Annotated in this window: 43 protein-coding genes and 4 pseudogenes (1 of these 47 running past the window's edge); 32 read left to right on the forward strand and 15 right to left on the reverse strand. The window is 51.0% G+C overall.

Annotated elements, in window-relative coordinates; genetic code table 11:
• From ACQKDS_RS13950 to ACQKDS_RS14070, 25 genes and pseudogenes are all read left to right on the forward strand, one after another.
• On the forward strand, positions 1–2,168 hold a 2,168-nt coding region (locus tag ACQKDS_RS13950), incomplete at its 5' end, for a glycoside hydrolase family protein (protein WP_427673882.1).
• 19 nt (positions 2,169–2,187) lie between these two features.
• Entirely contained in the window at positions 2,188–3,036 is an 849-nt protein-coding gene (locus tag ACQKDS_RS13955; protein ID WP_399673304.1) for a hypothetical protein, read from the forward strand.
• Positions 3,037–3,936: 900 nt separating this feature from the next.
• Positions 3,937–4,404 (forward strand): hypothetical protein, encoded by a 468-nt coding sequence (locus ACQKDS_RS13960; RefSeq protein WP_399673302.1) that lies wholly within the window; start codon positions 3,937–3,939, stop codon positions 4,402–4,404.
• A gap of 203 nt (positions 4,405–4,607) precedes the next feature.
• Positions 4,608–5,099 (forward strand): hypothetical protein, encoded by a 492-nt coding sequence (locus tag ACQKDS_RS13965; protein WP_399673300.1) that lies wholly within the window; start codon positions 4,608–4,610, stop codon positions 5,097–5,099.
• A 301-nt stretch (positions 5,100–5,400) separates the two neighbouring features.
• Positions 5,401–5,817, forward strand: a complete 417-nt coding sequence (locus ACQKDS_RS13970; protein ID WP_399673298.1) for a lysozyme inhibitor LprI family protein — start codon at positions 5,401–5,403, stop codon at positions 5,815–5,817.
• Positions 5,811–6,641, forward strand: coding sequence for a hypothetical protein (locus tag ACQKDS_RS13975; protein WP_399673296.1), 831 nt, complete (start codon positions 5,811–5,813; stop codon positions 6,639–6,641). The genes ACQKDS_RS13970 and ACQKDS_RS13975 overlap by 7 nt, the downstream gene beginning before the upstream one ends.
• 129 nt (positions 6,642–6,770) lie before the next feature.
• Entirely contained in the window at positions 6,771–7,031 is a 261-nt protein-coding gene (locus ACQKDS_RS13980) for a PAAR domain-containing protein (RefSeq protein WP_399673294.1), read from the forward strand.
• The gene (locus ACQKDS_RS13985) at positions 6,977–8,236 is read left to right on the forward strand and encodes a hypothetical protein (RefSeq protein ID WP_399673292.1); all 1,260 of its coding nucleotides are present in this window, start codon (positions 6,977–6,979) and stop codon (positions 8,234–8,236) included. Before ACQKDS_RS13980 ends, ACQKDS_RS13985 begins: the two co-directional genes overlap by 55 nt.
• Entirely contained in the window at positions 8,233–11,643 is a 3,411-nt protein-coding gene (locus tag ACQKDS_RS13990; protein ID WP_399673290.1) for an ImcF-related family protein, read from the forward strand. The genes ACQKDS_RS13985 and ACQKDS_RS13990 overlap by 4 nt, the downstream gene beginning before the upstream one ends.
• Positions 11,644–11,881: 238 nt before the next feature.
• The gene (tssF, locus tag ACQKDS_RS13995; RefSeq protein WP_399673288.1) at positions 11,882–13,651 is read left to right on the forward strand and encodes a type VI secretion system baseplate subunit TssF; all 1,770 of its coding nucleotides are present in this window, start codon (positions 11,882–11,884) and stop codon (positions 13,649–13,651) included.
• Positions 13,615–14,694 carry a type VI secretion system baseplate subunit TssG gene (tssG, locus tag ACQKDS_RS14000; RefSeq protein ID WP_399673286.1) on the forward strand — a complete coding sequence of 360 codons (1,080 nt, stop codon included), beginning with the start codon at positions 13,615–13,617 and terminating at the stop codon, positions 14,692–14,694. The genes tssF and tssG overlap by 37 nt, the downstream gene beginning before the upstream one ends.
• A 49-nt stretch (positions 14,695–14,743) precedes the next feature.
• Positions 14,744–15,271, forward strand: a complete 528-nt coding sequence (gene tssJ / locus ACQKDS_RS14005) for a type VI secretion system lipoprotein TssJ (protein ID WP_399673283.1) — start codon at positions 14,744–14,746, stop codon at positions 15,269–15,271.
• A gap of 4 nt (positions 15,272–15,275) precedes the next feature.
• On the forward strand, positions 15,276–17,807 hold the full coding sequence (locus ACQKDS_RS14010; RefSeq protein ID WP_399673281.1) for a type VI secretion system Vgr family protein: 2,532 nt from the start codon (positions 15,276–15,278) through the stop codon (positions 17,805–17,807).
• On the forward strand, positions 17,807–19,090 hold the full coding sequence (locus ACQKDS_RS14015; RefSeq protein WP_399673279.1) for a VRR-NUC domain-containing protein: 1,284 nt from the start codon (positions 17,807–17,809) through the stop codon (positions 19,088–19,090). The genes ACQKDS_RS14010 and ACQKDS_RS14015 overlap by 1 nt, the downstream gene beginning before the upstream one ends.
• A gap of 9 nt (positions 19,091–19,099) precedes the next feature.
• On the forward strand, positions 19,100–20,329 hold the full coding sequence (locus ACQKDS_RS14020; protein WP_399673277.1) for a DUF3396 domain-containing protein: 1,230 nt from the start codon (positions 19,100–19,102) through the stop codon (positions 20,327–20,329).
• Positions 20,330–20,433: 104 nt separating this feature from the next.
• Positions 20,434–20,523 (forward strand): annotated as a pseudogene (locus ACQKDS_RS14025) (VgrG protein); the annotation flags it as partial.
• 4 nt (positions 20,524–20,527) lie between these two features.
• Positions 20,528–21,754, forward strand: a complete 1,227-nt coding sequence (locus ACQKDS_RS14030; RefSeq protein WP_399673319.1) for a DUF3396 domain-containing protein — start codon at positions 20,528–20,530, stop codon at positions 21,752–21,754.
• Between the two features lie 104 nt (positions 21,755–21,858).
• Positions 21,859–23,421: pseudogene (locus ACQKDS_RS14035) on the forward strand (DUF2345 domain-containing protein); the annotation flags it as partial.
• 2 nt (positions 23,422–23,423) lie between these two features.
• A complete protein-coding gene (locus ACQKDS_RS14040; RefSeq protein WP_399673275.1) occupies positions 23,424–24,251 on the forward strand; it encodes a DUF4123 domain-containing protein in 828 nt (275 codons plus the stop codon).
• 46 nt (positions 24,252–24,297) lie between these two features.
• Complete coding sequence (locus ACQKDS_RS14045; protein ID WP_399673273.1) at positions 24,298–24,843, forward strand: DUF3304 domain-containing protein; 546 nt, start codon at positions 24,298–24,300, stop codon at positions 24,841–24,843.
• A gap of 18 nt (positions 24,844–24,861) precedes the next feature.
• The gene (locus ACQKDS_RS14050; RefSeq protein ID WP_399673271.1) at positions 24,862–25,344 is read left to right on the forward strand and encodes a hypothetical protein; all 483 of its coding nucleotides are present in this window, start codon (positions 24,862–24,864) and stop codon (positions 25,342–25,344) included.
• Positions 25,345–25,560: 216 nt separating this feature from the next.
• Positions 25,561–25,830 (forward strand): annotated as a pseudogene (tssJ, locus tag ACQKDS_RS14055) (type VI secretion system lipoprotein TssJ); the annotation flags it as partial.
• Between the two features lie 136 nt (positions 25,831–25,966).
• Positions 25,967–26,632: a CDP-alcohol phosphatidyltransferase family protein gene (locus ACQKDS_RS14060; protein ID WP_399673269.1), complete on the forward strand. Its 666-nt coding sequence runs from the start codon at positions 25,967–25,969 to the stop codon at positions 26,630–26,632.
• 10 nt (positions 26,633–26,642) lie between these two features.
• Positions 26,643–27,293 carry a lysophospholipid acyltransferase family protein gene (locus ACQKDS_RS14065; protein WP_399673267.1) on the forward strand — a complete coding sequence of 217 codons (651 nt, stop codon included), beginning with the start codon at positions 26,643–26,645 and terminating at the stop codon, positions 27,291–27,293.
• Positions 27,290–28,225, forward strand: a complete 936-nt coding sequence (locus ACQKDS_RS14070) for a phosphatidate cytidylyltransferase (protein ID WP_399673265.1) — start codon at positions 27,290–27,292, stop codon at positions 28,223–28,225. The genes ACQKDS_RS14065 and ACQKDS_RS14070 overlap by 4 nt, the downstream gene beginning before the upstream one ends.
• A 135-nt stretch (positions 28,226–28,360) precedes the next feature.
• Here the strand turns inward: ACQKDS_RS14070 and ACQKDS_RS14075 are convergent, their stop codons facing one another.
• From ACQKDS_RS14075 to ACQKDS_RS14085, 3 genes are all read right to left on the reverse strand, one after another.
• On the reverse strand, positions 28,361–29,596 hold the full coding sequence (locus tag ACQKDS_RS14075) for an O-antigen ligase family protein (protein ID WP_399673263.1): 1,236 nt from the start codon (positions 29,594–29,596) through the stop codon (positions 28,361–28,363).
• Between the two features lie 70 nt (positions 29,597–29,666).
• A complete protein-coding gene (gene rfaQ / locus ACQKDS_RS14080; protein WP_399673261.1) occupies positions 29,667–30,830 on the reverse strand; it encodes a putative lipopolysaccharide heptosyltransferase III in 1,164 nt (387 codons plus the stop codon).
• Between the two features lie 114 nt (positions 30,831–30,944).
• Entirely contained in the window at positions 30,945–31,613 is a 669-nt protein-coding gene (locus ACQKDS_RS14085; protein WP_399673259.1) for an EcsC family protein, read from the reverse strand.
• Positions 31,614–32,221: 608 nt separating this feature from the next.
• Here ACQKDS_RS14085 and ACQKDS_RS14090 point away from each other — a divergent pair.
• From ACQKDS_RS14090 to ACQKDS_RS14100, 3 genes are read left to right on the forward strand one after another with little or no spacing between them, the layout of a single operon-like run.
• Positions 32,222–33,133, forward strand: coding sequence for an FAD binding domain-containing protein (locus ACQKDS_RS14090; protein WP_399673257.1), 912 nt, complete (start codon positions 32,222–32,224; stop codon positions 33,131–33,133).
• On the forward strand, positions 33,105–33,617 hold the full coding sequence (locus ACQKDS_RS14095) for a (2Fe-2S)-binding protein (protein WP_399673255.1): 513 nt from the start codon (positions 33,105–33,107) through the stop codon (positions 33,615–33,617). The genes ACQKDS_RS14090 and ACQKDS_RS14095 overlap by 29 nt, the downstream gene beginning before the upstream one ends.
• A complete protein-coding gene (locus tag ACQKDS_RS14100) occupies positions 33,614–35,992 on the forward strand; it encodes a molybdopterin cofactor-binding domain-containing protein (RefSeq protein WP_399673253.1) in 2,379 nt (792 codons plus the stop codon). Before ACQKDS_RS14095 ends, ACQKDS_RS14100 begins: the two co-directional genes overlap by 4 nt.
• A 60-nt stretch (positions 35,993–36,052) precedes the next feature.
• On the opposite strand, the gene ACQKDS_RS14105 is transcribed toward ACQKDS_RS14100, so the two are convergent.
• The 4 genes from ACQKDS_RS14105 to ACQKDS_RS14120 form a co-directional block, all read right to left on the reverse strand.
• Entirely contained in the window at positions 36,053–37,570 is a 1,518-nt protein-coding gene (locus ACQKDS_RS14105; RefSeq protein WP_399673251.1) for an FAD-binding oxidoreductase, read from the reverse strand.
• Positions 37,567–37,938, reverse strand: a complete 372-nt coding sequence (locus tag ACQKDS_RS14110; RefSeq protein ID WP_399673249.1) for a c-type cytochrome — start codon at positions 37,936–37,938, stop codon at positions 37,567–37,569. The genes ACQKDS_RS14105 and ACQKDS_RS14110 overlap by 4 nt, the downstream gene beginning before the upstream one ends.
• A 4-nt stretch (positions 37,939–37,942) precedes the next feature.
• A complete protein-coding gene (locus ACQKDS_RS14115) occupies positions 37,943–39,307 on the reverse strand; it encodes a c-type cytochrome (RefSeq protein ID WP_399673247.1) in 1,365 nt (454 codons plus the stop codon).
• Between the two features lie 624 nt (positions 39,308–39,931).
• A complete protein-coding gene (locus ACQKDS_RS14120) occupies positions 39,932–40,447 on the reverse strand; it encodes a MarR family winged helix-turn-helix transcriptional regulator (protein ID WP_399673244.1) in 516 nt (171 codons plus the stop codon).
• A 549-nt stretch (positions 40,448–40,996) separates the two neighbouring features.
• On the opposite strand from ACQKDS_RS14120, the pseudogene pqqU reads away from it, so the two are divergent.
• Positions 40,997–43,042, forward strand: a pseudogene (gene pqqU, locus ACQKDS_RS14125) (TonB-dependent receptor PqqU); the annotation flags it as partial.
• A 777-nt stretch (positions 43,043–43,819) separates the two neighbouring features.
• The gene (gene phoH / locus ACQKDS_RS14130; protein ID WP_399673242.1) at positions 43,820–44,608 is read left to right on the forward strand and encodes a phosphate starvation-inducible protein PhoH; all 789 of its coding nucleotides are present in this window, start codon (positions 43,820–43,822) and stop codon (positions 44,606–44,608) included.
• Positions 44,609–44,674: 66 nt separating this feature from the next.
• On the opposite strand, the gene chaA is transcribed toward phoH, so the two are convergent.
• The 6 genes from chaA to ACQKDS_RS14160 form a co-directional block, all read right to left on the reverse strand.
• Entirely contained in the window at positions 44,675–45,775 is a 1,101-nt protein-coding gene (gene chaA / locus ACQKDS_RS14135) for a sodium-potassium/proton antiporter ChaA (RefSeq protein ID WP_399673240.1), read from the reverse strand.
• A 298-nt stretch (positions 45,776–46,073) separates the two neighbouring features.
• Positions 46,074–46,892 (reverse strand): siderophore-interacting protein, encoded by an 819-nt coding sequence (locus tag ACQKDS_RS14140; protein WP_399673238.1) that lies wholly within the window; start codon positions 46,890–46,892, stop codon positions 46,074–46,076.
• A gap of 198 nt (positions 46,893–47,090) precedes the next feature.
• Positions 47,091–47,888, reverse strand: coding sequence for a DNA/RNA non-specific endonuclease (locus ACQKDS_RS14145; protein ID WP_399673236.1), 798 nt, complete (start codon positions 47,886–47,888; stop codon positions 47,091–47,093).
• 355 nt (positions 47,889–48,243) lie between these two features.
• Positions 48,244–48,513 (reverse strand): hypothetical protein, encoded by a 270-nt coding sequence (locus tag ACQKDS_RS14150; protein ID WP_427622611.1) that lies wholly within the window; start codon positions 48,511–48,513, stop codon positions 48,244–48,246.
• A gap of 260 nt (positions 48,514–48,773) precedes the next feature.
• On the reverse strand, positions 48,774–50,768 hold the full coding sequence (locus tag ACQKDS_RS14155; protein ID WP_399672704.1) for a BCCT family transporter: 1,995 nt from the start codon (positions 50,766–50,768) through the stop codon (positions 48,774–48,776).
• Positions 50,769–51,042: 274 nt separating this feature from the next.
• A complete protein-coding gene (locus ACQKDS_RS14160; protein WP_399672706.1) occupies positions 51,043–52,503 on the reverse strand; it encodes a TrkH family potassium uptake protein in 1,461 nt (486 codons plus the stop codon).
• A gap of 1,041 nt (positions 52,504–53,544) precedes the next feature.
• Between ACQKDS_RS14160 and ACQKDS_RS14165 the strand changes: the two genes are divergently transcribed.
• Complete coding sequence (locus tag ACQKDS_RS14165) at positions 53,545–54,459, forward strand: LysR family transcriptional regulator (protein ID WP_399672708.1); 915 nt, start codon at positions 53,545–53,547, stop codon at positions 54,457–54,459.
• A 156-nt stretch (positions 54,460–54,615) separates the two neighbouring features.
• Here the strand turns inward: ACQKDS_RS14165 and ACQKDS_RS14170 are convergent, their stop codons facing one another.
• Complete coding sequence (locus tag ACQKDS_RS14170) at positions 54,616–55,191, reverse strand: helix-turn-helix domain-containing protein (RefSeq protein ID WP_399672710.1); 576 nt, start codon at positions 55,189–55,191, stop codon at positions 54,616–54,618.
• Between the two features lie 67 nt (positions 55,192–55,258).
• Here ACQKDS_RS14170 and ACQKDS_RS14175 point away from each other — a divergent pair, with 67 nt between their 5' ends.
• Positions 55,259–56,179: a DMT family transporter gene (locus tag ACQKDS_RS14175; RefSeq protein ID WP_399672712.1), complete on the forward strand. Its 921-nt coding sequence runs from the start codon at positions 55,259–55,261 to the stop codon at positions 56,177–56,179.
• 93 nt (positions 56,180–56,272) lie between these two features.
• Here ACQKDS_RS14175 and cycA read toward each other — a convergent pair whose 3' ends face one another.
• Positions 56,273–57,671, reverse strand: the 3' portion of a protein-coding gene (cycA, locus tag ACQKDS_RS14180; RefSeq protein WP_399672714.1) for a D-serine/D-alanine/glycine transporter. Its footprint extends 2 nt past the window's final position; only the last 1,399 of its 1,401 coding nucleotides appear in the window; only part of the start codon is in view: it crosses the right edge, with 1 base visible at position 57,671; it ends in the stop codon at positions 56,273–56,275.

Consider the following 57,671-nt stretch of genomic DNA (forward strand, 5'->3'; position numbering starts at 1 on the left):
GTCTGGTGACATTTAAAGGTTTGTCAGCCGATGCGAAGGCCAAAGGGACGCAGACCCGTCTGGTGGAAGGACAACAATACTGGATCCTGACGGACCGAGATAATCTTGTGCCGTCATCAGGTGCTGCTGTTCGGCCGTCGTGGTGGGCACATCTGCTGCCGCCTTATGCGGAGCCAATGCAGTTTGACAAGGTGATATGCCCCACGCCGTACCCACTCGGTGCCGGCGACAGCATCGGCCATCTGGGTTATTTTCAGGTGCCGAAAGAGGGGGGATATGATGCCCGCTATCAGGTACATATTGAATGCCTGAGCATGGATGACAACCTCGAAACCTTCCTGAAAAATCCCGAGAAGGTGGGTGAAAGTGCGCCGCTGTATCTGAAATGCCCGTCGGGCTTACCGCTGTTCTCAAAAGACCTGAAGACAAAAATTATGGTCAGCAGCGGGAGAACCTCGCAGGGCGAAGCACTCCTTAAACTGAGTCAGGTGAAAACAGAAAAAGATGCTCAGGAGCAAGAATACTGGTTTTTGCCGTATGCGAACGGCTACGTACCGAAAAGTAACGCCGCAGTGGAAACGCTGTCGCAGTACGACCTCGACAGGCTGGGGTTCACCACGACAGTGGATGAAGCACCGAGCTTCGACCACCTGGACGGTAAAACACCGCCTAAAGGGCTGGTGCGCAGAATTCTTGACTGGCTGCATAACGCCTCCAGTAATGATATCCGGGTGACTCACCGTGCCGTGCCGCATAACTACCAGCGGTTGCTATACCGGATTGACGGCAGCATCAGTCCCTATTCGCCCCGGGAATACCTGAGCGCGATACATAACCCATCTTATCGCGATGTGAAGAACAAGATGATTGTGAAGCACCCCAGCGAGTGGTATCACAAAAAGGATACGTCGATTTGGCAATCGTTTTTGAACACATTGACGAATGATGCGCCGGAATGGAAAGCGTACAGTGAAGCCTATATAGAGAAGATGGTGTGGATGCAGGATGCAACTAAGCTAAAACTGGGGCCGATGCTGTGGCATATGCATCCGGTGATGTTTTTGGGTGCGATATCGCAGATAAAGGAAAAGGCAATTATATTTCCCTTTAAAGTGAAACCCAAAAATGATATTGAAGGGGTCTGGAAACGTTATTACTGGGCTGCATCTTTATCTGATTCTAACGCATCCCAGGCTATCTTTGGTAGAAATAGGTCTGGGGGAAGTAGAAAACATGCAGCACGCGATTTATACAGTGAACCACTGACAGAAATTGTTGCGATAAGTAACGGAGTTGTGAAAAGTATTTCGCCATATTATATGGGGACGTGGCAAATAACTGTCGAACACACAACTGTGGACGGTCGGCACTTTTATATAAGGTATGGCGAAGTTGACCACGCTAGCATTGTGGTTAGTAACGGTGAGCAGGTGCAACAAGGGGGTGTTTTAGCAAAAACAGGGTTGATGATTAACTCTGCAACAGGCCAACACCCAGGAATCATATCAGGACAGACTGTATATATGCTTCATTTTGAATATTATCCTGGTAATAGTGATACACCTCCCCCAAATAATACCTCTACCTTACCATTTAAACGACGTAGTGATTTGCGAGATCCAATTGAAATATTGAGCGAAGGATATCGTAATACATTTGATGAAGGGTATTCTCAATCAGATGCCAGGATGCCTATTAGTGAATTGAATGTGTCAGATAAAGGAAAGGCTTTCATTAAAGGATGGGAGAGTTTCAGTTCTACTGCCTATAATGATTCGGAAGGTTTTTGTACAATTGGGTATGGGCATTTAATCGCACGAGCTAAATGTGAAAATATAGACCTACCTGATGAATTAAAAAATGGAATAACAGTCGCTGAAGCCGATGATTTATTTGAGTCTCGGATTCCAGTGTTTGTTAGTGAACTGAAGGGTTCTGTTAGTAGTGACCTGTATCAATATGAATTTGATGCTTTGATTAGTTTGTTATTTAATATGGGAAGTATGAGAAAAGCCCCGTTATTGACAGATAAGCTCAATAAAAAAGATTATGCGGGAGCGGCTGATGAGTTTTCCGATATAACAAATGGTGGTGTTTCTGGTCTTGTTAAAAGGCGACAAAAAGAGCGTTCTTTATTTTTACAAGGCGTTTATGACTCTTCACACTGATTCAAAATAAGGGATTGAAATGAACAATCGTTTCTTAATGTTGGCTTTGTCCATTTTTTTGTGCATTTCTGAATTATCATATGCTCAGGATGGATTGAATAATTCCATTTGGATATATGATAAAGTGTCAAGTATTGATGTTTTTGGACACCATAACTCAAACGCCATAGCTCATCTTACTGAGGAATTTGAAAAAGTTACCATAAAAGTAAATGGTAAAAAATTGGATATTGAAAATGATTTTCTTGAAAACAAAAAAATATGCTCAACTGATTATGTGGAAGTAAAAGAAACACCGCTTTCATATTACTTGTCAAAAAAATCCGTCAAAATGTATAAACATGTGTATAAAAGCAGTGGTATTTCATTGCCTAATGATATTTATCTTTTAACATCGCTCTATCCGGGTAAAGAGTGTCCGTCACCTTATAGTGAGATGCTCAAAGTTGATAATTATCTGACGGTTACCAAACAAAATTATATTTTGCTTTTTAAACGACAGAATGAAGATCTAAGTACAAGTGTAGAGAGTGTAAAGAATGATAACTGGTCGAGTTATTGCTATGACGACAAGACCGGTCGAGAGTTTGATGGTTCATCTAAAACTTCGTGCTTGTTTCCTGATGTGAATATAAATGCCGCATATAATACATTTAAAAAAATTGATAAATCAGGCAACACATACTTGCGACCTGATTTGCCAGCCAAAAATGTGACGCTTAAAATTGACGCCGGAGTGGTTGATTATAAATGGAGTAGGGGGGGGCTTAAAATTACTGTCGGGATGGAAAATGAAACAGTAAATTATACGTTTAGACAAGAGCCTACGGGAACCAAGCTTGAGATTGAGACTGACTCACAATATTAACCTGAATTAAATTAGGTGATATGTTTAGAACTTTACAGAGTTTTGCTTGATCTTTTTGTTACATATCACGACTAATGACTTTGTAAGGAATAAAATTTTAGGTTATCCACACTGTGTTAGATCGGTATTTTGGTTTTATTGTGTAAATAAGAAACTATCAGCACACGCAAGGCTTGATGATTTTAATATGGCTACAGCACAATTAATGGTAGTTTTAATGGTTATACAGATCGCCTTGAATACATTAAAGTGGCGGTTGATGTTCTGAATGCACAATATTTATCTTTAAAGATGAAGGACGGGGTGTTACTTTTTGAAGATGGCGAGATATATAATTACCGTGTATATGCTTATAGTTGGAGGAGGTATTATGACCCGCTATTAGTGAATGTAGTGGGTGCCGGAAAGGATAAAACGAAAAGACTTAAAGCCTATCAGAGAATTTTAACCTTATATCAAAACAAAAACGATACAGGAAAAGTTAATTCCATAAGTGAAAAAATAACTTCATTGAATTGATTTTTTTATTTCATTAAGGAAATTATTTTCATGAGAAAAGTTGTTGTTGTCTTATTATTTTTATTTTCTTTTTATGTTTGGTCAGCATATGTAAAACCAGTTCCTTTTGTTGGTGTGAAAAGTGGGAGTGCTGAATATTCTGCTATTTGCAACTCTCTAATAAAATACTGCGGAGAACATAGTAACCCCAAAATATAGAAAAAATCCTAATCAAATTTATTTCGTTACGCCATCATTTGATTTTGTTAAAATAAAAAATGAAAATGGGTATTCTGTATATCAAGTATGGGGTTTCAGTAATTATGCTAAGGGAAATTATCTGGATGACGATGGAGATGTATTATCTAATAATGGCTTTGATATTTTTCCGCGATATATCCATTGAGTAAAAAACAGAATGCAGTTGCACTGGTTCAGAAGTGGTCTACATCCTACTCAGGAGGTGGGAAAGAGGTAGAACTTGCTTATTTCGTCATGATTAATGATGATGGAACATATAAAAAATTATTTTCTAATATACTATTTTACAGTAGAGAGCAGATAAGAGCGTGTTTCTCTGATTCTGATTACGCAAAGAAATCACATTGTTCTGATGAGCGTTGGAGCGTTCTTAATATATCCATGAAGGATAATGGCTCTGAGTTCCATATATGGGAGTTTATTAATAAATCGTATAGCTGGCCTTCATTTGTAGATAAATCAAAAACGAAAACGAAAATGAGTGTGAGGAAGGAAATTGTGTACCCATTCCAAGATGCGGAAAAAAACAGTAGTAAAATGATTGTGTTTATATTGTTTGTTGGGTTGTTTTTTGCTCAGCCTGTTTTCCGGGGGGTAACTGACAGGTGATGAAGCTGATCATATTGGATGTGGAATACGGTGTCGAGTCAGCTTTCTCTTTTTGAGTAAGTAAAGGATTAAATGTATCGGTCAAAAGCCTAGGTGTTTATGATGTCACATACAAAGTAAATGGTGGATATAATGGATATGATGATCGCCGGGTTAGGTTTAACAAGGTTGCAGAATTGCTGAATATTAGTAAGGACTAATATATGTTTTCTAAGATACTATGCAGTTTCTTGTTTGCATTCTGTTCTTTTCCTTTATATGGACAGAACAAGGTAGTTCAGGGGCCGTTTAAAATTGATGATGAAAAAGTAATTTATTTTCAGAGAGAACCAAATCCTGATTTCCCCCTTGGTTTGTACTATGAATCCGGAGCAAAAAAAACTCAAGTCGATAAATATGAAGTTGATGGGGATAATCCAAATGTTGATACAGTGTTTTTTATGGAAGTTCATAATGTTAAGAACGTTATCGTTTTAATATCCTGGCACCAGTTGCACCAAGCTGAATCCATCAATGGGAATACCTATCAAGTCTATGCTTATAAATACAGTAATGATTCGTTATTTCCAAATGATATAATCACAAAAGATTCAGCGCTAAATGGTATGGATGGTGAGTTTAATGGTAATGACATGCATTTTAAATATAAAGATGCTGCTTCTATAAAACAGTATATTATAAATAAATATGAATGATTTTCCTGGTTGTCGTTTGCGTCTGTTTAAAATAGATGATGATAAATTGGGTGGTGATTATAGGGTAAGATTACGAAAATTGTGCTCTGAATTATACGATTATAGTCATTTTGTGACCAATACCAATCGGTGCCGGCGACAGCATCGGCCACCTGGGTTATTTTCAGGTGCCGAAAGAGGGGGGATATGATGCCCGCTATCAGGTGCATATTGAATGCCTGAGCATGGATGACAATCTCGAAACCTTCCTGAAAAACCCGGAGAAGGTTGATATTTCACCAATCAGGTATATTTTTGTCTTATGAAAACTAAAATCATGATAAGTGTATTGATGTTTTTATCTATTCAGAACAGTACTCATGCTACGGGTTTTGACTGCAACTTCGAAAGACTGAATGAAACAGAAAAAGCAATCTGCAATACGCCTTATCTGAATGGCATTGATAATGTCACCAATAAGTTATTTATCATCGCGCTCAACAATACCATCTCAAAAGAGGTTGTGCAATCAGGTCAAATTGAATGGCTTAAGGAACGAAATTCCTGCCGGGATAATGTTCTCTGTATTAAAGAAAGTTATTTGCAGCGCAATGCCGAACTCAGCAGTATTCAGGCTTTTCAGCCAATTTCTGATGTCTTCCCTGATACGCTTATCGATGCTTCGTTTGATAATGAAATAAAAATGGCTTTACTATTCGGGATAATCCTTGGGTGGTAAAGAAATTATTCAACGAGTCTCAAAAAGAAAAAAGTTTGGATTTATTCGAAGGTTACTGGGATGTGTTCACCCATATGGAGATAAAAAACAATCTGGCGATTATTTTTACAGTAAAAACAAAACGTATCACTTATCTGGTGTTGATTTCAGATATAACCAGTCGATCTTATGTTATCGATTCCTATGATAGCGAATCAAGCTCAGCACCAGAGATAAAACTTATTCAGCGTGATGACAGAAGCTTTACCTATAAAGTCAGTAATGTTTACGACCCAGTGAAACAAGAACAGGTCTCTTCCTATTATAAAGTGAGTGCTACTGACAGCGCACTGACTACGCCGAAAAAAGTTGTGCTTCCGCAGCAGGAAAAGATAGAGAATAAAACCTGGGCCGGATATTGTGGAAACAGCCCTTGCGAAAGCGTTCTTCTGTCACCTGATGGAAAGTGGCGCATCGCCTCGGGTGACGACAACATTAAGTATCGCAATGATGGGGTTTATTACTTTCCCCACGATCGTCCTGACTTAGGTATCAATGTTTTTATCCCTAATATGGGAGATGCTCGGGACGATTGGAGTTTCTATCGCAACTATGCCTGGGGGGATAAAAATAGCTTCTTCTTTGATAATGAAGGCGGTATGGCATGTATCTGGAAGACAGATATTAGCAAAAAAACCACTGAGCGTATTTTACCCGTCGAAGGGTTGCGGCAACCTTATTATATCCGCTACAACAATGAAGATTATATAATTTCCCGCTATACATCGATGGATGATAATGACTATAACATGGTGGGTTTTTATATTGCTAAAAACAACTATTAGGCATTCTAACTCAGTAGATGTTGAAATGTGACACCGTTAATAATGAAGCTGATGCGACTATTAAAGGCTTTAATCGGAAGTCCGCTGTATGGCTTTTCCCGTGATTGTCGAATAAAAAGTGAGTTCAAAATGCTAAAAATTATCCGCAAAGGCGATAAAACAACCCACGGCGGCTCGGTATTAACCGCCTCCACCACTATAAAATTTGGTGGCATTGGTGCCGCCCGTAAAGGCGACAAAGTCTCCTGCCCTCAGCACGGTAATACCACCATTGTTGAGGGCAACCCGAACTATCTCGATGAAGACGGGATTCCCATCGCCTTCGAGGGCCACAAATGTGGTTGTGGCTGTACGCTTATCAGTTCGTTTTCCGCGGCGAGGGTTGGCTGACGATGCCGATTTATCTGGATGAAGTCCCGGACGATGTGGATAACATTCCACCGCCGGTGACGTTACGCTGGCTCGTTTTTCTGATTGTCGCCCTGCTCACGGGTGTGCTGCTGACGTTGTGGCAATGGACCGGAGAACGCAGCGGGGTTTCATTCTGGTTTACGGCTCTCGGTCTGCCTTTTTGTATCTGGGGCAGTCTGCTGGTTTTTCGTCATGTGGGATACCGGCTTGAATTTAACAGAGATGTTGGCTGGAATCATGAATGCCAGAGTCTAAAGAACACCGAAATCGAGCGCGGTCAGCGTTTTGCCTGGGTTCTGGATACCTATGTTAAAACCCCTGCAGGGCGGGGCACCGGCAGTCTGTATGCGGCAATGGAGCAAGCGGCACCATTACTGAAAACTGCCACTCCCCGAGCCGGTGGGATCCCCGTCAGACATTGCCCGATGACGGATTTTGATTCAGATCCTCTGGCGCTCGAAAAAAACCTGGAAAAAGTCGCCGCAAGACTGAAGAACACCCTAGCCCGGCTTCCTGAGACACTTCCTTGCTGGTTGATGTTTGAATGTGATGCTGGACTGACAGCAGAGAAAGAAGCTGAGATTCTGCAACTGCTGGCGCAGAAATCTGGGCGGGAGCTACGTCGGCTTTCGGCACATGGCATGAGTGCGCTGGATAACTGGCTGGATAACTGCTGGGATAAACCTTCGGTGTTTATTGCTTTGGCCATTTCACTGCGGCCATCTCCACAGGAAAATGACGCTGAAGCGATCGCCTTCATGGTGTTGTGTAACCGTAAAAGTCATCAGTTCCCGGAGGCCGTCAGACAGCATCGCCCTCAAAGAAGCGATCATGAGGCGCTGACTAAAAATATGAAACATGCTCTGCGCTGGGCAGATCTGAACCCAAGTAGCGTCACAAGAATATGGATAACCGGTGAAGCTGTCACAGACCGCCCCGGGTTGAACAAAGCCTGTGAAGACAATGTATTAACGCTCAGTCTCACAGAAGACATAAAGAACATTGACACCGTACTGGGGTTTGCCGGTCTAGCCTCACCGTGGATAGCGGCAGCACTGGCAGCCGGTGCTGCCCAAGAGCAGGGCGCACAGATGATTGCAGCGCATCCAGAACCCGGTAGCGATAATATCTGGCTTGCCTCCATTACAGCAGAAGAACGACAAAAGGACGTTATCAGGGAATGAGCAGCGAAAAGAAAGAAAAGACCAAAACAAAATCCCTTCTTGGACCAGCGGTTCTGGTGCTGATATTTGTCACCGGGATCATCGTGTTTGCCCTGACAACAGGTAGCCATTACGTCGCCACAACGTTTGGTCTGGGTCCATACCAGGCCGGACAGATCGTCTCCATCTGTGCGATCGCAAGCGTCGTCGTGCTGCTTGCTATCTGGGGGCTGGAAAAACTGTTTTTCCATACAGGTAGACAGGGGGCTCGCCAGATCTGGGGGCGCAATAAAAACGCGGCTGATACCACTACGGGCAATATAGCAAACACCTTCGTTGACGAAAAAGAGCGGGCAGAAGCGAGCTTCGTCGCCGAAGCGCTGATCGATCATTTGCGTCTACGCTATCGCCGCCGCTGGAGGTCTAAAGTCCGCCTGCTGCTGGTTCAGGGTGAGGAGCGCGATATCGACAAAGTAGTGCCGGGGCTGAAACGTGATCACTGGCAGGAGAGTGACGGGATTGTGCTGATCCACGGCGGTCTGGCAGAGAATGTGCCTGATAGCGAGTTCTTGTCTGAGCTGAAGCAGGTACGTCCACAGCGGCCACTGGATGGGGTGGTGCAGGTGATGAATGCCGCTGCGCTGCCGGATACGGCGAAACAGGACACCCTGGTACGCGTGCGCCAGAAAACTGATTCCGTGCTGGGCTGGCAACTGCCAGTCTGGCTGTGGCTTGTCCGTGAAGGCGCCTGGGAAAAAGATGGTGAAGGGATACCGCCAGTTGGGGCATGGTTTGGCCCAGGGGCGGTGACCGATGACGCCCGCGAAACGCTTGCCACACTGTCTTCGCGACTGCAAACGCCGGGTGTGGCGGCTTTACTGGAAGATTCGCAGCATCACTGGCTGTTAGACTTGTCAAAAGCTCTGCGGGGCCAGTTCCGTCAGTCCCTGCTTGCGATGCTGAACATGCTGATGTCCGATCCGGCACCGTATCGCTTGCGCGGGGTGATGTTCAGCCCGGTGTTGTCGGCTGCCACCACGGTACCGCATGCGCGTCTGTCACCTCCGGTCTGGCAGGCGCTGGAAGAAGACAGTCTGCAAGTTCATGCCCGCAAAATCGGCTTTCACTGGCAAAAAGTCCTGCGTCTGGTGCTGCTGGGGTTGGTTCTGCTTTGGGGGGCAGGTACGTTGCTGTCACTTTCCGTCAACCGCACACAATTCTGGCTGGCGCAGGACACGGCGCGCATCGCTGCAGATACAAAACAACCGCTGCCTGAACGTCTGCGCAATCAACTGGCCCTGCAGCAGACCATTGCCCGTCTGCAGAATCGCGAAGTCCACGGTGCCCCGTGGTACACCCGCTTTGGCCTGAACCAAGACAGCGACATGCTGAAAATGCTCTGGCCACTGTACGCCCGTAATAACCAGACGCTGATGCGCGATGCACTGGCCGATGAACTTCACCGCCAGTTAAATGCCTTTGTGCAACTGCCGCCGGCAAGCGATGCGCGTATCACTGCCACACAGAAGACCTACACCCTACTCAAAGGCTACCTGATGCTGGCGCGTCCGGAAAAGGCGGATGCGGACTGGCTGGCCGGTAACATGCCCAAAGTCTGGCCGACACATTCTGGCGTGTCTGACAGCGTGTGGCAGACCCAGGTACCGAAACTGCTTGGGTTCTATGCCCAGAACTTACCGGCACACCCAGAGTGGAAAATCACCCCGGACCGCGAACTGGTGGGCACGGTTCGCCAGATTTTACTCAAGCAAATAGGTCAACGTAATGCTGAGTCAGGCCTGTATCAGGAGATGCTCGGTCGCATCGCCCGTAACTGGCCGGATTTAACGCTGGCTGACATGACCGGTGATACAGATGCTTCCTCACTGTTTTCCTCGAAAGAAGTGGTGCCGGGTATGTTCACCCGCCAGGCGTGGGAAGAGCAGGTTCAAGAAGCCATCGATGAGGTGGTGAAAACCCGCCGCGATGAAATTGACTGGGTACTGACGGACAAAAAACAGCAGGCAGGCAGTGACATCTCACCGGAAGCCCTGAAACAGCGTCTCACTGAGCGCTACTTTTCTGATTTTGGTAATGCTTGGCTGAACATGGCCAATAGCATTCAGTGGCATGGAGCGGCCTCGCTGTCTGAAGCCATCGCCCAACTGAACTTGCTGGCCGATGTTCGTCAGTCACCTCTGGTGGCACTGATGAACACTCTGGCCTGGCAGGGCCAGACCGGGGCCAAGGGCGAAGCGCTAGCTGACACACTGGTGGACTCTGCCAAAAAACTGGTCGGGCGTCAGAAGAACGCGAAACAGTTTATTGAACAGGCGCAGGGTCCAAAAGGGCCGCTGGATAGCGTGTTTGGCCCGTTGACCAGCCTGATGGTCGGCAAGGACGGAACCGGGAGCAACGGTAACCTTAGCTTTCAGTCGTGGCTGGCCCGCGTTACCCAGGTGCGCCTCAAACTGCAGCAGGTGACCAGCGCACCGGATCCGCAGGCGATGTCACAGATGCTGGCGCAGACTGTGTTCCAGGGTAAAGCCATTGATCTGACCGACACCCGCGACTACGGCAGCCTGGTGGCGGCAAGCCTAGGCCAAGAGTGGAACGGCTTTGGTCAGGCGCTGTTTGTACAGCCGCTCGATCTGGCCTGGCGTCAGGTACTGGCTCCGGCCGCAGGCAGTCTCAATACCCGCTGGCAGAACAGTATCGTGTCGCAGTGGAATACCGCCTTTGCCGGTCGTTATCCGTTTAAAGCTACCGGCAGTGATGCCTCCTTGCCACTGCTGGCGCAATTCCTGCGTGGGGATTCGGGACGTATCGCCAGCTTCCTCAAAACCAACCTTGGCGGCATTCTGCACCAGGAAGGGAGTCACTGGGTGGTGGACCCAGCCGCGAGCCAGGGGATGACTGTCAACCCGGCGTTCCTTTCGGCCATCAACAAGCTGGCTGACATTTCAGATATTGTGTTTGCCCAGGGTGATGCAGGAGTGCATTTTGAATTGATGGCTCGCCCCTCGCGCGATGTGGCACGCACGCAATTGACGCTGGATGGCCAGAAGCTGGATTACTTCAACCAGATGGAAAGCTGGCAGAGCTTCACCTGGCCGGGGAAGACTTACTACCCGGGTGTGGATCTGAGCTGGCATTCAACCAGTACCGAAATGCGTCTATATGCTGAGCATCAGGGAAACTGGGGCTTCATTCGTCTGCTCGATAAGGCTCTCCTGACGCCACTCGACAGCAGCCGGACTCAGCTTGTGTGGATCACCCCGGACGGTAACCCGCTCAAATTCATCATGCGCAGTGAACTTGGCGACGGGCCACTGGCGTTGCTCAGGTTACAGGGCTTCAGGCTGCCGCAGACCATTTTTTCCGTCGGTGCCGCTGACAGCACACTGACGCTTGCTGGAGAGCAATAAATGGCGACGGCAGAAACGTTACTGACCCGGTGTCTCTTGGAGACGCTTTCGCGCTGGCCGGGCGTGACGCGGGAAGAGACTGCGCAAACCGTGGCAGTGACTGCTGGCGGGGTGGATTGCTCTCGACCCGACGCGCGCGATGGTGCTTTGCGGATAAACGTCACCTGTATTTTCAGACGGCGAATCGTACTTTTGACGTCTTCTTTTTTGTTGATTTCTCCACTCAGGATGTCCGTACATGGATGATTTAACCCTGCGTTATTACGAAGCAGAGATGCGCTATCTGCGCGAAGCCGGTAAAGAATTTTCCCGCGCCCACCCAGACCGGGCAGCGATGCTCACTCTGGATAAAACCGGAGCGCGGGACCCATATGTTGAGCGCTTGTTCGAGGGCTTTGCCTTCCTGATGGGCCGCCTGCGTGAAAAACTGGATGATGACCTACCGGAGTTGACCGAAGGGCTGGTGAGCTTGCTGTGGCCGCATTACATGCGCACGATTCCGTCGCTCTCCGTGGTGGCCTTCACTCCTGACTGGCGGACACTTCGTAAAATGGAAGTGTTGGAAGAGGGGTTCTCCGTGCTGTCGCGACCCGTTGGGCCGGATAACACTGTCTGCCAGTATCGCACCACCCGCGAAGTGCCGCTGCAGCCGCTGCATCTGAATGAGGCCCGTTTGCAGACCGATCCGGATGGCCGCACCGTTATTCGCCTGCGATTCGACTGTCCGGACAAGGTGGACTGGCCCAAAGCCGGGATAGATAAGGTGGCTATTTACCTCGATGCCGACAGCCCAGTAGCTTCGGCTCTACATCTGGCGCTGACCCGGCGGGTACATGCCATGTATGTCCGCCACGCAGAAACCCGCGCCGAGCGGGTACGCTTTGATGGCTGGTGTAAACCGATGGGCTTTGAGGATGCAGACCGTCTGTGGCCGAAAGGCGACTCGGCGTTCAGTGGTTACCAGTTACTGCTGGAATACTTCAGCTTCCGCCAGAAGTTTATGTTTGTGGAGCTGCGGGGTTTGGAGCTAATAGGTCTCAGCCAGAAGACCACGTGGTTTGAGACCGATATCGTGCTCAATGGCGGCTGGCCGTCAGATATGCCGTTTGAGACAGATAATTTCCGCCTGCACTGCGCGCCGGTGATTAACCTGTTTCCACTGGAAGCTGACCCGCTCACGCCTGATCCGCTGCAAAACGAATACCTGCTACGCCCGATGCGTATCCAGGATGGGCACACCGAAATCTACAGCGTTGATGAAATTCACGGTGCGGTGAAAAACGGCAAACACCCGTATGTGCCGTTCACCAGCTTCCGGCACCGAGGTGGGATGATGCGCCATGACGCTCCGGAGCGCTACTTCCACACCCGCGTGAAGCGTGGCCCGTCCGGACTGTATAACACTTGGCTTATCCTCGGTGGTCGCTCGTTCGAACTGGAGCAACAGTCACAGACTCCGGAATCGCTCTCCATCCGTATCACTGGCACCAACGGCCAGCTGCCGCGTCGATCGCTGGAAAGTACGTTGCTTGACCGGGTAGTGAAGGTGGGTAAGGTGCCGGTGAAAGTGATGAACCTGAAGGCGCCGACGCTGCCGCTCTATCCACCGGCGAACGATCGCTTTCACTGGCGGGTGATGAGTCACTTGGGGTCTAATTTCCTTAGCATGATGGATAACCCGGAAGTGCTGCGTGGCACCCTAGCGCTGTATGACTGGAGCGATGATGAGATGAACCTTCGGCGTCTGGAGGCAATTGTCGCCGTGAAGCACACCCTTATCCGCCGCTTTGAGCGGGGCTTTATGCTGCGCGGGGTGGATATCGAAGTTACGCTGAATGCCGATAATTTCGCCGGTGAGGGGGATGTCACGCTGTTTGGTGAAATGTTGCACCGCTTCTTTGCACTCTATGCCGATGTGCACCTCTTCAATCAGTTGACACTGGTACTGCAACCGACAGGGAAACGACTGCGATGGAAAGAAAATCACAGCCAGCACATTCCGGGCTAATGGAGATCCTAGGGGAAGACATCTGGCAGGTGAACTTCTATCGCTTCTGCCAACTACTGGAACAGGAAAACCCGGGCGCGCCGCTGCTCGGTAGTACCGATCGTCTCTCGACCGACCCGGTGCGTTTTCGTCCGTGGCCGGGAATGGGGTTCCCGGTCAGTGAACTGAAAACGGTGGAAACCGACGAAGATAATCCGGACTTGCCAGCGACGGTGCGCACCACCTTTCTCGGGATGTATGGCGTGGATTCGCCGCTGCCGACCGCGTATCTGGACGATATTGCCCAGTGTCGTGAGGGGTACGAAGCCACCACGTCGTTTCTCGATATTTTCAGTCACCGCATCACCACGCAATACTACCGTATCTGGCGCAAATATGCGTATCCGGCTACTTTCGAGGCAGGTGGCACCGATGACACTTCTCAGTGCCTGCTGGGACTGGTCGGGCTCGGGATTCCGGGGACAGTCGAACAGGTGGCAACACCGATATCGCGATTTTTGGCGCTGCTCGGCACCATGCGTCTGCCAACTCGCAACGCCGAAGGCATCCGCCAACTGGTGAGTCTACTGGCACCAGAGACGCGGGCCACTATCATCAGTCCGGATCCGGTGACCGTGCTGGTGGAAAACCGCAGCGGCCTCGGAAAGGGCAATCGTGTATCCCTTTCACAGCGTGCCACTCTCGGCAAAACTGGCAAAGAGGCCTGCAGCCGCATCCTGCTGATGCTCGCGACCGACAATCCGGCCGAGGCCGAAGGCTGGCTGCCAGGGGGGCAGTTGCACACTGACCTGATGGTACTGCTGCGGGTGTATCTGGGGTATCGTTCTGATGTCCGCCTGCGCCTAATGATACCTGTAGCGAGCCTGCCAGAGCCGCGTCTCGGTCAGAAACGCCGCATCCAACTGGGGCGCACCGGCGTGCTGGGGTTGAAACACGACAGGCCCGCGAAACGCAGCCACCTGACCGTGAATCTCGGCACTTATGACGGACTGCCCTGTAGCCGGCTTCATGCTGCACAACCCGGTGGTTACCGGTTTGACTGATGCCCCAAGACCTGAACCGACACACTCTTGTTGTGAAAAGGAACTTTCAATGACATTTGCTTCTCTGCAACGCCGCATCTCGCTGATGCTGCTTAGTGTTCTGCTCACCGGCTGCGGACTGACCCAGGCCGTAACCGATGGCACAGTCAGCGTGACAAAAGCCATTTTCTACAAAAAAATAAAGGTGCTGCACCTCGATTTTGAACCCCGTGCTGCCGTCAATGCCGATGAGGTGCAGACGCCGCTGGCGACCATGGTGCAGGTGTACCAGCTTAAGGATCGCCAGAAGGTGGATGCGGCCGACTACCAGAAAATGTTGCGCGATGCGGACAACACCCTGAAAGAAGATATCGTCGCCAGCAAGTCACTGCTGGTGATGCCCAAAGGCAGCGTGACGCTCAATATGCCGATGAACGAAGAGACGAAGTTTGTGGCGGTGGTGGGGCTGTTCAACCGCCCCGATACTCGTAATAACACATGGCGTCTGGTGCTGAGCCGGAGTGACCTTGACCCGGATAAACCACGCACCATCCAGTTGAACAGCACCGGGCTGACCCTCGTGCCGGTGAAGGAGTAAGTGTATGGACACCACCTTGGATAACTGGCTGGCGCTGTTTGACGGGCAGACCCGTTACACGCTTGCGATTAATGACAGCCGTCTGCAGCCTGACGTGCTGAATTTCAGCGGGCGGGAGGCACTGAGCGAACCGTTCAAATGGGTGATTGAATTCACCACGGCGCAGCAGGGTATCACCCGACAGGATGCGATGCTCAAATACGCTACCCTGTCGATGCGCTCCGGGCGTGTGGTGCAAGGCATCATCACTGGCTTCAAATACTTAAAGGAAACGGCGGATCAGACGCACTATGCGGTGACGCTGTCGTCACGTCTGGCGCTGCTCGCCCATACTCGTCGCTGCGCGGTATACCAGAATATCTCCGTGCCGGAACTGGTGGCGCAGATACTACGCTCCCATGGTTTAGATGGCTCAGATTTTGAATTCCGGCTGGAACGCACCTATCCGCCGCGTGAGCTTATCACTCAGTGGCGTGAAAGCGACCTGCAGTTTATCCAGCGTATCCTGGCTGAAGATGGCATCTGGTTTCGTACGGGGGTGAACAGCACCACCGGGCTGGACACCGTGACTTTTGCTGACAGTGCGGTGTATTACCAGTTTCATGTCCACCTGCCGGATCGCGAGCCTTCCGCACTCTTTGACGGTGCTGCTGAGTCAGTATGGGATGCACGGGTGTGGCATAACACCGTGACCGGCAGCGTAAGTCAACGGGACTACAACTACCGGACCGCTAGCACCCCTATGGATGTACGCGCAGAAGTGCGTAATGAGATGGCGACCATCGGCGAACATTACCATTACGCCGCACCTTACCGCGAGGCGGGTGACGACATATCCTCTGAACCGGAAACCGAAAGCGGAGCGTTTTATGCGCGTATTCACCATGAGCGTGAGCTGAACAACGCCATCCGTCTGCACCTGTTCAGCAACGCTAGCCACCTGACTCCGGGCATGGTGCTGGAGGCCGATGACAGCAAAATACCGGAGCTGAAAGCGGGGATGGTCATCACCCTTGCCACCTTCTGTGCCGCGCGCGATACGCGCCTGCACGTCTCCCTGTGGGGAATGCCTTACAACGAACAGTTCTGCTTTCGCCCGGAGCCGAGGGTGCGCCCGGTGATGGCCGGCACGCTGGCCGCGCGCGTGGAAAGCACCGAGCCGAACGACATATACGCCCATCTGGACAACCAGGGGCGCTATCGGGTGAAGCTGGATTTCAGCCGCGAAGATGCGGAGGCCGGTTATAACTACCTGTGGATACGCCAGGCCAAACCCTATGCCGGTGAAACATACGGCTGGCATACGCCACTCATCAGCGGCACGGAAGTGGGCATTGCCTTTGACGGTGGTGACCCGGACCGTCCGTATCTCGCCCATGCCTTTCATGACTCTGAGCATGCCGATGTGGTCAGCCGGGATAATCGCAGCCAGAACATCCTGCGTACGGCCGGGCATAACGAATTGCGGATGGAAGACCAGCGTCAGGCAGAGCATATTGCACTGAGTACACCGTTTGGCGCCACTGCCCTCAACCAGGGGCATATCGTGGACGCAGAAGATAAAGCCCGCGGCACCGGGTTTGAGCTGCGCACCGATGAATATGGCGTCATCCGGGTGGCCAAAGGGTTGCTGGTCACGACGGATGGGCAGGCAAAAGCCGAGGGGGATGTGCTGAACAGGGATGAAGCGCTGAGAGAAATCGAAGCGGGTCTTCATCGCCTGGAAATACTGGCTAATGCCGAGCAACAGGCGCTGGCACTGGAAGCCGATGTGGCAAGCCAGATAGCGATGTTTAATGAACGCCTGAAGCCGCTGAACGAGGTTGTCCACTTTACGGCACCGGAAGGGATGGCGTTCACCAGCGGTGAGCATCTGCAGTGTGCGGCGGGTGAGAATATCGCAATCAGTGCCGGTGGCGACATCAGCACTGGCGCGATGGGGAACACCGCCATGCTTGCTGGCGAGAAACTCGGGCTGTTTGCCCAGCGAGGTAAACTGAGCCTGATTTCAGACCAGGGGCCGATAGTCGGGCAGGCACAGAACGGTGCGATGCACCTGAGCGCGGCGCAGAAACTAAGCATAAGCAGCATGAGCGATATGCTGTTTGCCGGTAAGAAGAAAGTAACGCTGATTGGCGGCGGCAGCTACGTGAAGATAGAGGCGGGCGGTATTGAATACGGTACGGCACATACCTACACCCGTCATATCAAACGGATGCAGAAGCTGCGGCCGGCGAGCCAGAACATCACGTTTCCTCTCATGGGAACTTCCCATATCTATTCTGCTGTTTACCAGATCCAGGATGAACAGGGCAGACCCCTGGCAGGAATGCCTTACCGTCTGAAAACGCCGTCCGGGCAGGAGGCTACCGGGTTCAGTGACGCAGAAGGTCGGACCGTTGCAGTGTATACCCGTGAACAGGAGGCGGTGGACTTGCATGTGGTACCGGATAAGCCTCAGCCAGAAGAATCTATGTGGTTTATTGGTGATGGCGATCAACAGCAACTGACAACTGAACTCAGGGAGAATGTGTAATGGAACTGCCTGATTTACCCGATACCCCAACAGCTGATATTCCCACTGGGGCTAATAATCAGCCGTGGGACTGTACAACGACTGGCGTTGAAATGGTGGAGAAGCAGTCCCGCCTGCCGACGACCAACAGTCGCCAGTACCTGCATATCAAGGTGGAATACGCCATGCGTTTTCCCCGGCTGTCCACGCAAATCCGACGCAACGGGAAAAGTTATCAGATGAGTCTGAAGCAACTGATGATGAGCGGGCTTATCCGTGTGGATGAAATCGCCCGTGATTACCGGTGGTGGTATAAAGCGGAAGTGCCGTTTGATATGCGGACCACACCGCCGCGCCCGTTTCTCAGCAGTAAATTGCTAAGCGAAGGTGCCGGACGACGTCACACTACCAACCCTTTCCCTGTTCGGGGCAAAGGGATATACCGCCGTCCGGACATAATCATTGTGAAGAACAAAGAGGATCGCTGGCCGGGATTGGCGGGGCCGGATACCGAAGGGCAGATGCACAGCGATAACCTTGAGCGGTTGGTGGAGGTGAAGTTCCCGGGGGATGAATTCGGTCGCCGACAGTATGATGAATACATGCAAATTGTTGGCAGAAATCGTAAGCGCATGACCATCCTGGAGATCCACGACTGCCGTCCGGAAGAGCAGCAGTGGGTTGATCAGGTGGTGAACGTGACGATGAAAGCCTGGAAGACCCGTGGCGCGAAGTACTGGCCGCTGTTCCTCTATCCCCCGATTTTCACGCCACGCCCGCCGGCACACCCCACCCCTGCACGGGTGGAGCCGTGGACCTGGGCCGGAAAGGCGGTCGCTGATCTTAGCGAAGGGGTGGTGAATAATATGGCTGCGGGTTGGAACGCCCTGTCAACAGAGATGCAGCAGGAGCTGAACAGAGTAGCAAGCTGGCTGAATGACAGCGGTGAGTGGGTCTACTCTCAGGGCAGTCAGGCCTGGCAATGGGCCAGCCAAACGGGACGCAACGTGGCGTCGTGGACAAATGAACAAGTAAGAGCAGCCTGGTCAGCCATTCAGGAAGCGACAGATATGACGCTGGAGACGCTGAAGCAGGTGGACTGGGTGCAGGTACTGACTAACGTCGCTGTCACCGTTGGCGTGGTGCTTGTTGCGGTCGGTGTTGGAGTTCTGGTGGTCACGCTGGGGATCCCGGAAGCGCTGCTTGCGGCGTTTTTACTGATTGTCCGTCTGGCCATCACCGCCTGGGAAGCATTGGCGGTGGTTCTCGGAGCCAGTACAGTAGGCACTTTGGCAACCCAATAAGGAATGATAATGGAACTGAAGGATGTTGAGCTGAATTATATTGAGAAGTGGCTGCCGGAAGCCTCGGTGAAGTACAAAGACGGCAGCCAGGCGGTCAATCTCGGGCTGATTATCACCGTATTTTTTAAAGACGGCCATACACCCGAAGTGCGTCAGAAGATGGTGGAGTGTGTGGAGCGCTATTATGCAGAATTTAAACCCCACCTGAAAAAGACTCTGCGCGGTAAAAAATGGACAGCTATAACGGAAAAGAATAACGCTAAGCAACGGCAGGAAATTCTGGATTCTTCTCCAGAAGAAATATTCGACTGGATACTCAGTAGTGGAACTGAGTCATATCTGGCTCCCGACTATGAAGTATTCATAATGGGTAAGCGCATTTTTCATAATGAAAATGACCGCTCCGTTATTAAGCTGGTATTCCCGTTATCACTGTTGAAAGAGCCGGAGGGTAAGGAACGTTATCAGGCCTGGCTAATGTGGTTGTGTGAAACCTTCAACGTTGAAAGTGGTTATGCGGGGTTGTCATTTATTTTGCCTTACGCGTTTGAGCGCATGTTTCCCTATGAATACAAACTGGCTCAGCGCTTTCCGGGCGTGATGGTGGATTCTCTGGGGACGCTTGAGGGCGGCGAGGCTGTGGAGGGTCTTAAAGGCCCCAGCTGGTATACCATTCTGGGCAATCCTTGGCTGGAAAAACTTGGTGGTGCAGAGAAGCTGGCTTATCGGCTGAAGAACACACCTGAGATTGAACTGCTGCCCTATAATGGCGGACTTATCCTCAAGGCCGGAGCGCTACCGCCAGCCCTTGGCGAGACGAAAACTGAAGAGCTACCGCCATTACTGGTAAAAGTAAACCAGATTATAAAATCTATCAGATATGATGGACATAACGGCCTGCATTTCTACTCCGAACATGAAAACTTCCAGTTTGAGGAAGAATCATCCATGGCATGGTTTGCCCGCTTCGATAGAGCCAGCGCTCTGCTGGATGAAGAAGACGCGGGGAAATCCTACGAACCGGCTCGGATCACACGTTGGACGGATGAACTTGCTCCGCATGCGGGTAAGTGGGCGACCATCATTAACGGTACCACGCAATATACCGCAACCCGACAGGGTCAGAAAATGCCAACGTTTGAGGATAAGGACGGCAAAAAGCACCGTGCTTGCTGGTCGCTTCTGGAACGCGATGATGGCGGTAGCGTCTTTGCTATCAGCCCGGGCGAGAAAAAGTAATGACGTCAAGAGATACGCTTTTTTGCGTGAAATTCTTAACGGTCATTTGCCGGTGATCTCGATATTCATCGGTTCTACGAGGAAAATCAGCACATTCTGCCTGCGGCGAACATGACCATCACGCCGCACCTTACCGCGAGGCGGGTGACGACACCGCCTCTGAACCGGAAACCGAAAGCGGAGCGTTTTATGCGGGTAATGGAACTGAAGGATATTGAGCTGAATTATATTGAGAAGTGGCTGCCGGAAGCCTCGGTGAAGTACAAAGACGGCAGCCAGGCGGTCAATCTCGGGCGGATTATCACCGTATTTTTTAAAGACGGCCATACACCCGAAGTGCGTCAGAAGATGGTGGAGTGTGTGGATCGCTATTATGGTGAGTTTAAACCCTATTTGAAGAAAACGATGGCCCCCAAATGGGTTGGGATCACGGAGAAAAATTATGCCAAAAAGCGGCAATCGATCCTTGATTCAACTCCGGAGGAGATATTTTCCTGGTTTTTGGGAAGTGAGGCGACGGATTATCATGCCCCTGATTATGAGATTCTTATCATGGGTAAGCGCATTTTTCATAATAAAAATGACCGCTCCGTTATTAAGCTGGTATTCCCGTTATCACTGTTGAAAGAGCCGGAGGGTAAGGAACGTTATCAAGCCTGGCTAATGTGGTTGTGTGAAACCTTCAACGTTGAAAGTGGTTATGCGGGGTTGTCATTTATTTTGCCTTACGCGTTTGAGCGCATGTTTCCCTATGAATACAAACTGGCTCAGCGCTTTCCGGGCGTGATGGTGGATTCTCTGGGGACGCTTGAGGGAAGATTTGTCGTCAACAATTTGAAAAGTGTTTGCTGGTATACGGTTCTGGGCAATTCCTGGTTGGAAAAACTTGGTGGTGCAGAGAAGCTGGCTTATCGGCTGAAGAACACACCTGAGATTGAACTGCTGCCCTATAATGGCGGACTTATCCTCAAGGCCGGAGCGCTACCGCCAGCCCTTGGCGAGACGAAAACTGAAGAGCTACCGCCATTACTGGTAAAAGTAAACCAGATCATTAAACCTGTTCGCTTTGATGGTACCCGCTCTCTGCATTTCTATTCTGAACACGAAAACTTCCAGTTCGATGATGAGTCAAGCACGAAATGGTACAGGCGCTTTGACGAGGCCAGTGCTCTGCTGGATGAAGAAGACGCGGGGAAATCCTACGAACCGGCTCGGATCACACGTTGGACGGATGAACTAGCTCCGCATGCGGGTAAGTGGGCGACCATCATTAACGGTACCACGCAATATACCGAAACCCGACAGGGTCAGAAAATGCCAACGTTTGAGGATAAGGACGGCAAAAAGCACCGTGCTTGCTGGTCGCTTCTGGAACGCGATGATGGCGGTAGCGTCTTTGCTATCAGCCCGGGCGAGAAAAAGTAATGACGTCAAGATATACGCTTTTTTGCGTGAAATTCTTAACGGTCATTTGCCGGTGATCTCGATATTCATCGGTTCTATGAGGAAAATTAGCACATTCTGTCTGCGGCGAACGTGACCATTACGCCGCACCTTACCGCGAGGCGGGTGACGACACCGCCTCTGAACCGGCAACCGAAAGCGGAGCGTTTTATGCGCGTATTCACCATGAGCGTGAGCTGAACAACGCCATCCGTCTGCACCTGTTCAGTAATGCCAGCCACCTGACTCCGGGCATGGTGCTGGAGGCCAATGACAGCAAAGTACCGGAGCTGAAAGAGGGGATGGTCATCACCCTTGCCACCTTCTGTGCCGCGCGCGATACGCGCCTGCACGTCTCCCTGTGGGGAATGCCTTACAACGAACAGTTCTGCTTTCGCCCGGAGCCGAGGGTGCGCCCGGTGATGGCCGGCACGCTGGCCGCGCGCGTGGAAAGCACCGAGCCGAACGACCTCTACGCCCATCTGGACAACCAGGGGCGCTATCGGGTGAAGCTGGATTTCAGCCGCGAAGATGCGGAGGCCGGTTATAACTATCTGTGGATACGCCAGGCCAAACCCTATGCCGGTGAAACATACGGCTGGCATACGCCACTCATCAGCGGCACGGAAGTGGGCATTGCCTTTGACGGTGGTGACCCGGACCGTCCGTATCTCGCCCATGCCTTTCATGACTCTGAGCATGCCGATGTGGTCAGCCGGGATAATCGCAGCCAGAACATCTTGCGTACGGCCGGGCATAACGAATTGCGGATGGAAGACCAGCGTCAGGCAGAGCATATTGCACTGAGTACACCGTTTGGCGCCACTGCTCTCAACCAAGGGCATATCGAGGACGCAGAAGATAAAGCCCGCGGCACCGGGTTTGAGCTGCGCACCGATGAGTATGGCGTCATCCGGGTGGCCAAAGGGTTGCTGGTCACGACGGATGGGCAGGCAAAAGCCGAGGGGGATGTGCTGAACAGGGATGAAGCGCTGAGAGAAATCGAAGCGGGTCTTCATCGCCTGGAAATACTGGCTAATGCCGAGCAACAGGCGCTGGCACTGGAAGCCGATGTGGCAAGCCAGATAGCGATGTTTAATGAACGCCTGAAGCCGCTGAACGAGGTTGTCCACTTCACGGCACCGGAAGGGATGGCGTTCACCAGCGGTGAGCATCTGCAGTGTGCGGCGGGTGAGAATATCGCAATCAGTGCCGGTGGCGACATCAGCACTGGCGCGATGGGGAACACCGCCATGCTTGCTGGCGAGAAACTCGGGCTGTTTGCCCAGCGAGGTAAACTGAGCCTGATTTCAGACCAGGGGCCGATAGTCGGGCAGGCACAGAACGGTGCGATGCACCTGAGCGCGGCGCAGAAACTCAGCATCAGCAGCATGAGCGATATGCTGTTTGCCGGTAAGAAGAAAGTGACACTGATAGGCGGCGGCAGCTACGTGAAAATAGAGGCGGGCGGTATTGAATACGGTACGGCACATACCTACACCCGTCATATCAAACGGACGCAGAAGCTGCGGCCTGCGAGCCAGCCTCTTGAGATGCCGGCACTGTATCCGCCGATTAAAAATAAAATCTGTATTCCTTGCCTGCTTAAAGCTATTCAGGCTAACGATGCTATTGTTCAGGGGGCGTAAATATGAAGCTCACAGCATTACCGGAAACCCTGCACAAGCACGATGATGAGTTTTTTTATCTGCTGTTTGAAGCGGGAGCGCAGCCGGAAGCCGATTTTCTGGCTTTTAAAGAGCAGCATAAAGACAGGCTGCATTCGCTGTATATCCACCCTCAATTGACTGAGTTTCAGAACTACGGCCCATGGTTACTGGAAATTGATAATCTAGGGCAGCTATCAGGCTACCTGGCGTCTGTGCCGGGATGCGCTGCAGTCATTGTTTCTGCACGCTTTGCGTCTTTGTTGGCAGTGCAGTTATCCCGTGGTTGCACCATTGTGCAGCCTGATGGGTCTACAGAGTTGACGCGCTTCTATGCCAGTCATGTCATGGAAACGCTGGCGCAGCGTGCTGACTGTGACTGGCATACCTTTCTGTTCAATGGCATCACGCAGTGGTGGTTCCCTGAGGAAATGAAGTGGCAGCCTCTTGACATCATACCTTCAGAAGTCGAAATGCCGACTAATCATATTATCCAGCTTGATAAAGCCACCTGGCAGCAAATCGCGGATAAACCCGCAGTGACCCGTGTCCTGAAAGAATGGCAGAAAATGCCGACTAGCAAGGGTTTTCCACCATGCGCGCAGCGTTCGATGGTGATCAAAGCGTTGAATAAAAGTAAAGAGTTGGGTTCGTTATCCCCAGCGGATCAGAAAGTGTACGCGCTGTATTACCTTAATGGTAGGCGGCATGAGCTGGAATCAGCTGCACTAAAGGCTGCATTATCAACGGTGCTGAATGGAACGCAGTCGCTGGCAGAGGTGTTGGTTAACCTTGCGGATACACAGTACTGAAAATCTAAACAGTTACTGGTGTTTGCTTCAATCAGGGAAATAACAAATGGGATTTTTTAAGATTTACGACAAAGTTGATAACGCCGTCAATCGTGGCTATGCCCGCTGGGGAAAATGGATTTGGGGAAGTTTGCTGGCGATGGTTCTGGCATACGGTGGCTGGTTAATCTGGGCATCCATCTGGGGGCCGCCGACGGGGCCAGTAACATTGATTATTCACAGTGAAATTGACAGGCCAATTCTAGGGTTTAGCGTTAACGGCGTGGCAGGGGCAAATTCTTCTGCATATGACAAAAATAATCCATATGCCAAAGGTGCAGGTAAGACAACCTGCTGCGGCAGTATCAGCGGGAAAACAGCGGAAATAATATGGACCCTTGATATTACTCACGAGCAATATCTCAAAGGTATGCGCCTAGAAAAACGTCGGGTTGTGATGCCAATCCCAGAAAGAAAGTGGGGAGAAAATGATTTACATGTTCATTTTTTACCCGGAGATAAAGTTCTGCTGGGCTGGAGTGATAATGCATGGTCACCTTATGAAAAACGCCCCGACATTCCGGGCAGACCGGTAAAGCAGGAGCCTAACTGATGGATATCGAGAGTATTATTGCAGCTGCAAATCGAGCAGGATGCGCCGGAGAGCCGTCTGAGCAATATTGCCCGGCTGTTCCGGGTATATCCTGTGCTCGAAAAAAGTACCTCTACAGAATCATATCAGGCGCACTACATATCCGGGCTGGGAACATCGTTTGATGAGGCAACGGCAGAGCGGCTTCAGGGGATGATGGATAAGTCCCTGGGCTCGCTGCTGGGTGACCTGAAGGACAAGCCCGCTGATATGGCCAAAGAGGCCTTTCAGTCGACGCTGGGCGGTGCCAGCGGCAAGGACGTATTGACGGAGATGAAGGATACGCTGCTGACCCCGAAGGGGCGACTGGGGATGCTGAAGGATTCGGCGGTGAACGCCCTGAAGCAGGTGAGCATTGAGGCAACGCCATGGCTGCGGGACTCGGCATTTATGGCCTACAACTTTGTGACCGGCGCTGATACGCGCCTTAACAGCGTAATCATAAAATCGACTGCTTTTTAGTAATATATATTTTATTGAGGTGAAGGAGGTTGGGGATGACTTTCTTTAATGCTCTGGAAAATAGACAAAACCATCAATAAAGTTTCTTCCCGCTGGGTAAGTGGATTTGGGATGCGCTGATTGCACTTTTTTGGCAATATGCCGCCCGGTGATGAGGCGATGGATGCCAACAGCCAATTACTGATCGTGCTTGCGACGGATAATCAGCAAGAAGCGCAGTTACTGAAAGACGATGAGGCACCGCTGAAAAATGATCTGTTAGCCAGCCGCGATGTGGTGCTCAAGCCCGGTGGTGACGCCGTTCTCGATATGCCGATGGAGGCCGAGGCAAAGTTCGTCGCGGTGGTTGGGTTGTTTCGCCAGCCGGATGAGGTAAACAACGGTTGGAAGTGGGTATTGTCGCGTGAGGCGTTGGAACCCAATAAGGCACGGGTATTGGAGGCCGGTGAAAATAGCCTGACCTTGCTACCGGTGAAGGCGAAATAAGGGGGAGACGCTATCGTCTTCCCGACGTGCTGCCGATCGTTAACGTTACGTGTGGGCGCGATCTGATAAAAATCGGTGAAACCGCTTAACCGCCGTGGGATCGGTGGCATTAAATTGGTGCAATGAGAAAACGACGATGGAAATAAATATCAAGGAGCGTCGCCCGATTGCGACGCGCGATAAGCCTTGGGCACAAAACAGTGCCCGTTGGTTGCAGCATAAAGGCGTAACGCCCAACCAAATATCGTTTGCCAGTATGGGGTGCGCACTGGTTGCGGGTATCGCACTGTGGCTGGCTTTTGAGTGGTCATCACTCTGGGGGCGGGGATTCTGCCTGCTGCTGGCCGCGATCATGATTCAGGGGCGGCTGCTTTGTAATCTGCTGGATGGCATGGTCGCCGTTGAGGGGGGGATGGCGAGCCCCGCCGGGCCGGTGTGGAATGAGTTGCCGGATCGGGTTTCTGACTCGCTGATCCTGATCGGTGCCGGGTACGGATTGACGCTGTTGCCTTATAGCGCCACGTTGGGCTGGTGCGCGGCACTGCTGGCCTTGATGACCGCCTATTTGCGCCTGCTCGGCGGCGTTTGCGGGCTGGAACAGCAATTTCTTGGGCCGATGGCCAAACAGCATCGTATGGCGGTGCTGTGCGGCGGGGCGCTACTGGCGCTATTCCTGCCGGTCTACTGGGGGCAGAGCGTGTTGTTCCTGTGCCTGATCGTCATTAATATCGGTGCCTTTATCACCTGCTGGCGGCGTGGGAAAGGGATTTTGCGTGGGCTAAACGCTCAGGCGATAAGTTAGGGAGAACGTCATGCGTCATCATGGGAAACAGCCTCTGGACAGCCGATTAGCTGCCGGGGTACTGGTACGTCTGTGTCGGCTGTTAACGGGCATCCGTGCCCGCTGGCTTGCCCCGTTGCCGGAAAAGCAGGTCAGAATTTATTATGCTAACCACTCCAGCCATCTCGACGGCATGGTGGTTTGGGCCAGCTTACCGCCACAGTTACGCTCGCAGGTTCGTCCCGTTGCGGCGGCGGATTACTGGCTGGCGACCAAAACTCGCCGCTATGTTGCCCGGCGGATATTCAACGCGGTGTTGATCGCCCGACGCGTTTCGGAATCTGCGGCGGTAGCGCCGAACAATGCGTTGGAGTTAATGAGCGAACCGCTGCAACAGGGGCAGTCGCTGATTATTTTCCCAGAGGGCACGCGTGGCAATGGCGAAGACATCACCGATTTCAAGAGCGGTATTTGGCACTTGGCGCGCATGAATCCGCAGGCTGAACTGGTGCCCGTTTATCTGGAAAACCTTAATCGTGTGCTGCCAAAAGGCTCTCGTCTGGTGGTGCCGGTGCTGTGTTCCGCCACCTTTGGCCAACCCGTCCAGCCGATACAGGCTGGGGAAGATAAACCGGCGTTCTTACTGCGGATCAAAGGCGCATTGGAGGCGTTGAAATCATGAATTTTCAGGATAAATCGCTGGTTATTCTGCTGGTTGGCTTATTTGGGCTGTTACTGTTTGCCAGCATTCTTGGCTGGCTGATCGCACGATTCAAAGGTAATACACCGGTTGTTGAAAACCTGAATGCGCGTATCCGGGCGTGGTGGGGAATGTGCATCGTCTCTGTCGCCGCAATGTGGTTCGGCCCGATAGGTTCGGTTCTGCTGTTTGCTATCATGTCATTTTTTGCCCTGCGGGAATGCATCACTTTAACACCCACCCGCCGTGGCGATCACGAAACGCTGTTTTGGTGCTTCTTTATTCTTCTGCCGCTCCAATACCTGCTTGTTGGGATGCAGTGGTACGGCACGTTCGCTATCTTTATTCCGGTTTATGCGTTTTTGTTTATTCCTACGCGCATTGCGCTGGCGGGCGACACCCAATACTTTCTTGAACGGAGCGCCAAGATTCAGTGGAGCATGATGCTTGCGGTTTACTGTATCAGTCACGCACCGGCATTGTTGATGTTGTCTATCCCCGGTTTTGAAAACCAAAATATAAAGCTGCTATTGTTCCTGATGATTGTGGTGCAAATCTCTGATGTGCTGCAGTACGTCTTCGGCAAACTGTTTGGCAAAAGGGCGATTGTGCCGCGTTTAAGCCCGAATAAAACGGTGGAAGGGTTTGTCGGCGGTATTGCTTCTGCGACGTTGGTGGGCACTTTGCTGTGGTGGATCACGCCTTTCGCTCCGTGGCAGGCGGCGCTGATTTCGTTAGCGATTACCCTGCTCGGGTTCGCGGGTGGGCTATGCATGTCGGCGATTAAACGCGATCGCGGCGTGAAAGATTTTGGCGCGATAATTGAAGGCCATGGTGGCATGATGGATCGTATCGATTCGTTGTGCTTTGCCGCGCCGGTATTTTTCCATCTGGTCAGATTTTATTTTACCTGATGCTGCGGAGAGTCTGCCGCAACAGCCCGAAGAAACGAAGATTGAACCCTGAGTTTTGGCGATAGGCAATAACGCCTGACGGAATGATTCGTCAGGCGTTTTTTTTGTCTCAGGTTTGCTGGCGGCGCGGGGGGATTACGTTTGGCGATCGTCAATAGGCGATCGCGGTGAGGAGACCGTCAAACTGGCTAACCATGCCGCGATGATGACGAACAGGTGGCCCTCTGAGGAATCCAGCAAGAAGGAATTGAACAGGTGGCAGGCCATATAACTGCTGAGTACCGCCACCAACAGATTGCGATACCGTGCAGGCTGTTGCCATGCCGTCCGGTAACAAAACCACATCCAACTGAGGAATAGCCCCAACCCCAGCAGACCGCTTTGCACGGTCTCTAACAGGTATTCGTTGTGGGGATTATGTACGCTATACCCGGTTGCCGCATTGCCGTACCAAAAGCTGCCGGCACCGTTACCTAAAAGCGGTGCCTGCTTTATCAGTCGCCATGACTCACGGGCAAAGGCGGTACGCTGCCCCATTGAGTTGTCGCAGGTGTGATACGCATGCTGTTCCGGAGCCAGTATGCAGTCCTGAATTTGCTGGAAACCCAGTGCCAACCGCTCCATGGCCCGATTTGGGGTGAGCGCCAGCAGCGCGATCGCCAACATACCGCCGACCATGACGGTAGTACGTTGCCGGTGCCGCAACGTGAGTAATAGCCAGATACTGATACCGACCATCAGCGCTACATACCCGGAGCGCCCCTGTACCATCAACAGAACGTTGGTCGACGCCAGTAAAACCAAGATGCCATAACCCCAGCGCCGTAACCGATGACCGGCATACGCGCGCGTTAGCCACACTAATGCGGCCAGTGCCATAAACACATTCTGGGTAATTTGTAGCTTGAAGACCGTGGGATTATCAGGGTTAAGGCCCCATAGCGAGAGTTGCCCAAGGCCACTTGACAGGCTGAGCAGCAATATCAAGGCATTCGCCCAAAGAAATCCACTGACAGTCTGCGCCATCCGCTGTCGCTCAGCCAGAAAGAACAGAGCCAGGGGTAACACATACAGCAGCTTTTTATATTTACCGACCATGGTGACGCCGTAACCGTGGGAATGCGTGAGCAGCGACAACGCTAATAATATAAACATCAGTGCCGGTAGCCACACCAGCGGGTGTGATGTTAATGCGGCGTATTGTCGGAAGTCGCGCCGCCACAATAGGCAGAGCACCACGAGCCCCAAAGCGACGTTCATCAGTGAGTTGGCGGTCGGCAGTGATGCACCGAGTAAAAAGGCGGTAAACGCCGATAATCGCTGTTGAGGCGAGTTAAGCAACCAAGAAGGCATAACGGAAAAGGGGGACATAGTGAAGACTCATCGCAGGAAGAGGATAAACACGGCACGATGACCGTGAACAATCGGTATTCGGTTGTTATCAGACGAACGATAATGGGGCATTCGACGGCGCTAATTGCCGATCAACCGCCCGTATCACATCGCTGGCAGGGATGGCCGCCAGGTAACGTTCGTTGGTGCGGGTATCAACGGCACAGGGGGGCGGTAAGGGGCGATAGTCGCCAGCCCAAAGTAAGGTGTGCGGTGATTGCCACGGTGACCACTGTGCCCGGTTGCTGGGGCCGAACAGCACCACCGACGGGGTTTGTAATGCGGCGGCCATGTGCATTGGCACCGAGTCCACGCCGATAAACAGAGTAGCGCGGTCAATCAACACGGCAAGCTCTGGCAGTTCCAAGTGCCCAGCGAGGTTGACGATGTACTGTGGCGTGCGGCAGTGATGCAAAATAGCGCCGATCATCGCGCTTTCCTCTGCCGATCGCCCTCCGGTGATCACCACGGTTCTACCACCAGCGGTAAGATGATTGATGACCTGACTGAAGCCGGCCGCGGTCCAGGTCTTGAATGCCCAGCGTGCGGTGGGCTGTATCAGCACAAAATCAGTTAATCGATAAAGCCGAGTCAATCGATCAACCTCATCGACAGCGCATTGACGCCATGATTGCGTCACGGTGGTGATGTGATTTGGTAAGGCGAGTGGTGCCAAAATGCTGAGATTATTCAGTACCGTATGTTGCCGCGAGTGCTCATCCACCTCGACCAGCAGTGAGTGACAGCTACGCCAGAACGGATTATTGCGCTTCGGGTAACGGAATCCAATGCTAAACGTGGGCCGAAGAAAACGGCAATATAACGCTGCGCGCCACTGATCGGATAAATTAATGATTAAGTCATAGTGGCCGGTGTGCAGGCTGTTCCACAGTGCCTGTTCGCCACGGTAGCGTGCCTTCAAACTTTGATGTTTGAGACGACGATCCACCGTGTAGGCCAGATAGACATCCTGATTGCCATCCAGCATGGCTTCTGTACCCTCATACACCAGAACATCAATGAGCGCGCTGGGATAATGGGCGCGTAACGTGCTCAGCAGCGGTGTCATCAGCAATACGTCGCCCAAGTGACGCAGTTTAATCACCAGAATGCGTTGCACCGTATTACGATGCAATAAGACGTTAGGCACGCGATTGTTCGGTAGAGTAGTTTGGCCGATTGGCGCATGCTTAGTGTTTTGATTGAAGGTCATGATTCGTCGACTCAAAGTGCAAAAGGCCTCTCTTTCGAACAGACGCCGAAATAGTGCGTGAAACAATCGGCCAAGCAGGGTTCACGCAATTGCGCAGTCACCCTGCCGGCGCGCTCAGGTCTCTGTTTTGGGGATGTCGATAGCGTGTGGCTGTGTTGAAATAAACGTATTACGCGCGACATTACCGATGATGTTGGTCGAGATACCATCGAACGTGCCGCCGACAATTCCACCGGCCAGCGGCACTAATTTCACCAGGTTGATACTACCCTTGGTGCCATATTTGGTGAGTAGCCGAAAACCGACGGCTTTATTAATCGTCTTGAGCACTTCGCCGGGGATTTTATTGATAACGCCTTTGGAGAGTTGCGTACCGATTTTGATCCCCGCTTCCTTGATAATATCTTTTGCAGCGTTGCCACACAGGCAGGCATAGACAAGGGTGCGAACGTTATCTGCTTTGAGATCGTAGCCACCCATATGGGCGATGGCGGCAATCATACGGATCTGAATGAACATGACACTGCTAATATTAGCCGGGATAGCTATTGGCAAGGTCATTATCCCGCCCAAACCGGAGAGAAAACCGCTGGTGCTGGCTTTGGTATTTTGCCAGCGAATTAACGCATTGACACATGCAACGGGGTCACTGCTTTTATTGTGATAGGACTCCGCCAGCGTTTGCGCGGAGTCAAGCCCGGGAACGCCATTAACGGCCTTGTCGTAAGCCCAATCCAATGCCTTCTGAATCTTTCCAACGGTAAGTGTTTTATCCGGTTCCATTTGCTGATGTCCTCTGTAACACGCCTGTACTCACAGCGAGAACAGGCGATTAGTTTCCCTGTGTACTCATGCGTCGATGACCAAACATATTGATCAATGCTGATGTGTCGTAAATGCGACCCGTACCGATCTTAACGATAGGTGTGGTGTAAAAGATAATTGGTTATACAGATCAATTAGATCGTATTGATCGCTAAAAGCGATCAACCCTCTACAAACTAAAGGGGTATTGCGGCATGGCGGTTTTTTTCGTTAGAAGATGCTTTCTGAACATCAAGGCGAACATGTCATTGGATAATTTAGACGCTGCCTTTGCAACGGGTACGTTAGATCACCGTAAATAATGAGAATACGTCATATTGATTAGCATAATTATTAATGGTTTTATTAATCGATGTTAATTGATTTTGACGCTAATAATATGGTTTTTTTATTCTCTGATTTTTATGAGAGGCGCGATTGTATAAAGTTTTCCACCCTTGCTCTTTAGCTTATTCGCTTAATGATGGAGCGATTCCAAGAGAGTGTATCTGTAAATGGTAAAATAATGGATCTCATCTAGACTGAATCACTATCCGCTTAGGGAAATAAATAATGAGTTAATTGCGATGAAATTAGCAGCCTTTAAATATAGTGCTCCTGATTCGCTTGAAGAGGCGCTGGGTATTTTATCCCAGAGTGAAGCAGGGAAAATACTTGCAGGGGGGCAAAGTTTATTGCCGCAGCTGATTTCACGGCAGCATGATTGTGATTGGCTGGTGGATATCCAAAATATTTCAGAGTTCAACACGGTTGAAAAAAAACAGGGGCATATTGCCATTGCGGCTATGACCCGGCAGCGTGATGTGGAGCTCAATTCGCGGATAAAACAACAGCACCCGTTATTGTGCCACATGCTGGGCCACATTGGTTCTATTGCGATCCGCAACCGGGGCACGGTTGTGGGGAGCCTGTGCCATGGCGCAAGTTGGGGGGAAATACCGCTGCTGTTTGTATTACTCGGAGGAAGCCTGGTTGTACAGTCGCAGCAGGGAAAAAGAGAGATTCCTGCGGATACGCTATTTATCAGCCACAACCGCACGGCTCTGGCGGCCAAAGAAATGGCGATTGCCGCTTATTTTTCCCTTCCTAACACCGAATATTATTGGGGCTATTGCGAGTACTCACAGCGTGCATACGACCGCGCACTTTGCCTGGCAGCCGTGACACTGCGTATCGATCATCGCGGCCGGTTAGCCGATGTCAGAATTGCCGTCGGGGGCGTGACGGCTATCCCGCAGCGTTGTGGTGAATTAGAAACGCGACTCACCGGTGAGATCCCGGCGCACGCTCTGGCCGTGGAGGCCGGGAGAGTGGCTGCAATACAAACTGAGGTAACGGATGACGGAAAATTGGCAACGGCATATCGCCGCCAACTGTTAAGTACGCTGGTTTGCCGCGCGCTATTACAGGCATTTTCGTCTTACTGCGATCGCTATAGCGGAGGAAACCGTGATACCAGAAACTGCTCTGCATCATGAAGCCACGGCAAATATTGTTGTTACGGTCAATGGGAACGTCGTCAATCGCACGGTGCCGGTTCGGTTGACGCTAGCGGATTTTTTACGGCGGGATTTGGCGTTGACGGGGACGCACATTGGCTGTGAGCAGGGCGATTGCGGTGCATGCACCGTGCATATTGATGGCCGTGCGGCACGTTCATGTTTGATGTTGGCGGTGCAGGCCAATAATGGCGTGGTTCAAACCATTGAGTCGGTTGCCGAGACGCAGTTACATCCGCTTCAACAGGCTTTTATCGACCAGAGGGCTTTCCAGTGCGGGTTCTGTACGCCGGGCATTGTAATGACGCTACTTGAGCAATATCAACAGCAAAACGCCATAACGTGGGATGAGACGGCGATCCGGCGTTTACTGGCGGGGCACCTTTGCCGTTGTACCGGGTATCAACAGATGGTGGAGGCGATACGTGAGGCCTTTTCTACATTGCCGGAGCCACGATCATGAACTTATCATCCAGTGCGACCACCCGGCATCACCATGAACGGTTCGTCAGAGGGCAGGGAAAGTATGTTGACGATCTGGTGTTTGCCGGCGCGTTATCGGTGGCTTTTGTACGTAGCACTGAGGCGCGCGCCCAAATAATCAAGGTTACTGTTGAGCGCGCGCAGCGTTGCCCCGGCGTGGTGGCGGTTTATCAGGCAAAAGACCTTGGTGCGCTGAATGCGCCTTTACCCCTATTGATCCCACATCCCTCAATTATCAACGGCAAAACACAGTGTCCACTGGCCGAGAGTGACGTTTACTATATTGGGCAGGCGATTGTCATGATCGTCGCTGAAAATCGCTATATTGCAGAAGATGCGGCGGCATTGGTGGACGTCGAGTATCAGCCCTTACCTTTTGTTGTCGAGTTATCGGCGGCAGGAAGGAAAGGGGCACCCCGGGTACATGCCGATGTACCTGATAATCTTGCTGCGCGTTTCACGCAGCGCAGTGGAAACTTGCCGCTGGCGAAATGTACGGCTGAACATGTGACGACGGTAACCGTTCGCATGGATCGCGCGACCGCAGCGCCGATTGAAACACGTGCCGTAGCGGCTAATTTTGATGATAAAACGGGGGAATTGACGGTTTGGGATACCGCTCAGGCGCCGATTGCGGTGAGAAATGGCTTGGCTGCTTTGCTCGATATTGAGGAACATCGGGTACGTGTTATCGCTCCTGATGTCGGCGGCGGGTTCGGGCAAAAGTTACTGTTTTTCTACCCTGATGAATTGCTGGTTCCCTTTGCCGCGATGCAATTGAACAGGCCGGTTAATTATACGGAAGACCGCCAGGAAAACTTTTTAGCCTCGTCACAGGAACGTACCCAAATTCATGCGTTGACGCTGTATGCGCGCAAAAACGGTGAAATTCTCGGGCTGTACGACAGTATTCAACATGATAGCGGGGCGTTTATGCCCTACGGTATTATTGTTGCGCACGTGAGTGCGACTTCCATTGCCGGGCCTTATCGTATACCACATCTGCAAGTGGACTGTGATGTGTTGTATACGCCAACCATGCCGGTCACGCCTTACCGGGGGTGTGGCCGCCCCCATGCCTGCTTTGCGCTTGAGCGCGCGCTCGATCAGCTTGCCAGTGAGTTGCAGCTCGACCCGATTACGATTCGAAAACGTAATTTGATTCGGGATGATGAGTTTCCCTACCGCCGCGAGGGGCTGATTTTTCAGGATGGCGCGCCCGTAGAGTTAGACAGTGGCCAATATTTATTGACCTTAGACACGCTGGCTAAGGCCGTTAATCTTGAACAGTTTCGTTCAGAGCAGGCGTTATGCCGTACCCAAGGGCGTTATCTTGGATTAGGTATTGCCTGTTATGTCGAAGGAACCGGGATTGGTCCTTATGAAGGGGCGCGGGTGAAGATTCACCCTATCAGCGGTAATATTTTTGTTTCTACCGGGGTGACGTGTCAGGGGCAAGACCATCAACGCTTGTTCGCACACATTGTAGCGGAGCAACTGGGTGTCCCTCAGGAGCGGGTCATTGTTCTAGGGGGCGATACGCAGGCGTTTGATTTGGGCGGAGGAACTTACGCCAGCCGAAGTGCCGTTGTTGCTGGGAATGCAGTCTACCAAGCGGCATGTCAGGTTCGCGAAAAAATACGGCATAGCGCTGCGCAACTATTCGGTGTTTCGGTGGATGAGATTATTTTGGAGGACGGTAGGGTTGGTCAACGTGATGGCCAGCTAACGATGCCTTTAGCCGCTATTGCGACCTTGGCGAATCCGCTGCGTTACGCCTTTAATGATACCGCGAAGATTGCCACCCAATTCGTGAGCCCAAATCGACAAGGGCCGGCGCTGGCGCAAGGGCAAAAACCGGGCATGGAAAGCCGTGCATTTTTTAGCCCTTCTCACGCCTGTTGGGGGTTTGGTGCGCATGCAGTGATAGTGGAGGTCGACCCGCTAACCGGGCGAACCACGCTGTTACGCTATCTCTGCATTCACGACTGTGGCCGTGTTATCAATCAAGATACCGTGCGTGGTCAAATCCTCGGGGGTATTGCCCAGGGCATCGGCGGAGCACTGTATGAGTCATTGGGCATTAATGAGCAGGGTGAGGTGCAAAACAGAACCTTTTCGCAATTTTTAATGCCCTACGCGGCCGATGTGCCTGCCGTTGAGTTACTGCATGTGGAAACACCCAGCCCACTGAACCCCCTCGGGGTGAAAGGCGTAGGTGAGGCTGGCTGTATTCCGGTCAGCGCCGCCATAGCCAGCGCTATCGATGATGCCCTTACCCCCTTGAAAGCCTCGCCGGTTCGTCATTCACCCATGCCTGCGCATTACATTTATCAACGGATTACAGCACAGTAAGGGCTGTCTTTACCCTACCGCCGCGATCGTTTTCTTCCGGGCGGCGGCGGGCGTAAACATTCACACTGCCGTGGCGGAAGCCGGTTGGTCGATAGGATCTACGCCAACGTAAGAGACGAAACGGTGATTAGGATCATATTGATGGCGTACCTGCTGCAGTTTCTCCCATTTTGGCGGCGAGAAGCCTAAGCGGGCAGCGTCGGGGAAGAGATTGAAATCGACCTCATTCATATAATAAGTGTTGATGTCTGGCTTCAGCGCAGCATGGAGTTCTAGCGCTAATTGCTCATTCTTCTTCACCTCTTCGGGCGTTTCGCTAACCAGATACCAAGAGATATAGTGAGGTGCGCCGTAGGTATAGCAGGCGGGCTCATCGACGATAGGGTTGCACGCAATCACGGAAAAACCGAATGATAATGGGTTGCAGGCTTTTGTATTCAACGTGTCGATGGTTGTGCGTAGACAACGGCCCGGGTTTTCGGTGAAAAAGGCCAGCTCGGTGGTTCTTAAAATGCTATATGCATCCGTGCTGCCGAGTTGTGCATATAATTGCTGATAGCTTAGTGGTTTATTGCGTGAGAACTGGAAAGCTTCTTCTTTCAGGAAAGGGCTTTCTGTGAATAGCGATGCCGCTTCGCGTGCTTTAGCCTCTGTCGCAGCATAGGAATACAACATTAATACCCAATGCCATTTTTTTTCGGCATCAGGCGTACCGGGCGGCGAAAAGAGCCCCAGCGACCCCAGGATCTCTGTCCGATTCTGGCTTTGCGGTGCTAATCGCAACATCTCTTCTACTCCATCCTCCACTTTTTCTACCGGCACATAGTAGATATTTTGAATAACTTTTGGGCTGTCATAGACACGTAACTTATAGCGCAAAATGATCGCAAAAAAAGCAGGGCCTGCGCCCCGTGCCGCCCAGTATAAATCTGGGTTCTGTCTCTCGGAGGCGATCACCTTGCTGCCGTCAGCGAGTATTGCCTCCAGTTCCAGTATCGAGTTACTGGCCATTCCCCAAGACGGCATATTCCAGCCCATACCGCCGCCGAGCAGGTAGCCACCCAGGCTGACAAACCCCGTGTGCGCGGAGGGAAAGGCCAGATTGTGTTGCGATAACGCTTCATTGAGCCGTTCGCTAAACACCCCCGGCCCAGCCCAAACGGTCTTTTCCTCCGGATTGATGCTGATTTCATGGAACTTAGACATATCAATCGTCATCGCGCCTGCGCGCAGCGGAGAGGCGGTGATATTGTGACCGGAGCTGCGCATGGTGATGCGTAGATTAGCCTTATTGGCGTATTCGATGGCTAGGCGAACATCATCTTCATCAATAGGTTGAACGATCAGCCAAGGAAAACGCTGTGGCTTATGCTTATACCAACTCATCCCCCAGAACCAATCCATATACAGTGGATCGTTGCGCGTAATAATTGTTCCCTTAAAGGCGGTAAGCTCGGGAATGGTGCGTGCGGCCGTATGTGCTTTAGCAAAACCGGTGCGCAGTAAACCTGTCGCAGTCAGCGCTACGGCGCTGGCCATCTGAATGAATCGCCGCCGTGAAGTGGTCAGAAGTGTCATTGCGTTAACCCTCCCTCAGGACGAAGCTGGCTAAAGTAATGGGCGAGCGACGAAATATCATCATCGGTAAGTTGTTGAGTCATCAGGTACATCATGTCATTTTGACGCTGGCCTGATCGGAAGGCGCGCAGTGAATTGCGTAAGTAAAGTTCATTTTGATTCGCCAAGGTCGGCCATTCTGGATTTTCGGCGACGGCAGCCGGGCCATGACACGTCATACATTCGCCTACCTGTTTGGGTATTGAATCAGGCGATAGTTTGGTATTGGCTTGAGCCGCGTTGATCGACAAACTGGCAACGATACAGAACACTGCATACAGACTGGCGGTGGGTTTTAGCATTAAGGCATAACGGGGTTTATTCATCATGAAATTAATCCTTTTTGGCGGGTAGGTTTTCCCGGGCGGCAGAAACCTGAGAGGCTATTACAGCGGAGGCCTTGTTACCCCATGAGGAACGAATAAATGTCAGCGTATTGGCAATTTCTTGGTCATACAGCCGGGTGGCATAAGACGGCATAAAGTAGCGAACGGCTTGGTTATCCTGCGTTGCGGCTTGATGGCTGCCTGCAAGCACGATTTGGATGAGCCCAGAGGCGTCAGGATTCATCGTTGCGGGGTTGAGCGCGAGGGCCGGATATCGGTTGGCAGAGCCTAAACCATTAGCCAAATGACACGCGGCGCAGTTTTTTTGGTACAACTCGGCACCCGGAGTGGTGAATTTCCGCTGCGAAAGCAGTTTGAAGGTATTTCCCCCATCGTAATAGGACGGTGATTCTTCGCGATAGGGGGCCAAACTCTTGAGATAATCCGCCATTGCGGCGAGATCGGCGTCGGTCATGTACTGTGTCGAATTAACGACAACCTCAGACATCGGGCCAAATGTCGCCATGCTGCCGTGGTGCCCAGACTTAAGGACGCCAATCAGTGCTTGCGGTTTGATGTTGCCCAAGCCTGACGACACTTCCCCTCGCAGGCTCGGTGTTGCATAACCATCGATAACCTGACCACCGGAAAGATAGACCAAACCGTTTTGATTATTGCTGAGTGCTTTCTCATTCATCGTTAACGCGTTGCGCGGCGTATGGCAGGCACCACAGTGGCCTAACCCTTCAACATAATAGGCGCCGAGAGCAATGCCACCGGATGGTGGTTCGGGCAAGGGTTCAGGAACCGTTGGGCCAAACAACCAGCGCCAATAGGTTAATGGCCAACGGATCGATAGCGGCCATGGTATGGAGTTAGCCGGGCTGGCTTGGGCTACGGCAGGAACGCCTTTCATAAAGTACGCATAGAGCGCTTGCATATCTGATTCGGCAATATTGCGGTAAGACGGCCAAGGCATCGACGGATAGAGGGTTGTTCCATCGCGCGCGACACCGTGGCGCAGGGCGCGGGCAAATTCACCATAGGTATATTTGCCAATGCCGTACTGTAAATCAGGGGTGATATTCGGGGGAACCATACCGCCGATCGGCGACAAGATCGGTGCGCCACCGGCGAACTCAGGGGCACCTGTTTTACTGTGGCAGGCTACACAGTCGCCGACTCGCGCTAGGTATGCGCCGCGCTCAATGTTTTGTTGATTAAACGTGACGTGTGATTCTTTTTTTGCGGGTAGGGGAAGGACGAGCGTGGCTCCCCAAGCGGCCAAGAGCAGTACCGCACCGGTGCCGACAAGCCATCCTATCCATCTATGCTTATTACTTGAGTGCTTTTTATTCGCATCATTATTCATCTTATCGTGCCTTTTTTAACATGACGGCTGGCGCGAATACACGCTAGCGAAACGCAGCTTCTGGCTGATAACCGGAAAGTATTTTATCTGTTTAAAATCAATATATTGATGTGTTTTTTGTTGGTGTGGCAAATGCATTTATTCTCTAACGATAAAATTAGTTTTTCATAAAACAGTTTGATATACAACATTTGGTGGAGTATTTACCGAGAATCGAGCCGGTAACGTTGATTAAAGGGGAGTGGATGTTGTGGGTTCATCAAGCGAGGCGGTTGCGGCGAAGGGAGCGATTCATATGCAATTTTTTCAAAACCGCTTGTGATGGCGGGCAAACGCGGTATTAGCTTGCGTCTGAAAGCGGTGACAGCATGACACGCATGTCAGGATAAGCGTGCCGGGCTTACCAATGTAAGCCATAAAATATTAGCGTAAAGAAACTGGCAAGCAGGGAATTTTCGCGTGCTAAAAAGTGAGAAAGGTGGGTTCTGTTGCCATAATGGCAGGCGTAATGGCTATTGCTCAGAGTATGGCGAATATGGGCGGGTTTCATCACCACAAATCCCGCCGTGCCATTTCTCGTTATTCAACTCAAGCGCTATACAGCGATAGGCAGATCGCTATCCTCTAGGTTTTCTGCGCGAGCGTCGCGATCCGATTGAGATAATCCAGCAACGCGGATTTTTCATCGGGGGTGAACAATGTCGATAATGCTTGTTCTTGTTCTTTTCCGACCCGTTCTAATGACTTCAACATCGCTTCGCCCTTAGGCGTCAATGTTAATGAGTAAGTACGTTGATTATCAGGGCGCCGCTTCCGCAACAACAGTTCTTCTTTACTTAAGCGCTGTAACAGTGGCGTCAGCGTTGATTTATCACGGCCAATCGCATGGCCTAATTCGGTTTGATTACATCCGGGGTTCTCTGCAATCACCGTTAAGGCAGTAAAGTGGCCGGGATGCAGGAAGGAAAATTCCCGCAAATTATCTTTATAGTGTTGAAAGCAAAGCTCTTGGGCGATACGTAACCGATGAGCAATAGCATCGCTGAGCCAACCCAGCTTCAATGATGTATTTACCGGGTCGTTTTGGCTGCTCTCGGGCGAGGTAATTCTTTTTTTTGACGTAACTGCATCATGACTCATCGTTAATTCACCCTGTCTGGGTCGTGTAAGTTATTGGTTAACCTTAGATACGCTGAACCTTGTTAAAGGCGAGCTAACCTATGACCATCGGTGAAAACTGTACCACGCAACACAGTTTTGAACAAAACAGTTCAGTTATGGTTAATAACTTAAATATCAACAAATTATGTATTTTACTGCCTGTTATGTGAACATCGGCGTGACTATTATTTTACCGTTTGGTGCATCTTAGCTGAGGTTAGGTGCGGATGAACGTCGCAAATGCGTCCGATCGTGCCAGAATTCTGACGCTTACTGGGTTGAGAGAGCGCTTACGGTTGACGAAGTTGTTGATTAAAAACGGCAAATATATTTCTTTTTAATCTATTGTTAACAGGTTTAACATGTCACCACTTTGTTCAAAATGATAATAATTATTTCAAACGTTAAATGGCATTACTGATGAAACCAATAGATATGAAAATCGCGCTGACGTCGGTGTGGATGGCACCGATGTTTTTTCCGGTTGCTGTCAATGCGGCGTCTGACAGCACAACAGAAGAATCGGTTATGGTGGTTTCAGCCAAGCGTAACGGCCTTTCTGAGTTAAGTACCCCAGCAGCGGTAAGCGTGGTCACCGGGGAGCAGATCCGTGATGCTAAACCGCAAATCAATCTTTCAGAAAGCTTTGCTAGCGTACCTGGCTTGCAAATTCAGAATCGTCAGAACTATGCGCAAGATTTACAACTGTCGGTGCGTGGTTTCGGTGCACGTTCAACTTACGGCGTTCGCGGCGTGCGAATTTATGTCGATGGTATACCGGCGACCATGCCTGATGGGCAAGGGCAAACGTCGAATATCGATCTTAATTCGGTCGAGAAGGTCGAGGTGCTGCGCGGGCCTTTTTCTGCTCTGTACGGTAATGCGTCTGGCGGGATGCTGAACGTCGAAACGCAGACGGGGCGGCAGCCAAATCAGGTTGAAGCGGGAATGTATAGCGGCAGCGACGGTATGTGGCGTTATGGCGTGAAAGCCACTGGCGCAACTGGGACGGGTACAGAGGCGGGGGATGTGAATTACGCCGTATCCGCCACCCGTTTTTCCACCCAGGGGTATCGCGATCATAGCGGGGCGCGCAAGAACCTGGGCAATGCCAAGTTAGGCGTGCAGATTGACGATGCGAGCACGCTGACGTTGTTGTTCAACAGTGTGGAGATCAAGGCTAACGATCCCGGTGGCCTGAGTAACGACGAATGGCGTGACAATCCGCGGCAATCACCGCGTGCCGAACAATACAACACGCGTAAAACCATTTCGCAGACGCAGGTGGGGTTGCGCTATCAGCGCCAGTTGAGTGCGGATGACGATCTGAGCATGATGATGTATGCCGGAGAGCGCGAAACTACGCAGTATCAATCGATTCCGGTGGCGGTGCAACAACGCAGTGAGCAGCAACCGGGAGGGGTGATCCAACTTGCGCGCCATTATGAGGGTATCGATACGCGTTGGACGCACCGGGGGCAATTAGCGGCGGTGCCGTATACCCTGACTGGCGGACTAAATTATGAATCGCTGCGAGAAAACCGTAAAGGTTATGAGAACTTCACTACGGTCAATGGCAACAATCAATTGGGGACGAAAGGGCGTTTACGTCGTGACGAACGCAATCTGATGTGGAATGTGGATCCCTATCTGCAAACATCGTGGCAACTGTCTCAGCGCTTGACGATGGACGCGGGCGTGCGTTTCAGTACCGTAAACTTTGATGTCAACGATCGCTATATTACCGCAGGCAATGGCGATGACAGCGGTAGTACGCGCTATCATCAGTGGTTGCCTGCCGGTTCGTTACGTTACGCGGTGAGCGAGGGATGGAACCTGTATTTGTCCGCTGGACGTGGCTTTGAAACACCGACCATCAACGAACTCTCCTATCGCCCAGACGGGGTGGCGGGGATGAATTTCGGCCTACAGCCAGCGACCAGCGATTCGATCGAGGTGGGCAGCAAGACGCGCATCGGTAACGGATTATTGACCGCGGCGCTGTTCCAAACCGACACCCAAAACGAGATTGTGGTGGCTGAGAGCCGCAACGGGCGTAGCAGCTACAAAAATGCCGGGCAAACCCGCCGCCGGGGTCTGGAGTTGGCGCTCGATCAGCAGTTTGGTGAGGCATGGCAAATGAAAATGGCCTGGACGCTGTTAGACGCACGTTATCGCAATGATATTTGCGGTAATAGTCAGTGTTCGGCCGACAAAATCATTCCGAGTGGCAACCGCATGCCCGGTATTGCACGTAACATGGGTTACGCTTCACTCGCGTGGTCGCCACCGGAAGGGTGGTATGCCGGTGCGGATGTGCGCTACATGAGTGACATCCAGGTAAACGATCAGAACAGCCAGCAGGCACCTGCTTACACGACGGTAGGGTTGGATACCGGCTACCGTTATCCCGTGGGTAATTGGTTAGTTAACGTATTCGGGCGCGTGGATAATCTCTTAGATCGTGAATATGTTGGCTCGGTCATCGTTAACGAGGGTAACGGCCGGTACTACGAACCGGCACCAGGCAGAAACTGGGGGGCGGGTGTCAGCCTTTCTTATTCCTTTGACTGATAGCCTACGGTTATTTTAAAGCATCACATTAGCTTCAAGCGGGGAGTTCCGCTTGAAGCTACGGGCAAATCCTTATCCATGTCCACTGTTACATTCGCCAATATAATAACCGAGTGGTACGGGTTGAACGTGTTTCCCCCTTCGAACTCAGTTAAATGATGATATTGTCATTAATCTCAAACGGGTTTTACCTGTTGTCAAAGCAGATTAATTTTTAATCGATAAATATAAGTGTCATCAAGGGGATTTTAATGTAATAGTTTGTTATTAAATGATAAAAAACTAATCGCGTTCATCGGTAAGTGACGATATGGCGAGAAATACAATCAGTAAAAAACAAAAATAATTAAAATTTTTACATTATGGCAACACGAAAACGCTAAATGTCATTATACTGTCATCATTAGGCGGTAGTTTTCACACGGTGCACAGCAGAGGCTGTAAATAACACTGCGGGGATCGCTAATGGTAAAGTCCTTGTTTGGGCTGCAAAGTAACAATGATGTCCTCTCTCTGAATTCTCGTTATAACGAGGGTGCACGCTTCGACTCTCTTTTTCTCATTCTTTCTCATTATGTCAACGTTCTCACTTCATACCTGAATCAATCTCTTTGCGCTCGTCCACCTAGTGAAACGTGGCACAACAATGCTGCCTTGGATTCACTTTATTTATTGGCTTATGCTGGCTTGAAGGAGGCCAAAACCTGATACGTGTGTGAAACATTAATCGCGCGGCAATACCGCTGCGGTGGGTGAAACAAACTGTAAGGTGCCACTATGGGAAGACAGAAAGCAGTGATCAAAGCACGTCGTGAAGCGAAACGCGTTATTCGTCGTGACGCTCGTAGTCATCGCCAGCTTGAAGAAGAGTCCGTAACCTCGCTGGTACAAATGGGTGGTGTTGAGTCTATCGGCATGGCGCGAGACAAGCGCGATAGCTCCCCCATCGAGGCGCGAACCGAAGCTCAGGGTCATTACTTATTAGCCATAGAGAATAAGCAGTTAATCTTTGCCACCGGCGAAGCCGGATGTGGCAAAACCTTCATCAGCGCGGCAAAAGCGGCAGATGCCCTGATTCATAAAGAAGTGGATCGGATTATCGTCACGCGGCCTGTTTTACAGGCAGATGAGGATCTGGGGTTCTTACCGGGTGATATTTCCGAGAAGTTTGCCCCTTATTTCCGGCCGGTGTACGACATCTTGCAACGCCGCCTGGGATCATCATTCTTGCAATATTGCCTGCGGCCTGAAATTGGCAAGGTAGAAATTGCACCGTTCGCCTACATGCGTGGACGTACGTTTGAAAATGCGGTGGTTATTCTGGACGAAGCGCAGAATGTAACGGCCAGCCAAATGAAGATGTTCCTGACCCGTTTGGGCGAGAACGTCACGGTGATCGTCAACGGGGATATCACGCAGTGTGATTTACCACGCGGGGTGACATCCGGTCTGAGCGACGCGATGGCGCGTTTTGAAGAGGACGAGATGATCGGTATTATCCGCTTTGAAAAACAAGACTGCGTACGCTCGTTACTCTGCCAGCGTACGCTCAATGCTTACAGTTAATTTCCCAACCGTGTATTAAAAAGGGCGCACCGGATGCGCCCTGAGTTTATTTGAGGCCGGCCAGCCTCAGGCGAATATCGTCATCATATACGCTGCGAATAACGCAAGATGGGCGGTGCCGTTAAGCACATTGGTTCGGCCGGTGGCGAATGAAATCTGGCAAAGAATCAATACCGTCAACATAACCACCATGTGCGGCGCCTGTAGGCCGAAAATTAGCGTTTGCCCGGTTAGGGTGGCGATGAGGGTTACCGCGGGCACCGTCAGAGAAATAGTCGCCAAAACAGAACCGAAAAACAGGTTCATCGCGCGCTGAACCTGATTATTTAACACCGCACGTAGTGCGCCAAGTGCTTCTGGTGACAGAATTAACAATGCCACCAAGAAGCCGGTAAACTGAGTTGGCGCATTCAGTTCGGTCAGCAGGCCTTCTAAAGGACCGGCATTGAATTTTGTCACCGCGATGACCGCGATTAAATGGACGATCAACCAGGCGGCATGCCATAGGCTGCTGTGTGACGAAGGCTTACCGTGATGGGGATCGCCATCGTCGTCTTCATGTTCGTAAACAAACAGGCTCTGGTGCGTTTTGGTCTGGATCAGCAGGAATACGCCGTACATGGCGGCAGAGATCGCGGCGACCAGCAGCGATTGCCCAACGCTAAAGTTACCGCCCGGCAACGCACTGGGTAACACCAGCACGATGACGGCCAGCGGGAAAATCGCAATCAGATATTGTTTGATGCCACCCAGATTCACGTATTGCGTTGCAAACTTACGCCCACCGAGCAGCAATGCAAAACCAACCAGCCCGCCGGTAACGATCATAATGATAGAGTAGAGTGTGTCGCGCATCAGCGCCGGAGCCGCATCACCGGTAGCCATCAAGGCAGAGATCAGGCTCACTTCAAGGATGACGACGGATAGGCTGAGGATTAGCGAGCCATACGGTTCACCAAAACGGTGTGCTAAGACATCGGCGTGGCGTACCACGCTGAACGCACTGCTCAGGATACCGATCAACGCAATAATGTTAATGCCAACGATTAACGAGAAATGGTTGGTGCTGCTCCACAGGTTGAGTACCACCAGAGCAACGATAGGTAACAGTAAAGAATACTCAGTGTGGCGGGATTTAGATCGGCCAGGATCGTGCTGCGACTTCATTTGCGTGCGTCTCCTTTCTTAAATTGCGGCTCCCGGCCGCAGCGTTCGTCTGGGCAGCCAGCTGCGCTGCCTATCCAAAACGTCATTAATATCAGATATAACTTGTGGATTGTACGTTGGAGTAGGGACGTTTATCGTAAAACAAGGAATTGCTTTATGTGACAAGGTTAACAAAAAAACCGCAATCAATGCGGCTTTTTTTACTTACTTTTACGCAACTAAGATGATTTTTATCTGATGTCGATTGAAAACAACACTTAGCAACATATTCTACTGTTAATTTGGTGGGTTATGATTTTCATGAATCAATATTATCCATAATTTCATGCCGTTTTTCATGATAACCTTCTTCATTTAGGCCATCACGCCAGTAAGGTACGGCATATAACTGATTACGTTCACATTGTCTTTCGCGACGCAAATAACGACGCAGGTTGACCACCAGTTGATCTTCACCGGCCAGCCAAAAATAAGTTTGTTCTTGCGGCAATGGCAGCGAACAGAATTGGGTGATTAATTCTTGCGTTTTATCGGTTCCGCCGATGATCCAGCTTAGCTCGAATCCCGCGGGTTTCTTGAGATCGATCGCATCGGCGCGACTGTCAACGCGGATAAATGCGTGGCCGGCTGCGTGTGGCGATAAATTTTCTAGCAACGCAGCAATCGCGGGCAACGAGGAGGGATCGCCGGCCAGGCAGTAAAAATCGGCTGCTGGTAGCATGGGCTTTGGCCCGCCAGGATTGCTGATACCAATCATATCGCCAACTTGGGCATTTCGGGCGAAATTCACGGCCGGGCCGTGGTGATCGTGTAACGCAAATTCGATATCAATTTCCCCCAGCTCTGGACGCACCGCGCGTACTGAATAGGTTCTTACCAATGGGCGAATGGCTGCGGGATGCCAAACCGGTCCGTTTTCGGTCAGGCGCGGTAAGTCCGGTTGTACTTGCCCTGCTTGTGGCAGGAAGATCTTGATGTGCGCGGCGGCGGCATTAGCCGGGTAATACTTCAAATCTTCAGCGTGGAAAGTGATGCGACGCAGATGTGGCGTGATATCACGTAGGCTGACGACGGCAATCAGATAAGGTGCGCGGCTGCGTGGGACTTCAGTGGTCACGATATTCTCCCGTTCTGGTTTTAAACGCAGTATATCACGATGATTGATAATGAGAATCGTTTGCCTATTTAAAGCTGGGTTGAGGCAATCAGCGGGTAAGATTGACATGCGATGCCTTGAGGTGTCTTTATTAACTCTGCGTTCAGGGGCGCGCATTCTTTGCGAATGGCTGCCCCTGATATTAATTTCGCTATACCATCAGCTTTGGCAGCCCATCAGTTCGGGCAATACGCCAGGTTTTTGTTTCAAGCTGTTTTGCACATCATCCGGCAAACCTGCCCACAAAATTAATCCCGTGCGTTTCTCCACTTCACTCACCGTGACGCGAAATTGGCAAAAGTCAGCACCGCGTGGGGTGCTTTGATCGAAGATAAAGGCGGCGTAATGGTTAACCGCCGGACTGTTATTGATAAAAATGACCTTCCAGTAGCCGCTGGGCAGGGTATGGTTTTTCGTGGTGCCCGGCAGTTTATCCATAGTGTGCTCATACAACGGTCCGGTGACGGTATACACCGAACTAATGTCCGCACGGGCAATCAACTTACGCTCCTGCTCTTCCAGCATCGCCCACGCTCCTTGATTGAGTTCAGATTTTTGCGGTGTGATATTGGAAAGGTAATTCAAAGATTCCCAATCGGAGACATTGGCCAATGACGCTAAAGGAGCCTGATGGCCACGATCAACCTGCAATGCGGCGTTGGCGCCTTTATAGTCCGCAGGTTCGAGCGTTTCTGCCGGGCTTAGCTCCGGATCGGTGCGCCAGTTACGTTTTTTGCCGCTGGCAAGCGTATCCTTAGTGATGTGGTAGGCCACCCAGTTAGCAAATTTGGTGTTGCTGTTGTTATTCAGCGTATAAGCATGCCTGACAATCGACACATTGGAGCTGCCACCCGTCGGGCAGCCGACCGCACAGTTATCGATGGACGCCAAGGTATCGGCGGAAACCTGTGTTGCCAATAGCAGCGTGGCGAATGTAATGATTTTAGTGAAATGCATAGTGGTATCCTCAATAAGTTAATACTGTATTTATTTACAGTAAATTGAACTTATCGCAGCAATACGGATACAACAATGCAACATATTCGTGTGGTGGATACGTAAGATGATATGTATTCATGGTTTGAGTTTTTAATAAAACACGGATGGTTTTCGTGCGCTGCTTTATCGTCGTGCCACGCCCCTACGGTACATCGATGCCGCGCTCGTACAGCCCACAGATATCCTGTTCGACGTAGTGGCCGGGCATACCCGGCCTGCTGTAATGCACATGCCGCATTGTGACAGCGGGCGCGGCATGCCACGCCCCTGCGGTACATCGATGCCGCGTTCGTACAACCCACAGATATCCTGTTCAGCGTAGTGGCCGGGCATACCCGGCCTGCTGTAATGCACATGCCGCATTGTGACAGCGGGCGCGGCATGCCACGCCCCAACGGTACATCGATGCCGCGTTCGTACAACCCACAGATATCCTGTTCAGCGTAGTGGCCGGGCATACCCGGCCTGCTGTAATGCACATGCCGCATCGTGACAGCGGGCGCGGCGTGCCACGCCCCAACGGTACATCGATGCCGCGCTCGTACAACCCACAGATATCCTGTTCAGCGTAGTGGCCGGGCATGCCCGGCCTGCTGTAATGCACATACCGTATCGTAACAATGGGCGTGGTAAGCGGGGGAGATGCTGCCAGAAGACTGATGATGTTGACGCGCTGCTTTATCGTTGGGGCATAGCGATGAGCAGAGAGGGAGTGTGTTTTCTAGGCGTAGCCAAACGCTTGAGTCTGATGCAGTAGAGGATTATCAGGGGGCAGATTTGCCCCCTGATGCGGCCGGTTATCATCGTTTCATGATGTGACGCGATGATAGCGGCCGATGAAACTTAACGAACCAAATGCAGGAAGTGCAGGTGTTTTTCGTACTGATCGAGAATATCGTGGATGATCTGTTCTTGCGTCCAGCCCATCACATCGTAATCTTGACCCCCTTCCTTCAGGTGTACCTCGCCACGATAATACTTATGTTCCTCGTCACGCTCTTCATCTTGCAGGCCGGCTAAGGCGAAAGCGGGCTGGATATAAGCACGCAGACGGACTTCATAGACGAAGTTCAGGTCGTCGCCCAGATCCACTTCAAAGCGGATGCGATCGTCCTGCGACTCATCAATGGAAGACACGGTGCTTTGCTTGGCCAATTCTGCTTCTACTAGCGTCATGGCCGGTTGAACCACCTCACTGACGAAGCGTTTCACCTGAGAACGTTTCGGGAAGTAAGCGATATTGCGCAAACGCCGCTGCCAAGAGATTGGGTTCCGCGCAGCGGTAGGAGCAATGGTAGTCATCATCTGGCTGTCGCGCTTATAAGCGTCGACGCGTAATGCCTTCAATAGACCATAAATGGATACCAGCAAAATGATCGAGAACGGTAGAGCACTGGCAATCGTCACCGTTTGCAGTGCACTTAAGCCACCCGCAATTAACAGCGCAATCGCGACCGCCCCCATCATGCCTGCCCAGAAAATTCGCTGCCATACTGGGGTTTGGTCTGAACCGCCAGAAGCGAGGGTATCTACCACCATCGCGCCTGAGTCAGCTGAAGTCACAAAGAACACCACAACCATTGCCATCGCGATAAACGACAGAATGTTGGAGAACGGGAAGTGCTCCAGGAAGTTGAACAGAGCCAGAGCGACATCGTTTTGTACGGTGTTGGCTAAGTCACGCGCGCCTTCTGCCATGATCAGATGAATAGCACTGTTACCGAAGAAGGTCATCCACAGCAGCGTAAAGCCTGCGGGAACGAACAGCACGCCGGTGACAAATTCCCGGATTGTACGGCCGCGTGAAACGCGCGCGATAAACATGCCAACGAACGGGGACCATGACAGCCACCAGCCCCAATACAACAGTGTCCAGCCACCTAACCAATTGCTGGATTTCGGTTCGTAGGCGTACAAGTTAAAGGTTTTACTGACGATTTCAGACAAATAACCGCCGGTATTCTCTACAAATGATTTCAGCAACAGAACGGTTGGGCCGAGTGCACCGACCAACACCAATAACAGCACGGCTAAACCGAGGTTTAGTTCAGACAGAATACGAATGCCTTTGTCCAACCCGGAAACTACCGAAATGGTTGCCAGACCGGTGATCACCACGATCAAGGTAACCTGTACCGTTTCGTTGACGGGCAAGCCGAACAGGTGATTAAGCCCGGCGTTAACCTGCAATACGCCATAGCCCAGAGACGTCGCGACGCCGAATACCGTACCGATAACGGCAAAAATGTCTACCGCGTGACCAATCGGCCCGTAGATACGATCGCCAATAATCGGGTAGAGCGCCGAGCGTAGCGTCAGCGGGAGGCCGTGACGATAGCTAAAGAATGCCAAGATCAGCGCCACGATGGCGTAAATAGCCCAAGCGTGCAGACCCCAGTGGAAGAAGGTCAGGCGCATAGCCTGTTTGGCGGCTTCCACCGTTTCCGGCGTACCGACCGGCGGTGAAAGATAGTGCATCACCGGCTCGGCGACGCCGAAGAACATCAGACCAATACCCATCCCGGCGGAAAACAGCATGGCGAACCATGAAACATAGCTGAAATCCGGCTGGGCGTGATCCGGCCCAAGCTTGATATTACCGTAACGTGACAGCCCTAAAAAGGTGACGCTCAACAAAATCAGGGCAACGGCAAGAATGTAAAACCAACTGGCGTTAGTGAAAATACCCTGTTGCAACGCTTTGAATTTACGGTCTGCTAACTCTGGGTACATGGCGGCAAACGCCACCAGAATAATGATTAATGCGGCAGAAATAAAAAATACCGGAGGATTGATATGGCTACGACGTGCCACGTTTTCAGTGTCGTTTTGGCTCATAGATACCTTCTAGCTAGTCCGTTAGGGAGTTAAGCTATTCGTTAAAAAACAACTCCATAAAAAACGGGCGAACAGACGCCCGGAAAATTGTGCCGGGGGAGTATACACTAAAATAGCATCGATTTTTAGTTTGCCACGTTAAGTAACTGCTGTTGAGCGGTTTTGCAGAGGTTTTAACCATAAAGACGCTGTACCTTATTGAAAGCGAGATACAGCGTCTAAAAGATAAAGCTTCGCTAAGAGCACGCCATCTAAGCGTAGCAGGAAAGTGGCGTTAGAAACGCCAAAATGCGCGGGAACAGAGAATAAGCAGCGGATAAATCTCCAGGCGGCCAAAGAGCATTGCCGCGCACATCATCCATTTGGCGGGATCGCTCAGTGTGCCAAAGCCCGCGGCGGTTTCGCCAAACCCCAGCCCCATGTTGTTAATACAGGCGGCAACGGTTGCAAAAGATGTCATCATGTCGTAACCCATCAGGTTAAGTGCCCAGATAAAGAAACAACTGAAGAAAACGTACAGGAAAAAGAAGCTCCACACCGAGCGCAGCACGCGATCGTGAATCGGTGCATCGCCCACCTTGATAGTGAAAATGGCATTGGGGTGTACCAACTGATTAACTTCGTGGCGGCTCTGTCTGTACATGATCAAAAAACGCAATGCTTTGATTCCGCCGCAGGTGGAGCCGACGCAACCGCCGAAGAAACTGGCGCCGAGTAGCAACATGATCGTGTGTGATGGCATGTTGGCATAATCAGCGGTGGCCAGGCCATTATCGGTCATCATAGAGCTGGTAAGAAAGAAGCCGTGGACGAAGGCGTCTTTGGCACCGTACATGCCGGAGCGGTACAGTTCTGCGACCACGATCGCGACCACGATGGACAAAATGAGCAGAAAGAAACGTAGCTCAGAGTTGCGGTAGAGCGGTTTCAGGCTGCGACGGCCCACCATCACGAAATACAGCGTAAAGTTAACGGCAGCCAGTACGGAGAAGATGCCGCCGACCATTTCAACGGCTGAACTGTCGAAATAGCCTAGGCTCTCGTTGCGGGTCGAAAAACCGCCGAGCGAAACGGTAGACAGGGCGTGGCATAGGGCGTCAAACCATGGCATACCTGCGAAGCGAAACGCGAGGGCGCACAACATGCCCAGCGACATATAGATCAGCCACAGGTTTTTTGCGGTATCAGCCAGACGTGGCGTCAGGCGCTCTTCTTTAAACGGCCCGGGCATTTCTGATTGGTATAACTTGGCTCCCCCGATGCCTAGCAAGGGAAGCAGCGCAACCGCCAGAACAATAACGCCTAAACCGCCAATAAAGTTCAGCTGGGCACGATAATAGAGGAATGACTTCGGTACGGCAGAAACATCATTTAATACTGACGCGCCTGTGGTAGTTATGCCGGACACGCCTTCAAACACAGCATCTACCAGGCTAATGTTAAGCGTATTATCCATCCACAGCGGTAGGGCGCTGATCAACGAGAAAAGTAGCCAAAACAAAACGATAATCAAAAAGCCGTCTTGGGTACGCAATTGAACTTTGGATTGCTTACTACTGAACCACCCTAATCCGCCGATCGAACCTGCGATGACTAATGTATAGAAAAAGGAAAAAACACTTTTTTCTTTGTACAACAGTGCCATCAAGAGAGGTGGAATCATTGAAAGGCTGTAAAGAACAACCAGAAAACTACAAAGATGAACCACAATGAGAATTTGTTTTGTTTTAACCATGCTTGCGCCCAAACTGCCAGTGGCAATACATCCAACTATTCAAGTGTTTATTCATTCTATTTCGCATTGCATTATGCTGATGCTGACCGTTTTCTTCGTCTAACGGGTGCGGGCAAAGACCTGGAGCCGTTCTCGCACCGACTGCGCGCGTAACGAGCACCACAATGCAACCTGAGTTCTCTAGGGTATAGAGAGAATAAAGCGGGCGATATAAAAATTTCATAAAAATTAACTGTAACTCAGTGACTGCGGCTCCTTTTTAACTTAATGAAGGGGGGCGTTATTAGGGATTGTAGCGAAGCGGTCAGATTGCGCTCGTAAGGTGTCTGATAATTGAACAAACCCTCATCCATATTTTGACATTCTTGGTTGCTTGCCGGCGCGAGCAAGCAACCAAAGGCAATCAATCAACAGCCAAATGCACGATCAATGCTTTGATGAAAAGGTAAAAATGGTGTGTTGAGGCTGGATGAAGAGAAGAATAGGGCGACTAAACTGAGCCATACGTTATAAGCGAAGTAAATCAATACCCCATAAAAATTAGCACGCTTGAGTGGCACACTACCCGCATCAACAAACTGACGATAAAAACCGTGGTTTTCGGATTTAATAGGTTGGTATGAAAGTCGGTTCTGAGTGCATACCAATCACTGATGAGACGCTGGGGCTTTGCGTTGGTTATTGGAATGTTATGAATATGGTTCAAAATGGTAACATCTAACGCCATCAGAGCAGCAGCCATAAAATTTTCAGCATAGTAAACAATTAGTATGATTGTTGTATTGGTGCCCCTATGTCCGCTAGCGCATAAGCCATGTGAATTAATGCGTCACGTTAGCGATAATGCCAAAGGTGTTGCAGACCCCGCTACAACCTGAAATGAGCAATCTGCTCCGTGGTGCAATCGCGAAATCTGTGTCAGGACTGATTACTGAGGATAAAGTAATAATGATGACGGCGATAAGCTTAATCATAGTTACCGCGAATAATAAAATGTAAGATAATTCGCACAATTTATGTAAGGGTAACGAGAAGCAATCGATGAAAACTAGCGATATCGGTGAGAAAATATCACGCAAGATTGGCCGGCAGATTTCGTTAGGTGGGCTACGATGTTTCGAAGCGGCCGCGCAATTGGAAAGTTTTACTCAAGCTGCGCAGAGTCTCAGTTTGACTCACGGCGCGATCAGCCGCGCGGTGCGGGCGATAGAGGATGAACTGGGATTGGCGTTATTTGAACGCCAGCATCGGCGAGTCTATCTCACTAATGCGGGGCGTAAACTGTTTCGAGCGACTCAACAGGCGTTCAACAGCCTGGAGCAAACAGTGCAAGAACTGTACCGTCAGGCTCGAGATGCGCCGCTCGTGCTTTCTTGCGAGCCGACATTATTGATGCGCTGGCTGATCCCTCGTATTTCGCAGTTCCAACAGGCGTACTCAGAAATTAATTTGCAACTGGTCGCTGGGGATGGACCGGTGGCATTGAACGAAAACATTACGCTGGCTATTAGGCGTAATGATGTCGAATGGGCCCATAATTGGCATTGCGTTACCTTGTTCACTGAGAAAGTCGGGCCGGTATGTAAACCCGAAGTGCTTGCAAGCTTTGTTGAAGGTGGTGGAAGCGAAAGGCGTTTGCGCCGTGGGGTGACATTATTAAATACAGCGACGCGTCCTGATGCTTGGCATCATTGGGCACAGGCACAAGGTGTTTCACTGGAAGGGTTACCGCAGCAAAATTTTGATCACTTTTACTTTAGTCTACAGGCAGCGGTGGCCGGCTTAGGCGTAGCCATCGGGCCGTGGCAGTTAGTCCGTGATGATATTGATGCCGGTTTACTGGTGGCACCGTTTGGTTTTCAGCAGGATGGCAGCGGATATTGTCTGTTGACGCAACAACCGATTGTGCCAGACAGTGCTATCGAGAAACTGGCGATTTGGTTACAAAATCAATAACTGCGGGGGCGTGGGGGGATTTAGGAATGGCTCCTCGTCCTGCTTGAAGCAGTCTTTGTGTTGGCCGCCTTCATTTACTGATATCACTGATGGATGCCCGATCATCGGGATGTACACGCTTGCTGCTCTGCCGATTCTTTAGCCCAGCACAAGGGATTAGAACGTAACATTACGGATAAAATGCAGTGGTTCATTACCATAGTTGGCGTAGGCATAGTGTTGATCGCTGTTGAAGACGTGGGTTTCACCTGCTGGCAACGTCAGTATGCCGTTTTCCAACTCCAGCGTCATGCAACCACTGATGACGTAGATAATTTCATGCCAGCCTTTTGCATCCGGCACGGAGTGATAGCATTCGCCTGGCATTAGCGCCCATTGCCACAGTTCTACCCGCTGTCTGGCAGGGACGCTGGCTGTAAATATCGCCTGACTCTGCGCTTGCTTTCCCTGCCAGGCCAGTTCACCAATTAGGTGGCTGCCGCGCGTTTCCGGTGCCTGGATCAAATCGGTAAACGATATGCTTAGTGCTGCCGCCAGTTTGTCCAACACGGCGAGGCTCACATTGCGCTCGCCGCCTTCGATACCGGCCAACATGCGTCGACTAACGCCGGAAAGCTCGGCCAGAGCCATTTGACTTAATCCTGCCAGTTGGCGATAACACCGCAAATTGGTGCTGAGATATTGCAAAACTTTCGGTGCGTCGGTTTTTGCTTTGTGCACTATATTGCTCATTGTCTGATGATGCCTCATACTGGCGGGATCTGTGCATTATATTGCACTTAGCATGAAGGGCAAGTCGGTGTCAGCGTTAAAAAAAACCTTTACTCCCAACGTTTTTCTGAAAATAAAACCTCAGGAAGCGATACTTATTTTCATCACCATGATCTGGGGCGGAACCTTCTTGGCTGTACATCATGCCATGATGGTAAGCGGCCCGTTTTTCTTTGTCGGTTTGCGATTCGGCACGGCCACCTTGGCCTTGACGTTATTTTCATTGAAAGTTTTGCGTGGTTTGACGTGGTATGAGTTGAAAGCGGGCGTATTCATCGGCGCTGCGATTATGTTTGGTTATGGCTTGCAAACCGTGGGGTTGCAAACCATCAGCAGTAGTCAGTCAGCGTTCATTACGGCGATGTATGTGCCTATCGTACCGTTATTGCAGTGGTTGGTACTTGGGCGTTTCCCAGGAGTGATGTCATGGATTGGTGTATTGCTGGCTTTCACAGGACTGATGCTGTTGGCGGGGCCAAGCAGCAGTGATACGGCGTTCAGTATCGGTGAGGTATTAACGTTGGTCAGTACGCTGGCCATCGCGGCTGAAATTATCCTTATTAGCGCTTATGCCGGCAAAGTTAATGTTAAACGCGTTACCATTGTTCAATTAGCAACTGCATCGCTGCTTTCTTTCTTAATGATGGTGCCGACAGGTGAGTCTATTCCGGCGTATTCTGACTATTTACTCTACAGTGCAGTGGGCTTAGGGATGGCCAGCGCACTGATACAGGTGACAATGAATTGGGCGCAGCGTAGCGTTTCACCGACCCGAGCCACGGTGATCTATGCCGGTGAGCCGGTATGGGCTGGCGTCGTCGGGCGTATCGCGGGAGAGCGCTTACCGGGCGTAGCATTGCTCGGTGGCGCATTGATCGTCGTTGGCGTGATCGTCAGCGAGTTGCGTATCCGTCGTAAAGCGAAGCCGGATATTGTGGCTGAAAGTTAATCGTGATGCTTGGTGTTGGCATCATGTAGCACTCTGTTGCAGATATGGCGTGGTCGGCCAGTGCGGGGAAGACACATCCTTCCCCACAATCCATTATGCGTGTTGTCTTTTCCGCACCAGCATATAGCCAATACCCAAAGTGATGAACCACAGTGGTGTGACCATCAGTGCCTGGCGTGTATCATTTTGTAGCGTTAGCAAAACCAGCACAAAGGCGAAAAATGCCAAGCAAATCCAACACATTAACTTGCCAGCAGGCATTTTGTAGGCGGATTTTTGGTGCAGCTGCGGGCGACGCTTACGATAAACAAGGTACGAGCACAGGATGATGCTCCAAACGAACATGAACAAAATGGCTGAGACGGTGGTGACCAACGTAAATACGGTGACGACATTGGGAATCATATAGATCAGTACAACGCCACCTAACAGACAGAGACATGAAAACGTCAAACCGTTGGCCGGTACGGCGCGCTTAGACAAGCGGGCAAACGATGTTGGCGCATTACCTTCTTGAGCCAAGCCATACAGCATACGGCTGGTGGAGAAAACCCCGCTATTGGCAGAAGAGGCGGCAGAGGTTAGCACCACAAAATTAATCACGCTGGCGGCAGCCGGTAGACCGACCATCACGAACAATTCAACAAACGGGCTTTTATCCGCCACCACCGAACGCCATGGCGTGACTGACATGATGATAATCAGTGAGCAAACGTAGAACATGATAATGCGCAGCGGGATGGCGTTGATAGCGCGCGGCAGCGATTTCTCGGGATCTTTGGTTTCGGCAGCGGTCGTGCCCACCAGTTCGATACCGACAAAGGCGAAGATGGCAATTTGAAAGCCAGCGAAGAAACCGCTGATGCCAGTAGGGAACATACCGCCGTCATCCCACAAATGTGAGAATGAAGCCGTTGTGCCGGTAGGTGATTGGAAATGCGTGGCAATCATCACTAAACCTGCAATGATCAACGCGATGATTGCCACGATCTTGATCATCGCAAACCAGAACTCCATTTCCCCGAACATTTTTACCGTCGCGAGATTCAGGCTGAGCAGCAGCAGTACGCACAGCAGTGAGGCGACCCATTGTGAAAGCTCAGGGAACCAGAATTGTGCGTAGGCGGTTATTGCAACGACGTCCGCAATGCCTGTCACCACCCAACAGAACCAATAGGTCCAACCGGTGAAAAAACCTGCCCATGGCCCCAGCAGATCGGCTGCGAAATCACTGAAAGATTTGTAGTGTAAGTTGGAAAGTAGTAACTCACCCATGGCGCGCATCACGAAGAACAGCATAAAACCGATAATCATGTACACGAAGATGATCGAAGGCCCAGCCAAACTGATGGTTTTCCCTGATCCCATAAATAACCCAGTACCGATGGCGCCCCCGATGGCGATCAGTTGTATATGTCGGTTGGTCAGGTTTCTGCGTAGATGCTCTTCAGACGCAGTGTGGGTATCGGTTGTAATTTTTGCATGATCTACC

Source organism: Serratia sp. NPDC078593, from assembly GCF_050268245.1.
Taxonomy (GTDB): domain Bacteria; phylum Pseudomonadota; class Gammaproteobacteria; order Enterobacterales; family Enterobacteriaceae; genus JBNNGK01.

Bases quoted from the DNA above. Each gene is read 5' to 3' on its own strand.
- ACQKDS_RS13955 (WP_399673304.1), top strand. From the start codon at position 2,188: ATGAACAATCGTTTCTTAATGTTGGCTTTGTCCATTTTTTTGTGCATT.
- ACQKDS_RS13965 (WP_399673300.1), top strand. From the start codon at position 4,608: ATGTTTTCTAAGATACTATGCAGTTTCTTGTTTGCATTCTGTTCTTTT.
- ACQKDS_RS13970 (WP_399673298.1), top strand. From the start codon at position 5,401: ATGAAAACTAAAATCATGATAAGTGTATTGATGTTTTTATCTATTCAG.
- ACQKDS_RS13980 (WP_399673294.1), top strand. From the start codon at position 6,771: ATGCTAAAAATTATCCGCAAAGGCGATAAAACAACCCACGGCGGCTCG.
- ACQKDS_RS13985 (WP_399673292.1), top strand. From the start codon at position 6,977: ATGTGGTTGTGGCTGTACGCTTATCAGTTCGTTTTCCGCGGCGAGGGT.
- ACQKDS_RS13990 (WP_399673290.1), top strand. From the start codon at position 8,233: ATGAGCAGCGAAAAGAAAGAAAAGACCAAAACAAAATCCCTTCTTGGA.
- tssF (WP_399673288.1), top strand. From the start codon at position 11,882: ATGGATGATTTAACCCTGCGTTATTACGAAGCAGAGATGCGCTATCTG.
- tssG (WP_399673286.1), top strand. From the start codon at position 13,615: ATGGAAAGAAAATCACAGCCAGCACATTCCGGGCTAATGGAGATCCTA.
- tssJ (WP_399673283.1), top strand. From the start codon at position 14,744: ATGACATTTGCTTCTCTGCAACGCCGCATCTCGCTGATGCTGCTTAGT.
- ACQKDS_RS14010 (WP_399673281.1), top strand. From the start codon at position 15,276: ATGGACACCACCTTGGATAACTGGCTGGCGCTGTTTGACGGGCAGACC.
- ACQKDS_RS14015 (WP_399673279.1), top strand. From the start codon at position 17,807: ATGGAACTGCCTGATTTACCCGATACCCCAACAGCTGATATTCCCACT.
- ACQKDS_RS14020 (WP_399673277.1), top strand. From the start codon at position 19,100: ATGGAACTGAAGGATGTTGAGCTGAATTATATTGAGAAGTGGCTGCCG.
- ACQKDS_RS14030 (WP_399673319.1), top strand. From the start codon at position 20,528: ATGGAACTGAAGGATATTGAGCTGAATTATATTGAGAAGTGGCTGCCG.
- ACQKDS_RS14040 (WP_399673275.1), top strand. From the start codon at position 23,424: ATGAAGCTCACAGCATTACCGGAAACCCTGCACAAGCACGATGATGAG.
- ACQKDS_RS14045 (WP_399673273.1), top strand. From the start codon at position 24,298: ATGGGATTTTTTAAGATTTACGACAAAGTTGATAACGCCGTCAATCGT.
- ACQKDS_RS14060 (WP_399673269.1), top strand. From the start codon at position 25,967: ATGGAAATAAATATCAAGGAGCGTCGCCCGATTGCGACGCGCGATAAG.
- ACQKDS_RS14065 (WP_399673267.1), top strand. From the start codon at position 26,643: ATGCGTCATCATGGGAAACAGCCTCTGGACAGCCGATTAGCTGCCGGG.
- ACQKDS_RS14070 (WP_399673265.1), top strand. From the start codon at position 27,290: ATGAATTTTCAGGATAAATCGCTGGTTATTCTGCTGGTTGGCTTATTT.
- ACQKDS_RS14075 (WP_399673263.1), bottom strand. From the start codon at position 29,596: ATGTCCCCCTTTTCCGTTATGCCTTCTTGGTTGCTTAACTCGCCTCAA.
- rfaQ (WP_399673261.1), bottom strand. From the start codon at position 30,830: ATGACCTTCAATCAAAACACTAAGCATGCGCCAATCGGCCAAACTACT.
- ACQKDS_RS14085 (WP_399673259.1), bottom strand. From the start codon at position 31,613: ATGGAACCGGATAAAACACTTACCGTTGGAAAGATTCAGAAGGCATTG.
- ACQKDS_RS14090 (WP_399673257.1), top strand. From the start codon at position 32,222: ATGAAATTAGCAGCCTTTAAATATAGTGCTCCTGATTCGCTTGAAGAG.
- ACQKDS_RS14100 (WP_399673253.1), top strand. From the start codon at position 33,614: ATGAACTTATCATCCAGTGCGACCACCCGGCATCACCATGAACGGTTC.
- ACQKDS_RS14105 (WP_399673251.1), bottom strand. From the start codon at position 37,570: ATGACACTTCTGACCACTTCACGGCGGCGATTCATTCAGATGGCCAGC.
- ACQKDS_RS14110 (WP_399673249.1), bottom strand. From the start codon at position 37,938: ATGATGAATAAACCCCGTTATGCCTTAATGCTAAAACCCACCGCCAGT.
- ACQKDS_RS14115 (WP_399673247.1), bottom strand. From the start codon at position 39,307: ATGAATAATGATGCGAATAAAAAGCACTCAAGTAATAAGCATAGATGG.
- ACQKDS_RS14120 (WP_399673244.1), bottom strand. From the start codon at position 40,447: ATGAGTCATGATGCAGTTACGTCAAAAAAAAGAATTACCTCGCCCGAG.
- phoH (WP_399673242.1), top strand. From the start codon at position 43,820: ATGGGAAGACAGAAAGCAGTGATCAAAGCACGTCGTGAAGCGAAACGC.
- chaA (WP_399673240.1), bottom strand. From the start codon at position 45,775: ATGAAGTCGCAGCACGATCCTGGCCGATCTAAATCCCGCCACACTGAG.
- ACQKDS_RS14145 (WP_399673236.1), bottom strand. From the start codon at position 47,888: ATGCATTTCACTAAAATCATTACATTCGCCACGCTGCTATTGGCAACA.
- ACQKDS_RS14150 (WP_427622611.1), bottom strand. From the start codon at position 48,513: ATGCCCGGCCACTACGCTGAACAGGATATCTGTGGGTTGTACGAGCGC.
- ACQKDS_RS14155 (WP_399672704.1), bottom strand. From the start codon at position 50,768: ATGAGCCAAAACGACACTGAAAACGTGGCACGTCGTAGCCATATCAAT.
- ACQKDS_RS14160 (WP_399672706.1), bottom strand. From the start codon at position 52,503: ATGGTTAAAACAAAACAAATTCTCATTGTGGTTCATCTTTGTAGTTTT.
- ACQKDS_RS14165 (WP_399672708.1), top strand. From the start codon at position 53,545: ATGAAAACTAGCGATATCGGTGAGAAAATATCACGCAAGATTGGCCGG.
- ACQKDS_RS14170 (WP_399672710.1), bottom strand. From the start codon at position 55,191: ATGAGCAATATAGTGCACAAAGCAAAAACCGACGCACCGAAAGTTTTG.